General features: G+C 69.9%; 54 protein-coding genes (1 of these 54 cut by a window edge). 27 read left to right on the top strand and 27 right to left on the bottom strand.

The window, feature by feature from the left end:
- Together ACWED2_RS11885 and ACWED2_RS11880 are read left to right on the top strand one after the other, a co-directional pair.
- Positions 1-188: the final stretch of an ABC transporter ATP-binding protein gene (locus tag ACWED2_RS11885; RefSeq protein ID WP_449690434.1), read on the top strand. The gene continues 496 nt to the left of window position 1, outside the view; 188 of the gene's 684 nt are visible here — the last part of the coding sequence; its start codon lies beyond the left edge, outside the window; the stop codon is at positions 186-188.
- Positions 185-1,357 (top strand): ABC transporter permease, encoded by a 1,173-nt coding sequence (locus ACWED2_RS11880; RefSeq protein WP_449690433.1) that lies wholly within the window; start codon positions 185-187, stop codon positions 1,355-1,357. The genes ACWED2_RS11885 and ACWED2_RS11880 overlap by 4 nt, the downstream gene beginning before the upstream one ends.
- A 236-nt stretch (positions 1,358-1,593) precedes the next feature.
- Here the strand turns inward: ACWED2_RS11880 and ACWED2_RS11875 are convergent, their stop codons facing one another.
- Together ACWED2_RS11875 and ACWED2_RS11870 are read right to left on the bottom strand one after the other, a co-directional pair.
- Positions 1,594-2,406, bottom strand: a complete 813-nt coding sequence (locus ACWED2_RS11875; RefSeq protein WP_449690432.1) for an SDR family NAD(P)-dependent oxidoreductase — start codon at positions 2,404-2,406, stop codon at positions 1,594-1,596.
- A 54-nt stretch (positions 2,407-2,460) separates the two neighbouring features.
- Positions 2,461-2,772 (bottom strand): hypothetical protein, encoded by a 312-nt coding sequence (locus ACWED2_RS11870; protein ID WP_449690431.1) that lies wholly within the window; start codon positions 2,770-2,772, stop codon positions 2,461-2,463.
- Here ACWED2_RS11870 and ACWED2_RS11865 point away from each other — a divergent pair.
- Positions 2,771-2,911 carry a hypothetical protein gene (locus ACWED2_RS11865; RefSeq protein WP_449690430.1) on the top strand — a complete coding sequence of 47 codons (141 nt, stop codon included), beginning with the start codon at positions 2,771-2,773 and terminating at the stop codon, positions 2,909-2,911. The genes ACWED2_RS11870 and ACWED2_RS11865 overlap by 2 nt on opposite strands.
- A 235-nt stretch (positions 2,912-3,146) precedes the next feature.
- On the opposite strand, the gene ACWED2_RS11860 is transcribed toward ACWED2_RS11865, so the two are convergent.
- Positions 3,147-3,827 (bottom strand): TetR/AcrR family transcriptional regulator, encoded by a 681-nt coding sequence (locus ACWED2_RS11860; RefSeq protein ID WP_449690429.1) that lies wholly within the window; start codon positions 3,825-3,827, stop codon positions 3,147-3,149.
- Positions 3,828-3,884: 57 nt separating this feature from the next.
- Here ACWED2_RS11860 and ACWED2_RS11855 point away from each other — a divergent pair, with 57 nt between their 5' ends.
- The 3 genes from ACWED2_RS11855 to ACWED2_RS11845 are packed head-to-tail and all read left to right on the top strand — an operon-like array spanning position 3,885 to position 7,053.
- Complete coding sequence (locus tag ACWED2_RS11855; protein WP_449690428.1) at positions 3,885-4,673, top strand: alpha/beta fold hydrolase; 789 nt, start codon at positions 3,885-3,887, stop codon at positions 4,671-4,673.
- On the top strand, positions 4,670-5,566 hold the full coding sequence (locus ACWED2_RS11850; protein ID WP_449690427.1) for an alpha/beta fold hydrolase: 897 nt from the start codon (positions 4,670-4,672) through the stop codon (positions 5,564-5,566). The genes ACWED2_RS11855 and ACWED2_RS11850 overlap by 4 nt, the downstream gene beginning before the upstream one ends.
- Complete coding sequence (locus ACWED2_RS11845) at positions 5,563-7,053, top strand: FAD-dependent oxidoreductase (RefSeq protein WP_449690426.1); 1,491 nt, start codon at positions 5,563-5,565, stop codon at positions 7,051-7,053. Before ACWED2_RS11850 ends, ACWED2_RS11845 begins: the two co-directional genes overlap by 4 nt.
- 391 nt (positions 7,054-7,444) lie before the next feature.
- Here ACWED2_RS11845 and ACWED2_RS11840 read toward each other — a convergent pair whose 3' ends face one another.
- The 3 genes from ACWED2_RS11840 to ACWED2_RS11830 form a co-directional block, all read right to left on the bottom strand.
- The gene (locus ACWED2_RS11840) at positions 7,445-8,539 is read right to left on the bottom strand and encodes a GDSL-type esterase/lipase family protein (RefSeq protein WP_449690425.1); all 1,095 of its coding nucleotides are present in this window, start codon (positions 8,537-8,539) and stop codon (positions 7,445-7,447) included.
- A gap of 50 nt (positions 8,540-8,589) precedes the next feature.
- Positions 8,590-8,898 (bottom strand): hypothetical protein, encoded by a 309-nt coding sequence (locus tag ACWED2_RS11835; protein ID WP_449690424.1) that lies wholly within the window; start codon positions 8,896-8,898, stop codon positions 8,590-8,592.
- Between the two features lie 166 nt (positions 8,899-9,064).
- Entirely contained in the window at positions 9,065-10,309 is a 1,245-nt protein-coding gene (locus ACWED2_RS11830; protein ID WP_449690423.1) for an MFS transporter, read from the bottom strand.
- 54 nt (positions 10,310-10,363) lie between these two features.
- On the opposite strand from ACWED2_RS11830, the gene ACWED2_RS11825 reads away from it, so the two are divergent.
- Positions 10,364-11,086: an AraC family transcriptional regulator gene (locus ACWED2_RS11825; protein ID WP_449690422.1), complete on the top strand. Its 723-nt coding sequence runs from the start codon at positions 10,364-10,366 to the stop codon at positions 11,084-11,086.
- A gap of 106 nt (positions 11,087-11,192) precedes the next feature.
- Here ACWED2_RS11825 and ACWED2_RS11820 read toward each other — a convergent pair whose 3' ends face one another.
- Positions 11,193-12,176 (bottom strand): hypothetical protein, encoded by a 984-nt coding sequence (locus ACWED2_RS11820; RefSeq protein ID WP_449690421.1) that lies wholly within the window; start codon positions 12,174-12,176, stop codon positions 11,193-11,195.
- A gap of 170 nt (positions 12,177-12,346) precedes the next feature.
- Positions 12,347-12,595, bottom strand: coding sequence for a hypothetical protein (locus tag ACWED2_RS11815; protein ID WP_449690420.1), 249 nt, complete (start codon positions 12,593-12,595; stop codon positions 12,347-12,349).
- Between the two features lie 126 nt (positions 12,596-12,721).
- On the opposite strand from ACWED2_RS11815, the gene ACWED2_RS11810 reads away from it, so the two are divergent.
- The 6 genes from ACWED2_RS11810 to ACWED2_RS11785 all read left to right on the top strand — a co-directional run bounded on the left by ACWED2_RS11810 (position 12,722) and on the right by ACWED2_RS11785 (position 19,739).
- A complete protein-coding gene (locus ACWED2_RS11810) occupies positions 12,722-13,117 on the top strand; it encodes a winged helix-turn-helix transcriptional regulator (RefSeq protein WP_449690419.1) in 396 nt (131 codons plus the stop codon).
- Between the two features lie 289 nt (positions 13,118-13,406).
- Positions 13,407-16,091 carry an ATP-binding protein gene (locus ACWED2_RS11805; RefSeq protein WP_449690418.1) on the top strand — a complete coding sequence of 895 codons (2,685 nt, stop codon included), beginning with the start codon at positions 13,407-13,409 and terminating at the stop codon, positions 16,089-16,091.
- A gap of 567 nt (positions 16,092-16,658) precedes the next feature.
- Positions 16,659-17,165, top strand: a complete 507-nt coding sequence (locus ACWED2_RS11800) for a SigE family RNA polymerase sigma factor (protein WP_449690417.1) — start codon at positions 16,659-16,661, stop codon at positions 17,163-17,165.
- Positions 17,158-17,487: a hypothetical protein gene (locus ACWED2_RS11795; RefSeq protein WP_449690416.1), complete on the top strand. Its 330-nt coding sequence runs from the start codon at positions 17,158-17,160 to the stop codon at positions 17,485-17,487. Before ACWED2_RS11800 ends, ACWED2_RS11795 begins: the two co-directional genes overlap by 8 nt.
- Positions 17,484-18,896, top strand: coding sequence for a DUF2079 domain-containing protein (locus ACWED2_RS11790; RefSeq protein WP_449690415.1), 1,413 nt, complete (start codon positions 17,484-17,486; stop codon positions 18,894-18,896). Before ACWED2_RS11795 ends, ACWED2_RS11790 begins: the two co-directional genes overlap by 4 nt.
- A gap of 153 nt (positions 18,897-19,049) precedes the next feature.
- The gene (locus ACWED2_RS11785; RefSeq protein WP_449690414.1) at positions 19,050-19,739 is read left to right on the top strand and encodes a fibronectin type III domain-containing protein; all 690 of its coding nucleotides are present in this window, start codon (positions 19,050-19,052) and stop codon (positions 19,737-19,739) included.
- Between the two features lie 31 nt (positions 19,740-19,770).
- Here ACWED2_RS11785 and ACWED2_RS11780 read toward each other — a convergent pair whose 3' ends face one another.
- Positions 19,771-20,886, bottom strand: a complete 1,116-nt coding sequence (locus ACWED2_RS11780) for an FAD-dependent monooxygenase (RefSeq protein WP_449690413.1) — start codon at positions 20,884-20,886, stop codon at positions 19,771-19,773.
- 35 nt (positions 20,887-20,921) lie between these two features.
- Positions 20,922-21,719, bottom strand: coding sequence for an alpha/beta fold hydrolase (locus ACWED2_RS11775; protein WP_449690412.1), 798 nt, complete (start codon positions 21,717-21,719; stop codon positions 20,922-20,924).
- Positions 21,720-21,868: 149 nt separating this feature from the next.
- Between ACWED2_RS11775 and ACWED2_RS11770 the strand changes: the two genes are divergently transcribed.
- On the top strand, positions 21,869-22,492 hold the full coding sequence (locus tag ACWED2_RS11770) for a TetR/AcrR family transcriptional regulator (RefSeq protein ID WP_449690411.1): 624 nt from the start codon (positions 21,869-21,871) through the stop codon (positions 22,490-22,492).
- 37 nt (positions 22,493-22,529) lie between these two features.
- Here ACWED2_RS11770 and ACWED2_RS11765 read toward each other — a convergent pair whose 3' ends face one another.
- Positions 22,530-23,978, bottom strand: coding sequence for an arabinofuranosidase catalytic domain-containing protein (locus tag ACWED2_RS11765; protein ID WP_449690410.1), 1,449 nt, complete (start codon positions 23,976-23,978; stop codon positions 22,530-22,532).
- Between the two features lie 386 nt (positions 23,979-24,364).
- Here ACWED2_RS11765 and acpA point away from each other — a divergent pair, with 386 nt between their 5' ends.
- Entirely contained in the window at positions 24,365-26,056 is a 1,692-nt protein-coding gene (acpA, locus tag ACWED2_RS11760) for an acid phosphatase (protein WP_449690409.1), read from the top strand.
- A 236-nt stretch (positions 26,057-26,292) separates the two neighbouring features.
- Here the strand turns inward: acpA and ACWED2_RS11755 are convergent, their stop codons facing one another.
- From ACWED2_RS11755 to ACWED2_RS11735, 5 genes are read right to left on the bottom strand one after another with little or no spacing between them, the layout of a single operon-like run.
- Positions 26,293-26,895: an NADPH-dependent FMN reductase gene (locus ACWED2_RS11755; protein ID WP_449690408.1), complete on the bottom strand. Its 603-nt coding sequence runs from the start codon at positions 26,893-26,895 to the stop codon at positions 26,293-26,295.
- On the bottom strand, positions 26,892-27,347 hold the full coding sequence (locus ACWED2_RS11750) for a MarR family winged helix-turn-helix transcriptional regulator (protein ID WP_449690407.1): 456 nt from the start codon (positions 27,345-27,347) through the stop codon (positions 26,892-26,894). The genes ACWED2_RS11755 and ACWED2_RS11750 overlap by 4 nt, the downstream gene beginning before the upstream one ends.
- Before the next feature lie 9 nt (positions 27,348-27,356).
- Positions 27,357-28,118, bottom strand: a complete 762-nt coding sequence (locus tag ACWED2_RS11745; protein WP_449690616.1) for an FAD-dependent oxidoreductase — start codon at positions 28,116-28,118, stop codon at positions 27,357-27,359.
- 22 nt (positions 28,119-28,140) lie between these two features.
- Entirely contained in the window at positions 28,141-28,995 is an 855-nt protein-coding gene (locus tag ACWED2_RS11740; protein ID WP_449690406.1) for an alpha/beta hydrolase, read from the bottom strand.
- A 10-nt stretch (positions 28,996-29,005) separates the two neighbouring features.
- Entirely contained in the window at positions 29,006-30,217 is a 1,212-nt protein-coding gene (locus ACWED2_RS11735; protein WP_449690405.1) for an amidohydrolase family protein, read from the bottom strand.
- Between the two features lie 51 nt (positions 30,218-30,268).
- On the opposite strand from ACWED2_RS11735, the gene ACWED2_RS11730 reads away from it, so the two are divergent.
- Positions 30,269-30,865, top strand: a complete 597-nt coding sequence (locus ACWED2_RS11730) for a TetR/AcrR family transcriptional regulator (protein WP_449690404.1) — start codon at positions 30,269-30,271, stop codon at positions 30,863-30,865.
- 49 nt (positions 30,866-30,914) lie between these two features.
- On the opposite strand, the gene ACWED2_RS11725 is transcribed toward ACWED2_RS11730, so the two are convergent.
- The gene (locus ACWED2_RS11725; protein WP_449690403.1) at positions 30,915-31,751 is read right to left on the bottom strand and encodes a hypothetical protein; all 837 of its coding nucleotides are present in this window, start codon (positions 31,749-31,751) and stop codon (positions 30,915-30,917) included.
- A gap of 52 nt (positions 31,752-31,803) precedes the next feature.
- On the opposite strand from ACWED2_RS11725, the gene ACWED2_RS11720 reads away from it, so the two are divergent.
- Positions 31,804-31,947, top strand: coding sequence for a hypothetical protein (locus tag ACWED2_RS11720; protein WP_449690402.1), 144 nt, complete (start codon positions 31,804-31,806; stop codon positions 31,945-31,947).
- 172 nt (positions 31,948-32,119) lie between these two features.
- Here ACWED2_RS11720 and ACWED2_RS11715 read toward each other — a convergent pair whose 3' ends face one another.
- A complete protein-coding gene (locus tag ACWED2_RS11715; RefSeq protein WP_449690401.1) occupies positions 32,120-32,974 on the bottom strand; it encodes a LysR family transcriptional regulator in 855 nt (284 codons plus the stop codon).
- A 90-nt stretch (positions 32,975-33,064) separates the two neighbouring features.
- Between ACWED2_RS11715 and ACWED2_RS11710 the strand changes: the two genes are divergently transcribed.
- A complete protein-coding gene (locus tag ACWED2_RS11710; RefSeq protein ID WP_449690400.1) occupies positions 33,065-33,946 on the top strand; it encodes an aldo/keto reductase family oxidoreductase in 882 nt (293 codons plus the stop codon).
- A gap of 476 nt (positions 33,947-34,422) precedes the next feature.
- Here the strand turns inward: ACWED2_RS11710 and ACWED2_RS11705 are convergent, their stop codons facing one another.
- The 3 genes from ACWED2_RS11705 to ACWED2_RS11695 all read right to left on the bottom strand — a co-directional run bounded on the left by ACWED2_RS11705 (position 34,423) and on the right by ACWED2_RS11695 (position 39,976).
- Complete coding sequence (locus ACWED2_RS11705; protein WP_449690399.1) at positions 34,423-35,709, bottom strand: GGDEF domain-containing protein; 1,287 nt, start codon at positions 35,707-35,709, stop codon at positions 34,423-34,425.
- Between the two features lie 666 nt (positions 35,710-36,375).
- Positions 36,376-37,821, bottom strand: a complete 1,446-nt coding sequence (locus tag ACWED2_RS11700; RefSeq protein WP_449690398.1) for a serine/threonine-protein kinase — start codon at positions 37,819-37,821, stop codon at positions 36,376-36,378.
- Positions 37,822-38,020: 199 nt separating this feature from the next.
- Complete coding sequence (locus ACWED2_RS11695) at positions 38,021-39,976, bottom strand: NPCBM/NEW2 domain-containing protein (protein WP_449690397.1); 1,956 nt, start codon at positions 39,974-39,976, stop codon at positions 38,021-38,023.
- 240 nt (positions 39,977-40,216) lie between these two features.
- On the opposite strand from ACWED2_RS11695, the gene ACWED2_RS11690 reads away from it, so the two are divergent.
- From ACWED2_RS11690 to ACWED2_RS11670, 5 genes are all read left to right on the top strand, one after another.
- Positions 40,217-42,634: a sensor histidine kinase gene (locus ACWED2_RS11690; RefSeq protein ID WP_449690396.1), complete on the top strand. Its 2,418-nt coding sequence runs from the start codon at positions 40,217-40,219 to the stop codon at positions 42,632-42,634.
- Between the two features lie 31 nt (positions 42,635-42,665).
- Positions 42,666-43,094 carry a roadblock/LC7 domain-containing protein gene (locus tag ACWED2_RS11685; RefSeq protein ID WP_449690395.1) on the top strand — a complete coding sequence of 143 codons (429 nt, stop codon included), beginning with the start codon at positions 42,666-42,668 and terminating at the stop codon, positions 43,092-43,094.
- Positions 43,091-43,462 carry a DUF742 domain-containing protein gene (locus ACWED2_RS11680; protein ID WP_449690394.1) on the top strand — a complete coding sequence of 124 codons (372 nt, stop codon included), beginning with the start codon at positions 43,091-43,093 and terminating at the stop codon, positions 43,460-43,462. Before ACWED2_RS11685 ends, ACWED2_RS11680 begins: the two co-directional genes overlap by 4 nt.
- Positions 43,443-44,039 carry a GTP-binding protein gene (locus ACWED2_RS11675; protein ID WP_449690393.1) on the top strand — a complete coding sequence of 199 codons (597 nt, stop codon included), beginning with the start codon at positions 43,443-43,445 and terminating at the stop codon, positions 44,037-44,039. Before ACWED2_RS11680 ends, ACWED2_RS11675 begins: the two co-directional genes overlap by 20 nt.
- Before the next feature lie 99 nt (positions 44,040-44,138).
- Complete coding sequence (locus ACWED2_RS11670; protein ID WP_449690392.1) at positions 44,139-44,288, top strand: hypothetical protein; 150 nt, start codon at positions 44,139-44,141, stop codon at positions 44,286-44,288.
- A 128-nt stretch (positions 44,289-44,416) separates the two neighbouring features.
- Here ACWED2_RS11670 and ACWED2_RS11665 read toward each other — a convergent pair whose 3' ends face one another.
- Positions 44,417-44,956 carry a hypothetical protein gene (locus tag ACWED2_RS11665; RefSeq protein ID WP_449690391.1) on the bottom strand — a complete coding sequence of 180 codons (540 nt, stop codon included), beginning with the start codon at positions 44,954-44,956 and terminating at the stop codon, positions 44,417-44,419.
- Between the two features lie 393 nt (positions 44,957-45,349).
- Between ACWED2_RS11665 and ACWED2_RS11660 the strand changes: the two genes are divergently transcribed.
- Positions 45,350-45,910: a hypothetical protein gene (locus ACWED2_RS11660; RefSeq protein WP_449690390.1), complete on the top strand. Its 561-nt coding sequence runs from the start codon at positions 45,350-45,352 to the stop codon at positions 45,908-45,910.
- A gap of 329 nt (positions 45,911-46,239) precedes the next feature.
- On the opposite strand, the gene ACWED2_RS11655 is transcribed toward ACWED2_RS11660, so the two are convergent.
- Entirely contained in the window at positions 46,240-47,265 is a 1,026-nt protein-coding gene (locus ACWED2_RS11655) for a hypothetical protein (RefSeq protein ID WP_449690389.1), read from the bottom strand.
- Positions 47,266-47,900: 635 nt separating this feature from the next.
- Here ACWED2_RS11655 and ACWED2_RS11650 point away from each other — a divergent pair.
- Positions 47,901-48,557 carry a DUF4190 domain-containing protein gene (locus tag ACWED2_RS11650; RefSeq protein ID WP_449690388.1) on the top strand — a complete coding sequence of 219 codons (657 nt, stop codon included), beginning with the start codon at positions 47,901-47,903 and terminating at the stop codon, positions 48,555-48,557.
- A gap of 1,273 nt (positions 48,558-49,830) precedes the next feature.
- On the top strand, positions 49,831-49,992 hold the full coding sequence (locus ACWED2_RS11645; RefSeq protein ID WP_449690387.1) for a hypothetical protein: 162 nt from the start codon (positions 49,831-49,833) through the stop codon (positions 49,990-49,992).
- 22 nt (positions 49,993-50,014) lie between these two features.
- Here the strand turns inward: ACWED2_RS11645 and ACWED2_RS11640 are convergent, their stop codons facing one another.
- The 3 genes from ACWED2_RS11640 to ACWED2_RS11630 all read right to left on the bottom strand — a co-directional run bounded on the left by ACWED2_RS11640 (position 50,015) and on the right by ACWED2_RS11630 (position 54,353).
- Entirely contained in the window at positions 50,015-50,737 is a 723-nt protein-coding gene (locus tag ACWED2_RS11640) for an ATP-dependent DNA ligase (RefSeq protein ID WP_449690386.1), read from the bottom strand.
- Positions 50,738-50,966: 229 nt separating this feature from the next.
- Complete coding sequence (locus ACWED2_RS11635; RefSeq protein WP_449690385.1) at positions 50,967-52,067, bottom strand: radical SAM protein; 1,101 nt, start codon at positions 52,065-52,067, stop codon at positions 50,967-50,969.
- 18 nt (positions 52,068-52,085) lie between these two features.
- Positions 52,086-54,353 carry an ATP-binding protein gene (locus ACWED2_RS11630; protein ID WP_449690384.1) on the bottom strand — a complete coding sequence of 756 codons (2,268 nt, stop codon included), beginning with the start codon at positions 54,351-54,353 and terminating at the stop codon, positions 52,086-52,088.
- A gap of 332 nt (positions 54,354-54,685) precedes the next feature.
- Here ACWED2_RS11630 and ACWED2_RS11625 point away from each other — a divergent pair, with 332 nt between their 5' ends.
- Complete coding sequence (locus tag ACWED2_RS11625; protein WP_449690383.1) at positions 54,686-54,985, top strand: hypothetical protein; 300 nt, start codon at positions 54,686-54,688, stop codon at positions 54,983-54,985.
- On the opposite strand, the gene ACWED2_RS11620 is transcribed toward ACWED2_RS11625, so the two are convergent.
- On the bottom strand, positions 54,976-56,148 hold the full coding sequence (locus ACWED2_RS11620) for a hypothetical protein (protein WP_449690382.1): 1,173 nt from the start codon (positions 56,146-56,148) through the stop codon (positions 54,976-54,978). The two genes, ACWED2_RS11625 and ACWED2_RS11620, sit on opposite strands and share 10 nt — an antisense overlap.
- Positions 56,149-56,290 lie beyond the last annotated feature (142 nt).

Raw genomic sequence — 56,290 nt, 5'->3', positions numbered from 1 at the left:
ACGAGCCGACCGGCGCCCTGGACACCGCGACCGGGGCGACCGTGCTCGAGCTGCTGCGCAGCCTGAACGGCGAGGGGACGACCGTCGCCGTGATCACCCACGACCGGGACATCGCGGCCAGGCTGCCTCGACGGCTGGAGCTCCGCGACGGCCGGCTCGTCCGTGACACCGCCGGCGGTGTGCGGTGAACCTCCGTGACCTGCTCTCGGTCGGCCTGATCGGCCTGCGCACGCGCAAGGCCCGCGCCGCGCTGTCGGCGGTGGGCATCTCCATCGGCATCGCCACGCTGGTCCTGGTGACCACGATCCCGGCGTCGAGCCGACAGGCGCTGGCCGCTCAGCTTTCCGCACTGGGCACCAATGTCCTCGTGGTGTCTTCGCCCGTCCAGCTCCGGCCACCGGTGCCGCTGCCACGGGAATCCACCGCCATGGTGCGCCGGATCGGCCCGGTGACCGAGGTGCAGGCGGTGGGCAAGACCCCGGCCCGGATCACCCGAACCGACCACTCGGACCCCGCCGAGGTGACCGGAGTAACCGTCCTGGCCAGCGACCTCGGGTTGCTGTCCGCGGTCCGGGGGCACGTCGGGTCCGGGCGGTTCCTCGACGCGGCCACCGAGCGCTTTCCCACCGTCGTCCTGGGTGCCGTCGCCGCAGCGCGGCTGGGGGTTCCCGATCTGGCGCGGGAACCGGCCCCGCAGGTCTACCTCGGCGGCAGCTGGTTCACGGTGATCGGCGTGCTCGATCCGCTGCCGCTCTACCCGGAGCTGGATCGGTCGGCGCTGGTGGGATGGGCCGCGGCTCAAGCCTTTCCGGGGTTCGACGGCAACCCCAGCCTGCTCTACGTCCAAGCCGCCGAGTCCGCCGTCGAGGACGTGCGCTCGATCCTGCCCCGCACGGCCAACCCGGAGCGGCCCGACGCTGTGCAGGTGACCAAGCCGTCCGAGGTGCTGGCCGCGAAACGGGCCACCGACACAGCGTTCTCCGGGCTCCTGCTGGGACTGGCCGGAGTCGCGTTGCTCGTCGGCGGCGTCGGGGTGGCCAACACGATGGTGATCTCGGTGCTGGAGCGCCGCGGCGAGATCGGTCTCCGCCGGGCCCTGGGCGCCACCCGCGGCCACATCCGCGGCCAGTTCCTCACCGAGGCAGTGGTTCTGTCCGGTCTGGGCGGCGGCCTCGGCCTGCTCCTGGGCATCGGCACCAGTGCGGCCTACGTGCTCCGCCAACAGTGGCCGCTGGTGATACAACCGGAGACCCTGGCCGGTGGATTGGCCGGCGCGCTGCTCATCGGCGCGGCCGCGGGGGTCTACCCGTCCGTGCGAGCGTCCCGGCTCACCCCGACCGAGGCGTTGGCCCTGTGAGAGCCGAGCATCGATCACGGCGTAGACCCGGATCGAGCCGCTGCTGCCGCGTACGGGCGTCGAAACGCCGATGTACGCCGACTCCTCGCAACGCGCCGCCGAGATCGAGGAGTCGGCAACGTGGCCGCCCGCCCGGCTGCGGCGGGACCTCGAGTCCACAGCGGACACTCGGCGCCAGGTCGACAACGGTCCTGACTCTCCACGATTCCGCCGCAGCGCTCCAGCCGTGCACAGAGCTACCGGACGGTTACGCGACGGGGATCGAAGACACGCGTCATCGTCAGGGCGGCTCGCCGGCGGCTCAGGAGCCGGCTCGCGAGCACGCCGAGGCGGTTCGCGCGGCCGTCGATGACCACGGGGCCCGGGTTGTGGCTCTCCAGGTGGTTCAGTGCGGTCGTGACGACGTTGTCGGGGGTGCGTAGTTTTCCGGCGGTCAGCACGGCCGCGCCCGGGCCCATGCCCGACGTGAATTCGGTGGCGGTGGCGCCGGGGCAGACGGCGAACACGGTGACGCCGGTGCCGCGCAGCTCGGCCCACAGTGACTCGGTGAAGCTGAGGGAAAACGCTTTCGTGGCGCCGTAGACCGCCATCCGGGGCGAAGGCAGGTAGGCGGACACGCTGGCGACGTTGATGACGAAGCCGTGGCGGCCGTTCACCATGCCGGGGAGGAAGGCGGCCGCCAGCCGTACCGGTGCCAGGGCGCCCACGGCGATCTCGGCGGAGAGGCGGCCGGGTTCGGATTCGAGGAATGGGGCGAACGATCCGGACGCGGCGTTGTTGATCAGGCCGGTGACGTGGAGGCCCTGCTCGGTGACCGCGTGGTGCAGTTCCTCGGCGGCGTCGGGCCGGGCGAGGTCCGTCGGGATCACGTCGATGCGGGCGTCGGTGGCGCGGCGGAGTTCCTCGGCCAGCAAGGTCAGCCGGTCGGCGCGGCGGGCGACGAGCACGAGGTTCGCGCCGCGCGCGGCCAGTGTCCGGGCGAACGCAGCTCCGATACCGGAGCTCGCTCCCGTGAGCAGCACGGTCTGGGCGCGGTAGTCAACGGTCATGCCACCAGCGAACCGGCGGCCGGCGCCCGCGTCCAAGACCTGTTTCGCACCTGGTCATGCACGAGCGGCATCGCGGACGAGCAGCTTCTGCGCGGAACGGACGAACTCCGCGACGAGCGGGTTGGTCTCCCCGGCGCGGCCGGCGACGACGACCTGGCTGGGCTCGGCCCCGTCGATGGGAACGGCGATCAGGTCGGGACGCAGGGTGAAACGCCGGTCATCGGCGGGGACGACCGCGATGGCAGTGTCCTCGGCGATAGCTTCGAGTTTGTCGTCGTAGGTGTCGGCGAGGGTGGGTCCCAGTGTGGCCGGATCGCCGCCGTCGCGGGGTTCGAGCCGCCAGAAGCCGGTCCAGTCTTCGCCCATGCCGGTGCAGGCGACGAGCGGCTCCGACCGGACGTCGGAAACGTTCACGGTCGAACTCGACGGGCTCGGCCACTGGTGGATGCTCGACGACCCGGCACGGGCGGCTGCCATGCTGCTCGACTTCTGGAACAGCTTGTGAACTCCGGTGCGGCGCTCGCGAGGGTGAGTTCAGCCGACCTCTCGACGGACCGCGGTGACCTCATCTCCCAGCCGCCTGCGAGACCGGCTGAAATCACGCCATTCGGCGGGCGCGCCCCTCCTCCGACGGGACTCGGAACCGGGCGCGGGGATCGTGCCTGCCGAGCTGCTCGAGCCGTTATTCGGCTGGGTGTCAACCTGTGGGCAAGCTTTCGGGTGTGTCGGGGTCCTCCCTGTCAGCCGGCATGAGCGTGCAGCTGACGCAGCCCGTCGACGATCAGCTCCAGCCCGAAGGTGAACTCGTCTTCCAGTGGCACCGGCAAGGAGTCCGCTACCGCGTGGGTGGCTGGGAAGTCCGCGGGCGGCAGGCCGTGGAAGTGTGCCGAGGCTCGCGCTTGTTCGGCGTTGTTCCCGGTTCCGGTGAGCTGGATGGCGAAGCCGAGGACGTACCGGGAGAGGGTGGCGTAGGCGCGCGCCGCGACGTTCGGCGGGAGACCCCCGTCAAGCAGGACGGCCAGGCAGCGTTCGCGCAGCATCATGGCGTTCGGTCCGGTCGGGGTCTGCTCGATCAGCAGGGGTGCGAGCTTCGGGTGCCGGCCCAGCGTGTCGAACATCGCCTGGGCGACGGCCCGGCAAGCCCGGTCCCAGCGCAGCTCGGCCAAGGCCTCGGGATCGAGTTGGACCTCGCCGAAGACCCGGTCGATCACCTGGGTGATCAACGCCGCCCGGTTGCCGAAGTGGCGGTAGAGGGTGGCCGTGCCGGATTCGAGCCGCTGGGCGAGGGTCCGCATGGACAGCGCCTCGGCGCCTTCCTCGTCGACGAGCTGCAATGCCGCGGCGAGGATCCGGTCGAGCGGGACGGCGGGACGGCCGCGGGACCGGCGGGCGGCCGCGGCCGGCGAGGACGAGCTTGTCACCCGGTGATTATGGCCGCTGTTGACACGCCGAACAATAACGGCAACACTGTTGCCATTATGGAGACCACGCAGTCACTGGCCATCGACGGCCAGCGCATCCACTACGTCCGCGCGGGCCGGGGCCCTGCGGTGGTGCTGCTGCACGGCAGCGGGTCGTCGTTGGAGGGCTTCGGGCGGGTGGCGGAGCTGTTGTCGTCGTCTTTCGACGTGATCCGCCCGGACCTGCCCGGCTTCGGGCGGACGGGCTCGCGGCCGGACCGCGACTACCGCGTCCGGACCTACGCACGCACGATCGCCCGCTTCCTGACCGCCCTCGAGGTGCCGCACTTCGCGCTGGCGGGCAATTCGCTGGGCGGCAACATCGCCTGGAACCTCGCCCTGGATGCCCCCGAGCGGGTGGATGCGCTGGTGCTGGTCAACGCCACGGGCTATCCGGAGAAGACGCTGCCCGCCGGGTTGCGGCTGGCCCGGAACCCGCTGCTGCGCCCCCTGGTGCGGCGGTGGCTGCCGCGCAGTGCGACCGAACGCGGGCTGCGGGACGCGGTCGGCGCGAACTCCGCGATCGTCGACGACGCCATGGTCGACCGGGTGCACGCGCTGACCAGCCGCCCCGGAAACCGCGCGGCCTTCGTCGACTTCGCCAACACCGGCCAGCCCGACCGCAGCGGCGACATCCCGAAGATCGCCGTCCCGACGCTGGTGCTGCGCAGCGCCGAGGTCGACGGCCAGCACTTCGCCCGCGACATCCCCGGCGCCCAGGAGCGCGTCCACGCCGACGGCGGCCACCTCCTGCCGGAAGAAGACCCGGAGTGGGTGGCGAAGGCGATCAAGGAGTTCCTGCAATGAGGTACTTCGTAGCCGCCGATGAGGACCGCAGGCTGGATGCGGCCACGCGGCCGACCCTCCGGGGCAGCTTTGTCACCCTGTCCGACGGGGTGACGCACTACGAGCTGACCGGCCCCGCGGGCGGTGAGCTCGTCGTGCTGGTCGGCGGGATCACGATTCCACTGTCCTATTGGGACGCACTCGCCGCGCGGCTGCACGCCCGCGGTCTGCGCACCCTGGCCTGCAGCGGCTACGGCCGTGGCTATTCGGACCGGGTCCGGGGCCGCTACGACGAGGCGTTGTTCGTCCGGCAGCTGGCCGAGCTCACCGCCGCGCTGGGCTTGACCGGTCCGCACCACGTCGTCGGCACGTCGATGGGTGCCCTGGTCGCGATGGCCTACGCGAACCGGGCCCCGGCGACCGTGGCCACGCTCACGATCGTGGGCCCGGCCGGGCTGGGTGCGCGGCCGCTGCCGCAGCGGTTGCTGCGCAACGACGTCATCGCCGGTTTCATCGCCCGCCGCTTCGGCCGCCGCTTGCTGGAAGGCCATCTCGGGCACAACGTCCGCGACCCCGAGCTGTCCGCCCGACTGGTCGCGATGGTGCAGGACGCCTACCGCTACGAAGGCTCCCTGTACGCGTTCTTCCAGACCCTTCAGGACTTTCCGCTGTACGAGCGGCAGGACCTGTTCCGCAGCACGGGCAATCTCGGGCTGCCGGTGCTGCTGGTGTGGGGCGACGACGACCGGGTCACCCCGATCACCCACCTCGACACCGTGCGGGACCTGCTGCGCCCCCGGCAAACCCACGTGATCACCGAATGCGGCCACATGGCCCCCTACGAACGGCCGGACGATGTCGGCGACCTGCTTGCGTCGTTCGCCGTTCCCCATCCGGAACGGCTCGAACCATGAACGACACCACCCTTGACGTCCTGATCGCCGGGGCCGGCCCGGCCGGCACCACCCTTGCCATCGACCTGGCCCGCCGCGGCCTCGCCGTCCGGATCATCGACAAAGCGCCGCACTCCTTCGACGGTTCCCGCGCCAAAGGCATCCAGCCCCGCACACTCGAGGTGTTCGACGACCTCGGCGCGCTCGACGACGTCCTCGCCGGCAGCAGCGACTACCCCCGGCTGGGTATTCACCTGGGCCCGGTCGCCGTGCCGTGGCGGATGTTCCGCAACCGCGAAGCCGCCGCCGACGTCCCGTACCCGAACACCCGCCTGATGCCCCAGTCCCGCACCGACGCCGTGCTGCACGACCGGCTCGAGCAGCTGGGCGGCAAGGTCGAATACGGCCGCGAACTCACCGGGTTCGACCAGGACGACACGTCGGTCACCGCGACCGTGCTCGGCGACGACGGCACCGAACGGATCACCGCCCGCTACCTCGTGGGCGCCGACGGCGGTTCCAGCGCCGTCCGCAAACACCTCGATCTGGGGTTCCTCGGCGAGACCGACGAGCAGGACCGGATGCTCATCGTCGACGCCGTCACCACCGGCCTCTCCCGGGATCGCTGGCACGTCTGGCCGGGCGTCAAAGGCCGGTTCACCGGCGCCTGCCCGCTCCCGCACACCGACCTGTACCAGTGGATGATCAGGCTGGCCCCGGGCGAAGAACCGCCCGAGGGCGAGGAGGCGATCACCCGGCGGATCCGGGCACACACCCGGAACCGGCACATCGCCGTGCGCGACATCCAGTGGCGGTCGGTGTTCCGGCCCAACATCCGCCTGGTCGAGGCGTACCGCCGCGGGCGAGTGTTCCTCGCCGGTGACGCCGCGCACGTGCACACCCCGGCCGGCGCGCAGGGCCTCAACACCGGCATCCAGGACGCCTACAACCTCGGCTGGAAACTCGCCCAGGTCCTCGCCGGAGCCGACCCCCGGCTGCTCGACAGCTACGAAGCCGAACGCCTGCCCATCGCCGCCGGGGTACTCGGCCTGTCCACGAAGAAATACGAAGGACTCGCCAAACTGGATCCCTCCAGCCTGCGCCGAGGCAAGGACGAGCAGCAGCTTTCCCTGACCTACCACGGCGGCCCGCTCGCCCCGGCCGGAGCCGACCGCACGACGACGCTGCACGTCGGCGATCGCGCACCGGACGCCGACCTGGGCGGCTCACGGCTGTTCGACACCTACCGCGGACCGCACTTCACCCTCGTCGCATACGGCCCGCAGGCCGCCGCGGCAAGCGCCGAACTCGACTGGCCCACCGCGGGAGCGCCGCTGCGGCGGATCACCGTCGACGGACCAGGCAGCTTCCGCACCAGCTACGGAATCGAAGGCGACACGCTGCTGCTCGTCCGACCCGACGGCTACCTCGGGCACATCGCCACCCGCGACTTCCTCGCCTCCACCCGCACCGCCGTCCGCACCTTGACTCCCGAGGTGGCCGGATGAACCGCCCGCAGGTGATCTCCTTCCGGAGCAGCACATGAGCTTGTTTCCGTCCTCGGCGGGCTGACCGCCGCCGCGACCGTGGCAGCCACCGCGCGCGGCGTAGTCGCACGTCGTCGCGCGCTCGCCGCTGTGGGCTCGAACTTCGGCACCCGCTGCTCTATCTGCCGCTGAGCATCAGCCACCTTCGGTTCGTCCGCTTCGGACGGAAGGGCGATGGCGGCGAGCACGGTTCCGTCCTCGATCACCGCGTCGACGAGCCGGCCGGCACGTCGCCCGGTAGGTCGCGGGCTTCGCGGCACGCGGGCACCGAGGCGGACGCTTTCCCCGGCGGGCAGCGGATCGACACCACGCACGGTCGGCGTGGTCAGCTGCCGGGCGCCCCGCCCGTGGTTCAGAGCCGCAACCTGGTCAGGGCTTCGGCCATCGCCCGGGCGAGGCGCTTGGACCCGTTGACGTTGGGGTGGGTGCGGTCGGTAGCGGCGTACTCGTCCGCGAGGCGGGAAGGGTCCGCTGGGGAACGGATCGCAGCGTCGAAGTCGACGAAGTCGTGCCCGCAAGTGCGGATCCATTCGTTGACGGCGAGGCGGAAGTCCTCTCGTCCGGGCTCGCCCGCGACCTCCGGGCCGAGTGGGGTGACGGTGGCGAGAACCACGGCGAGCCCTTCCTTTCGGGCCCGTTCCCCGAGTTCTCGGTAGCCGCCGATCAGCTGGGCGACGGTCGGCATCTCCGCCGGCGGCGTGATCCTGCCGGGAAGGCCCCAGTCGTTGCTGTTGTAAGCAATCACCAGGTGCGTCGCGCCGCGGGTCTCGAGCACGTCCTCGTCGAACCGGGACAACCCGGACCTGCCCCACGCCGGAGTCCGCGGTGGCGCGTCCAGGAGAAGCCGGTTGCCGGCGATACCGCGGTTGACGACGGCGACCTCGGCGTCGGCGGGCAGCAGGGTGGCGGTGTACTGCGGCCACCCCATCGCGGTGCTGGAGCTCCCGAGGCAGACGACCACCGCCTTCGCGCCGGCTCCGGCGACCTCGACGGTACGCAGGAACGGACCGCCTGCCGGCAGCGACCAGCCGGTCCCGTCGGGCTCGGGTGCGGGGCCGGTGCCGGCGGCGGGGAACTCGGGTGAGCCCGCGAAGTCGCCGGGAAGCGACCGGGCGAAGGTGAATCCGTTCGCGGACGCGTAGGGGGTCGGGTCGGGCAGATACACGTCGACGACGACCTGGCCGCCGTGGCTGACCGCCACGTCCGCCGGGTCGGTCCAGCGTGACTCGCCGACCGCGATCTCGGTCGAGAGCTTCCCTTCGAAGGAGACCTCGGCGAACTGTCCGCCGGCTCCGATCGCGCACCGTCCGATCCGCACGGGGCCGTCTCCGAAGCGGTTGCTCAGTTCCACCCGTACCTGGCTGCCGCCGACGCTCGCCGGCACCGTCATCCGGACAGTGGCATCGTCGAAGGGTGGTTCGTCGTCCTCACCGCGGTAGTCCGTCATGGCCTGGGTCCAGGATGGCACCCAGTCTGTGGCGATCTCCGACATCGATGTCATCCGGCCTGGTCGGCAGCAGTGCGCGCGAACAGCGCCTGCTCGCAGGCGGTCGGAGCCGCCTCGAAGTCGCCCGGGTAGGCAGCGATGGCCTTGCCCGGTTCGGCGCCGTCGACCATCGCCGGGTTCGCACCGTCGCCGGGCGGCGGCATCAGGTGGGCAGCACCACCCAGGTGCGTGACCCCGGGGACGCGCGCCCGCCGACGCCGACCTCTCCGAGGAGTTCCGCACGGGCGAGGGACAGGCCCGCCGAGGCCGACGCGGCCGATCGCGATCGGGTGGTGCACGGTGTTCATGACCTTCCTCATCCCCCTACGGCACAGTGTCGGGCCGTCACCGGTCGGTTATGGATTGGCGCTCCATTCGAGTATGGAGTACCAATCCATTCGTGTCGATACCCTTGACCTCCCCGAGCCGGGCCTCGTGCGCTGCGCGGGCTCGGCAGTTCGAGCGTGCGTGGGGGATAGGGTGCGCTCAGCGGTCAGCGGCGGTGTAGCGCCAGAACGGCCGCACCAGGAGGGCGCCGGCCAGGACGAGGGCCACGCACGCCAGCGCGGTGCCGGACCACGCCACCGCCAGCGGCAGCGCCGAGGCCATGGCCCCGGCGCGGAGGTCGCCCAGGCGGGGACCGCCGGCGACGACGACCGTGTACACGCCCTGCAGGCGGCCGCGCAGCCGGTCGGGGACGGCGGTCTGCAGGATCGTTTGCCGGTATACCGCGCTGACGAGGTCGGCCGCGCCGGCGACGACGAGCAGGGGCACCGCCAGCCACAGGCTCGGGGCCAGGCCGGCCAGGGCGACGGCGCCTGCCCAGACCGCCACCGCCGCGGTGAGGGCGACGCCTTGGCGCCGCACCCGGCCGATCCAGCCGCTGGACAGTCCGGCGAGGACCGAGCCGGCCGCGATCGAGGAGTACAGCAGGCCGACTCCGCCGTGCCACCGTGTCTCGGCGGCTTGGGGGAACAGGGCGGTCGGCATGGCCAGCACCATCGCGGCGATGTCGACCAGGAATGACATCAGCAGGACCCGGCGGCCGCCGAGGAAGCGCAGGCCGTCGAGGACCGACCGCAGCCCGGGGTGGCCGATCGGGTCCGCCGCGGGCAGCGGCGGGAGCCGGAAGGTGGCGTAGAGCGCCGCCGTGAACAGCACCGCGTCGGCGCCGTAGGCGTAGCAGAATCCGTCAGGGAGTCCGAGAAGGACTCCGGCGAGGAGGGGGCCCAGCACCTGTCCGACCGTCGAGGCGGTGAACGTGAGCGAGTTGGCGGCGGGCACCATCCCCGGTGGGACGAGGGCGGGGGTGATGGCGCCGCGGACCGCGGAGGAGACGGCGAAGCCGCCGGACTGGACGGCGACGAGCGCGAGGATCAGTGGCACCGACCGGGCCCCGGCCAGTGCCTGGGCGAAGAGTGCCAGCGTGACCGTCCAGGTGAGCGCGGACGAGGCCAGGTACAGCCGCCGCCGGTCCACGGCGTCGGCGATCGCGCCGCCGTAGAGCCCGAACACGAGAATCGGGACGAGGCCGGCCAGCCCGGCGAGACCGACGTCGAACGAGGAGTGCGAGAGGTCGTAGACCTGCACCGGAACGGCGACTTCGGTGACCATCGTTCCGATGACCGCGGCGCTTTGACCGAAGAACGTCCGGCGGAACACGTGGTGGGACAGCGGCCGGGTGTCCATCGCGATGCGGCGCAAGCGGTTCTTCGGCGGACTGGTCGTCATGCGGTCACGCTCGCAGGAGCCACCCCTGTCGCACTTCCGATAATCTGTCTTCTTGTGTCAGAAAACCGCCACCGGCACGCGGCCGGGCAGGTCATCGAGCGCCATCGCCACGACGAACACCAGCTGGTGTACGTCCACCGGGGCGTGCTGGCGGTCCACACCGACCACGGCACGTGGGTGGCCTGCGCCGACCGTGCCGTCTGGATGCCGGCCGGCACCTGGCACGAGCACCGCGTCTACGGCGACTCCGACGTGCTCACCCTGATGTTCCCGACCGACGACGCGCCCTTGGACGGCGCTGCGCCCGCGGTCATCGGCGTCAGCGCCCTGCTGCGCGAACTGCTCGTCGCCGCCACCGAACCCGATCTCGGAACCGCCGAAGCCGACCGCATCCACGCGGTGCTGCGCGACCGGCTCCGCCGGGCCGACGGCCGGCCGCTGACGTTGCCCGAGGCCCGCGACCCCCGGCTGGCCCACGCGTGCCGGCTCGTCACCGACGACCTCAGCCGGCCCCGCACGACGGCGTGGCTGGCCCGTCGCACCGGGACCAGCGAGCGCACACTGTCCCGGCTGTTCCGCCTCGAGTTCGGGACCACCTACCCGCAGTGGCGCACGACGGTCCGCGTGTTCCACGCGATGATCGAGCTCGCGGAAGGGGCCAGCGTCACCCGGACCGCGCACCGGTGCGGCTGGGCCACCCCGAGCGCGTTCGTCGAAACTTTCACCCGCACCATGGGCCGGACGCCCGGCAGCTACCGCGCCACGAGACCTCAGTGATCGTGTGGTCCGGTTCCACGGCCGCCTGCCCACCTTGCCCAGGCGTCCTGCGGACCGGTGCGAGGCCGTCCGCTCATCCGACATCTCGGGTGAGCACCGGGCGGGCTCAGTGCAGGGGCAGGTTTTCGACGGTGAACACGGGGCTTTCCAGTGGGGTGCCGTCGAAGTAGGTGTCCATTTGGGAGTTGGTGACCAGCAGCCGGTCGCCGCTGATGGCGACGCCGGTGGGGGTGTCGATGCCCGGGTAGGTGCGTTCGGAGACGACGGTGGCCCGGGTGGTGTCGTGGGAGAGCCGTACGGTCGCGACCTTGTTGTCGACGGAGCGGTCGATGTAGAGGGTGTTTCCTTGCCGCGCGATGCCGTCGGCGCTGGTCAGGGAAGCTCCGTCGATCTTGCGGACGGCGCCGGTGGCGAGGGTGAGCCGGTAGAGCGCCCCGCTGGCCCAGTAGCCGATGATCAGGGACCGGCCGTCGGGGGCGGTGGTGATGCCGTTGGCGTTGGACGTGCCGGCCACGTAGTCGGGTAGGTGGTAGGCCACCTGCAGGGTCCGGTGGGTGCCGGAGGCGGGAGCGTTCACCTCGGCGGCCGGGATGCGGTAGACGACGGCCCGGTAGGAGTCGGTGATGTAGACGTCGCCGTTGGCCGCGACGACCTCGTCGTTGACCAGCGTCGGCTCGCTCGGGTCGGTGACGGTGTAGGTGGCGACGAGGACGCCGGTGGTGGTGTAGACGAAGAAGCGTCCGGTGAAGGCGCCGGCGAGCAGCAGTCGGTTGCCGTCGACCTTGACCCCGGTGACCTGGGTGCGGCCGTCCTGACCACCGGGCAGGAAGGGGCCGAGGGTCTTCGCCCCGACGCGGCCGCGGTAGACGGTGCCGGTGTCGATGCTGCCGGTGTAGACGTACTCGCCGTCGGCGGCGATGCTTTCCGGATAGGCGTTGCTGCCGTTGATCGTGATCGCGTACGCCCGGTCCTTGTGGTCAGGGGTCGTCGCGGCGGCGGTAGGCGCGCCGATGGCTGTAGCGGCGGACGTCGCGGCGAGGGTAACGACCGCGCGACGCCACCGGAGGTACGCGGTGGTGTGGGTGGACATCGTGATGGACCTTTCTGGTGGATGCGCGGGGATGTGACCGCGCTGGTGGTTCGGGCCCGGCGGAAACTTGTGTCAGCGCAGGGCGTCGGCGATCGCGTCGGCCAATGCTGTGGTGGGCCGTCCGATCAGACGCCCCAGGTCGCCCGAGCCGGTGAACAACTCGCCGCGGCTCAGGCCGGGTCGGCGTCGGCGAGGACGTGCGCCAGGTCGGCGGGCAGGCCGGCACCGGTCAGCGCCTCGGTGAGCTTGTCCGCGGGCAGGTCGGTGTAGGCGATCGGCCGGCCGGCGGCCAGGTCCTTGACCCCGGCGACGTCCCGGCCGGTCGCGACGATGTCCGAGGCCGGCACCCCGCGCCGCAACAACGCTTCCACGGTGAGCCTGCCCAGCCGGCCGGAGGCTCCGGTGACGACGATGGACATGGACGGTCCCCTTCCCGCCGCGGACCTCCCGCGGCACACACCCACAATGACCTGATTGCTCTCCATTGGTTAGTAGCCACCTTGAGGTAAGGTAGCCACCTGCCGGATAGCAACGAGGTGAGGACCGTGGCAACCGCCAAGACCGTGACCGACGCGACAACGTCGTGGGACCCGTACACGCGCGGCTGCCCGTCGCGCGACCTGCTCGACCAGATCGGCAGCAAATGGGCCGTTCTCGTGCTCGGCGAACTCGGCAAACACGGGGCGGCCCGGTTCACCCAGCTGCGGCAGCGGCTGGCCGGAGTCAGCGAGAAGATGCTCACCCAGACACTGCGCACCCTCGAACGCGACGGACTGGTCCGCCGAACCGTCTACCCGGAGGTGCCGACCCGCGTTGAGTACGAGCTGACCCCGCTCGGCCAAACACTCCGGCAACCCCTCAAGGCACTCACCGAATGGTCGGTGCGGCACATCGAGGAAGTCATCACCGCCCGCGAGCAGTACGACTCCCGAGCCGGGTGACCACGGCCGCGGTACCGACGCGCCGCATGGTCACGTAGCAGACCGGGGTCGTTCTCGAGTTCTGGCTGGGCTGCATAGAGGTCGTCGATGGTGTCGGTGAGCCGGTGGGGTGCGAAGCAGGTGCTGAGCCAGCTGTCGAGCGGACTGATGAGGTCCCGTTCGGCGTCCCGGACGCTGCGACGGGCCGCCGAAATGACTTGAACGGACGCCCACGGCACGGCTGTCGCGTGGCGGGGGCTTGTGCGGTTGGATCGGGCCGGGACCGACGTGGTGGAGAGGTGCGAGGCGGATGGGCGGCGATGTCGGCAGGCCGGACCCCGCCCGGGTCGCCGACGTCACCGGCTTCGTGCGCGAGGTCGACCTGCTGCGCCGGCTGGCGGCCCGGGGCACGGGTAAGGCCCGGGTCAGCCTGGCCGATCTTGCTCGCCTGGTCGACGTGCCCCGCTCGACCGTGCATGCCTATGTTTCCGGCAAGATCCACCCACCGTCCGACGTGTTCGACCGGATCGTGATCGCGTTGGGCGTTCCCCGCGCGGAGTGGGGCAGCTGGAACGACGCCTGGTTCCGGGTGGCCGGCCACCTGCACTCGGAGAAACAGGCGGCCGACGATCCGCCGGTTCCCCGGCAACTGCCCCTCGACGTCGGCGGCTTCGTCGGGCGCGAGGCGGACCTCGCCGCGCTCGATCGGCTGCTGACGGGCTCGTCGGACGGCCGGGTCGCGGTGCTCACGGGGATGCCGGGGGCCGGCAAGACGGCGGTGGCGATCCACTGGGCGCACCGGGCCGCGCCGGGCTTCCCCGATGGCCAGTTGTTCGCCGACCTGCGGGGGTTCGCCGATGCCCGCCCGGCCGACCCGGCGGACGTCCTGACGGGGTTCCTGCGCGCGCTGGGAACGCGCGAACGTGACCTGCCGAGGGAACCGGACCAGCTCGCGGCGCACTTCCGGTCCGCGGTCGCCGGACGGAGGGTGCTGGTCGTGCTCGACGACGCGGGCAGCGCCGAGCAGGTCCGTCCGTTGCTGCCCGGCACGCCGGGCTGCGCCGTGGTGATCACCAGCCGGACCCGGCTGGTCGGGCTGGTCGCCCGGGAAGGCGCCGAGTCGCGCGAGCTGGGGCCACTCGAAGTGGACGACGCCGTCGTGCTGGTCGGGCGCACCGCCGGCCCGGACCGGGTCGACGCCGATCGGGCGGCGGCCGCCGAGCTGGCCGAGGTGTGCGGACGGCTGCCGCTCGCGCTGCGGATCGCCGCGGCGATCGCCCGCGTGCGGCCGGGCACGCCGCTCTCCACGATGGTCGAGGAGCTCCGTTCCGCCGACCCTCTGGCTGTCCTCGACGCGGCCGTCGACCGGCAGACCGCGGTGCGGACCGCCATCTCCCTGTCGTACCGGGCGCTGGAACCCGTGGCACGACGGGTGTTCCGGCTCTGCGGCCTGTTTCCGGCCGACGGGATCACGTTTCCGGCCCTCGCCCACGCGGCGGAGCTGGCGCCGGAAACCTTGGTGCGGATCATGTACACCCTGCTCGACCTGCACCTCGTCGTCGAACGGACGCCGGCGCGGTACGTCCAGCACGCGCTCCTGCACTCGTGGGCCCGGGCTCGCTGCCTGGCCGACGATGACGACGACCAGCGCGCTCGCGTGCTTCACCGGCTGATCGGCCACTACGCCGGGCTGGCCACCGAAGCAGCGCAACTGCGGCATCCGCGCTCGTACCGCGACGAGTACGCGAGTGTCCGCCACCGGGAATCCCCGTTCTCGACGGCCGGCGAGGCGCTCACGTGGCTCGACGTCGAGTTCGCCACCTTGACGGCACTGACCCGGCAGGCCGCCGAGACCGGCCTCGACGCTCTGGCGACGCAGCTTTGCATCGCCCTGCACCCGGAGTTCGAACGTCGCCGCTCCGCGGAGTGGATTCCGGTCAGCGAGGCTTCGCTCGCCGCGGCACGCGAAGCCCGGAACGCCGCCGGGCAGGTGCTGTGCCTTCGGGTACTCAGCGGCGCGTACTGGAGCAGGGCGGATCACGCGCAAGCGCTTCGCCACCTCGACGAGGCGGCGAAACTCGCCGACGAGCTGAACGCGCCGAACCTCCGGGCACTCGTCCTCAGCGACCTGGGACGCACGTCGATCTCGATGGGCCGGCTCCGGGACGCGGCCGAGTACTACCGGCAATCCGTCGACCTCGAGCCGGCGGGGGCGGGCACCGCGTCCGTCCCGAACCTCGTCGTGCTCGGCGACGCACTCTGGGAACTCGGCGAGCTCGGCGATGCCTACGACCTCCACACCCGGGCGATCGAGACGGCCACCCGGGAGGGCTACACCGCCGGACTTCAGCTCGCGGAAAGTCACGCGGGCCGGTCCAGCCAAGCGCTCGGCGACCTCGAGCGAGCTGTCGAGCACTACCGGACCGGTCTCGATCTGTGCCGGTCGACCGGCGAGCACGCCGACGAGGCGAGCGTTCTCGCCAACCTGGCGGGAGCGCTGCGCGACCTGGGTGACCACGACACCGCACTGGTGACCGCCCGCGAGGCCGTGGCCAAGGCGACCCGGCTGGGCATGCTCCGGACGCAGGCCGGCGCCCACCACGTCATCGGCACGGTCATGATCGCACTCGGCGAGCTCGAAGCGGCCCGCAGTGAACTCGAAACGGCGCTGGCCCTGTCGACCGAGGCGAACCACCCGCGGGGAAGCGGTGACGCGCTGGTCGCCCTGTCCGCGGTCCACCGGCACCGGAAGGCGTTCGACGAAGCCTGCGAGGCGGCCGGCCGCGCACGGGCCATCAGCACCGGGACCGGGCACCGCTTGATCCTGGCCGACAGCCTGCTCGCCACGGCAGCCGTGGACCTCGAACGCGGCGACGTCCCGGCCGCGCGAGACCACGCCGAACAGGCGCGAGCCATCCACGCGCGGGCGTCCTGCCGCCTCGGCGTCCAGCGCGCCGAGGCCGTACTCGAGTCGCTGCCCGGTCGACGGCGGTAGTGGATCGCGGCGTCCAGCTTTGTCCAGGATCCGCTCCTCGGCCGTGGCTCCTGTGGTGCAGTGTGGCGGCCGTCGTTCCGGCGGCGGAGGTCAGCCGGTGGATCCGGTGTTGGCGGACGGTTCGGCGTGCTGAGCCAAGGGAGGGAGGCGAAGCCGCCGAACCGTCGTGACCCGCGTGACGAGGGGCTGAATGAACAGTGGGAAACGACTGGTCACGACCGTCGCGGCCGTAGTGGTCGCCATGACGCCGGCTGTCGCAGACGCACAAGACGCCTGGCCGGTACCGGCTCGCAGCCGCATCGAGCGTGCTGCCGACCTGCGCGCGGCCGGTCAGCGCTGGTGTGGCGTTCCGATCAAGCGAATCACTGCCATTGCTCGCCGAGGCGAGCTGGGCGCGACGGCGTACAGGATCGTGTCGCTGACTCTCTACATGGAGGTTCGATGTGGGCGGCGACACTTACTGACAGTAGGCCAATGAAGCTGGAGCAATCCGGCCCGCGATGTCAACCTCCTGGCCGTCACGACGCGTAGTACTGGTGACGGTGATCAGTTCGAGAGCGGGTTGCGGTGACCGACGATGAGTTCGAAGCCTTCTACGGCCGCTGGGCCGGGCCGATGGCCGGCCAGGTGTACCTGGTGACCGGCGACCTGCACGAGGCCCAGGACGTCGTGCAGGAGGCGTTCGTCCGGGCTTGGGGCCGGCGCGACCAGCTCGATGCGGCCCGGGCGCCGGAGTCCTGGGTGCGGGTGACGGCGACGCGGCTGGCGATCAGCCGCTGGCGGCGCGGGCGGCGGGCGGCTGAGGCTTGGGCGCGGTGGGGTCGGCAAACACCGGCCGCGGCCGGTGGGCCGCAGCCGGGTGGTGTGGCGTTCGAGCAGGCGTTGCGCACGTTGCCGCCGCGGCAGCGGCTGATCGTGGTGTTGTTCTACGTCTGCGACCTGCCGGTCGATCAGGTCGCCGCGGAGGCGGGGGTGTCGGTGGGCACGGTCAAGACGCAGCTGTCCCGGGGACGCGCGGCGTTGACGCCGTTGCTCGGCGAGCGGGCCGGGATGCTGGAGGACCGGGATGCCTGAGGACGGCCGGTTCGAATCGCCCGCCGACCGGCAGGTCGGTGCGCTGCTCGGCCGGGTGGCCGCGGACGCCGCCCGCATGACCGAGCCGGTCGGCCTCGACCGCATTCGCCTGCTCGCCGCCCGCCGGCGGGGGAGGCGTGCCATCGCTTCGGTGGTGGCGGCTGTGGTGGTGTCCGTCGGGACGATCGCGGTGGTCGCGGCTTCCGGGCGCGACGAACGCGTCCAGCCGGCCGGTCCGCCGTCGCCGACCGCGGGGGCGACGACGACGGTCTCCGCTTCTCCGCCGGTGACCACGACGGTCAGCGCCGGTCCAGGTCGATGACCGTCACTTCGACGGCCCCGGCTCCGGGCCTCACCCGGCCAGGCAACCGCTGGTCCGTCCGGATGCCTTACGTCCTGGCCGTGCTCTTCGGTGCCGTTTACACGGTGGTGTCGGTGAGCCGCTACCTCGACTTCCGCACGATGTCCTACGACTTGGGCATCTTCGAGCAGGTCGTGCGGGCCTACGCGCACCTCGAGGCACCCGTGGCCGACCTCAAGGGCGCCGGGTTCGTCATCTTCGGTGACCATTTCAGCCCGGTGACGGCGTTGCTGGCGCCGTTGTACCGGCTGGCGCCGAGTCCGATCACGCTGCTGGTCGCGCAATCGGCGCTGTTCGCGGTCTCCGTCGTCCCGGTGACCCGGGCGGCCGGGCGAGTGCTGGGCGCGGGTCGCGGTGCGGCGACAGGTGTCGCTTTCGGACTGTCGTGGGGTATGCAGCGCGCGGTCGATTTCGATTTCCACGAGATCTGTTTCGCCGTTCCGCTCATCGCGTGGGCGCTCGAAGCGTTGCTGTTCCGCCGTTGGCGCGCCGCGCTGGCCTGGTCGTTGCCGCTGGTGCTGGTGAAGGAGGACCTCGGGCTGACGCTGGCCGTGATCGCCGGTCTGGTCGCCTGTGCGAAGGCACCTGTGTCTGCTCGGACGAGAGCGGTAGCGGTGGGAGCGGGGATCTTCGGGCTCGTCGCCTGCTTCGTCTGCCTTGTCGTGGTCATCCCGGCCTTCAACCCCGCCGGTACCTACGGTTTCTGGTCCAAGCTGACGGACACCGGCGCCGATCCGGCGGCCGGCAGTGGCATCGGCGAGCGGATCGAGACGCTGCTGTGGGTCGTCGTCCCGACCACCGGCCTGCTCGCCCTGCGCTCACCGCTGCTGCTCGTGGCGGTACCCACCCTGACGTGGCGGTTCGTGTCGTTCGAGGAGCACTACTGGAGCACCGGCTGGCACTACAACGCCGTTCTCATGCCCATCGTCTTCCTGGCCCTGGTCGACGCGCTCCGCCGATCGGCGTCGTCGCGCCGGCCCTGGCTGCGGTCCTACGCCGGCCATCTGCCCGCGATGGCCGCCGCGGCTGCCCTGGCCCTCACCGTGAGCCTCCCCTTTGCGAAGCTCGCGGAACCGGCCACCTATGCGGTCTCGGACCGAGCCCGGATCGCCGCGAACGTCCTCGGCGTCATCCCGGACGGCGCCACCGTCGAGACCGGCATCGCACCCATCGCGCACCTCACCGGCCGGTGCCGCGTCTTCTTCATCGGCAACACCGGTTCGATCACCCCGGACTACTTCGCTGTCGAGGACACCCGCCGCACCGAATCGGCAGTGCTCGACTACGCACGGGCGCTTCGTCCCGGCGCCGACTACGACGTGGTCGCCCACGGCGCCGGCTTCTGGGTGTTGCGGCTCGTCCGCCGATAGCCATTTGGGATCCCCTCTGGTGGATCGGCGTGATCGTGGCGCACCCCTCTGAGGCGGCGGGCTCTTTCAGGGCCGCATCAGCCGTGTTTCAGGGGTGGGTGGGACGGTGCGGGTGGTCATTCGATCCGGAGTCAGATGGGAGATCCAACTGAAATGAATCGCCTTTCGAAAAGCCTGCCGCGTGTCTGGCGCGGCCTTGGCGCGGCCGTGGTGGCGGTCGCGGCGTCCGTGACCCTGCTCGGCGCCGGTCCGGCGCGGGCGGCGGCCGACACGACGCCGCCGACCGTGCCGACCGGACTCGCCGCGTCCAATGTGTCGTTCACCTACGCGACGGTGACCTGGAACGCCTCGACCGACAACTCGGGCTCGCTTTACTACGAGGTCACGATCAACCAGACGACGGGGCCGTACACGCAGATCGTGTCGGACCCGACGGTGGCGTTCGGCGGCTTGACGGCCGGCCAGACGTACACCGTGTCGGTGCGCGCGGTCGACTTCGCCGGCAACGCCTCGGCGTCCGCGTCGACCCGGTTCACGACGCTGGCGCGCACCGGGCCTCCGCCCACGGCGCCGGCCAACGTGCGCGGCGTGTTCACCGGCGGTGTCCTCACCGGCATCGCCTGGGACGCCTCGGTCTTCGACGGCCACGTCTCCTACCAGCTCTTCGCCAACGGCACCTGGGCGTGGGCCACGTCGAAGACCAGCGTGACCGTGCGGGAACTCGTCGCCTCCGAGGGGGTCAAGGCGGGACACACCTACACCTTCACCGTTCAGGCCATCGGCACCGACAACTACCTCTCCGACCTGAGCGCGCCGGTGACGCTCACGATCCCGTCGAACTGAACAGCGACGACCGCCGGGCGTCGGCGTGCTGCTACCGATCCGCTGCGACCGGCTGGAGCAGCTGGTTCCGCGCCACGATCGCCTCCTCGGTGAGTGGCACCAGCAGCGCGCCACCGCCTTCGACCGTTCCCTGGGCGAACTCGACGTAGGGTCGTTGGCGTGCTTCGTACCGCGGGAACGCCGTGACGTGGTCTCCGGCCGACCGTTCGAGTTCCTCGGCGAGGAACTGGGCCCCGGTCAGCGCCAGGGACGTGCCTCGGCCCGCGAGCGGGGACGCGCAGTGGGCGGCGTCGCCCACGAGCGCGACCCGGCCCCGGTGCCAGGTGGGCAGGTGGATCTGGCTGATCGAGTCGAAGTAGAGGTCGGGATCGGCGCGCACCGCGTCGAGGATCGTCTGGACTTTCCACGAGCGGCACTCGGAGAACTGGTCGAGCAGGATCTTCTTCTGCGCTTCGACGTCGCGGTGGTCGTAGTCGAGACGGGCGGATGCGAACATCAGCAGACCGATCGCCCTGTCCTTGAACCGGGCTATGCCGGCCAGGTGTCCGGGATAGCTGTACATGGGGTTGATCCGCTCGGCTTCGGCGTCGGCCTCGGCGGGCATGTCGACGATGGCGGTGTAGAGGCCGAGGTGCCGGATCCACTCCTGCTCCGGGCCGAACACGAGCCGTCGCACGGCCGAGTGCATCCCGTCGGCGCCGAGGACGAGATCGAAGCTGTCCCGGTCACCGGAGGCGAACTCCACGTCCACCCGGTCGTCGTGTTCGGTGAGCGCGTTGATCGACTCGCTCAGGCGCAGGTCGACGGATTCCGGCAGGGCGTCGGCGAGGATCCGGGACAAGTCCTCGCGGGCGATCTCGATGTCGTCGGCCGAGTCGCCGATGTCGTCGGGCAACCGGCCCACGGCCGTGCCGTTCTCGTCGACGAAGTGCACCTGCTCGGTCATCCGGATCCGTGCGTCGCGGACCGCCGGCAGGATGCCCATCTTCTCGACGACCCCGATCGCGTCGCCGCGGACGTCGATGGGCGAACCGTTGCCCCGGAGCCGATCGGCCCGCTCGACGATCGTGACGTGGTGCTCTCGCACCCCGAGGGCACGCCCGAGCGAGAGACCGGCGACACCCGCGCCGGAGACGAGGATCTTCATGTGCGTTCTCCAAAAGGTGATGATGAGCGGGATGGTCAGCGCGACGGGTGGGCGAGCACGAAGTCGCGCAGCAACCGGGCGGTGTCTTCGGCGAACTCGACCGTGAACCCGTGCCGCGCGCCCGGAATCACCTCCAGCCTCGCCCGGGGTATGGCGTCGGCGATCTTCCGGCCGACTTCGGGAGTGGCCGCGGGGTCGTCCTCGCCGTAGATGAGCAGGGTGGGCGCCGTGATCTCCGGCAGACGTGCGGTGAGATCGAAGCCGGGGATCGCGGCCAAGCGCCGTGCGTCCGCCTCCGGTGAGCGGTGGACCAGCAGCGACCGGAGCTCGGCCACGACCTTCTCGTCCGCCCGCCCGCGTTCGGACAGGGCGAAGGCGAGCATCCGCTCATCGCGCAGCGACGGCGGCAGTCTGACGATCTCGGACGCCGCGGGCGCCCGCAGGGCCGACGCGTCGGAGAACGTGGCGCCCACGGTCAGCGACTGCACGACTTCGGGCGCCGACACCGCGACCTGCAGCGCGATGAAGCCGCCGAACGACGACCCGAAGATGTGGGCTCGTTCGTACCCGAGCGCCCTGACCAGCGCGGCGCAGTCCTCGGCCAGGTCGGGGATGCCGTACGGGGCCGGCGGGTTGGTCGACGCCCCGGAGTCGCGCTGGTCGTAGGCGATCGCACGGATGCCGTCGCCGAGCAGGGGCCGGAACGTGTCGTACTGGATGCGGCTGCTTTCGCCGCCGTGCAACAGGATCACCGGCTCCCCGGCACCGGATTCCGCGTAGGCGATCTCGATCCCGTTGGCCTTCACCGCGCCCGAAGACGTGGTCACGTTCATCCGGTCGTTCCCGGACCGCGGCGTGTTGTCCGAGGGGCTCGGACAGGAGGATCTCACAAGCTTACTTCCTTAAAGAGACAGTTTGTCTCTTTAAGCTAACCGAGATCCGCCGGGGTGTCCAGCCGGGGGCGGATGTGAGAATCAACGGCGTGCAGGAGGACGGGGAGACCGGAGAGACGACCGATGCCGGCGCGCGAACGGCGGCGCGGCCGGGTGGTCGCAACGCTCGGGTGCGCTCGCAGATCCTCGCGGCGACGACGGAGCTCGTCGCCCGCCACGGGGTGACCGGGCTGCGCTACGACGAGATCGCCGAGCTCGCCGGCGTCAACAAGAACAGCGTCTACCGGAACTGGCCGGACCGCGTCGAGCTCGTTCGCGACGCGCTGTCGCAGTACGCGAAGGATTCCGCGTCACTGCACGACTCCGGCGACCTCCGCCGCGATCTCGTCGACTTCCTGGTGGAGTTCTCCGAACGCCTGTCCAGCCCGATCGGCCGGGCCCTGGCGCAGGCCGGCATCGCCGCTCCCGTGAACGAGGACCTCGACCAGGCTGTCCGGGCCGTTTACGACCAGCAGTTCGCCGCCGCCCGCCGCCGCTTCGACAATGCCGTCGACCGGGGAGAGATCCCACCCGTCGACAGCTACTTCCTCACCGAGTTGCTGTCCGGGCCGGTGTACCTCTATGTCAACCGGCGACGCCGGCCCTTCACCCGCGAGGTGGCCCAGAAGATCGTCGACGTCGTGTTGGCCGGACTCCACGCCACCACGCCGTAGATCCGCGTGCGCGTGGGGGTTGGCCGATCACGGCCGCTCACGCCTTCGTCAGCTGCCATTGCTGGTTGGTGCCGCCGTGGCACGACCAGAGGATGATCTTGGTGCCGGCCGCGGTGCCGGCGCCGTCGGCGTCCAGGCAGAGGCCGGACTGCACACCGGTGATGGTGCCGTTCGAGCCGACGTTCCACTGCTGGTTCGCCTGGCCGTGGCAGTCCCAGATGATCACCCGGGTGCCGTTGGCGGTGCCCTGACCGTTGGCGTCGAGGCACTTGGTGCCGTACACCTGGAGCTTCCGGTCGGAGGTGTAGGTCCAGCGTTGCCCGTCGACGCTCCGGCAGTCCGCCAGCTGCACCTGGGTTCCGTTGGCGGTGGACCCGTTCGGCACCTCGACGCACCGGCCGGACCCGCTGCCCGCGATCCGGACGCCTTGCTGGGGGTTGCTCCCCCCGGGCGGGGCGTACCCGGCGGCGGTGATGTTGGCCTGCACGGCCTCTTCGGTGGCGTTCGACGGGTAGCCGGAGGTCAGGACGCCCTCGTAGAAGGTGCCGGCACCGGAAACGCTGTTGTCCCCGCCGATGCCGAGGAGGATCGCCCCCTGCTTCTTCATCGGGTGGTAGCCGTTGGGACGCGGCCCGTCGAACACGGTGGACAAGCCGCCCGACTGCGCGTTCCCGCTCCGGATGGCCCAGTGGTTCGGCTCGCCCTTGACGACGGCGGTCACGAAGCGGTGGTTGACGCTCGGGTTGGGGTTGTGGCCCGCATTCACGCCGGAGAACAGCCCCCACTCCAGGTCGGCCATGACCCACGGGCCGTTGCCGTCCCCGTAGCCCCATTGCCGGTCGGCTCCGAAGTAGACGGTCTCCATGATGGCGGGCGCGTCGGCCTTGTTGGTCGTCTGCGCGTTGCCGTAGTCGAAGCAGCACCAGTTGTTGTAGTGGATGCCGTCGACGACGGCGTAGATGCCCTCCGGCTGGTCGCCGGTCGCGACGCCGTTGGTCTTGTTGTTGCGGTAGCCGGTGCCGGGGGAGATGTAGACGCCGTACGCCTTCTGCCCGCCGATGGTGACCGGGGCCGCGGTCGCGTCGGCGAGGTTGTCCCACCCGCCGGGCGCGGGCCCGGGCCAGGTGCCGGGCGGCGCCTGCGTGAGGTGGTTGCCCCGGCCCGACTGGTCGTAGATGACGGTGACGAGACACGTGGTGCCGGCGCAGAACGAGTCTTGGGCGGCGGCATCGGCCGAACCGCCCGCGCTGGGCGGGCCGATGTCTCGCACGCTGTTGTCCGACGCCCGCTTGACCTGGTAGAGCGGGCCGTTGTACGCGCCGTACAGCGCCCGGGTGGTGCTGTGTGCCGCCACGCACGGTGTACCGCCCGAGGCGTAGATGTCGCATGGTCCGGTCGTGGCGGCCTGGGCGGCGGGCAGGACGGGGGTTCCCAGGGCGACGGCCAGCGCGAAGGTGGTCGCGAACCGGCCGAATCGGTTTGTCATAGCTGCCGGTACCTTTCGTGCGTGCCCTGGTGGGCCGTGATGTGCGTGCCTCGCGAAGCGGAATGAGCACGCACCGAAGCAGGCGTGCGCGACGGAAGCGGGTGGCCGGCCCCGGGCTGATCTGTACTCGGGCACTGTCGCACGGACAGTCGTCGAACCGGTTCGACCGGATGCTACGACCCGGACGCGAAAGTGGTCAACGGCAGGGTTCCTGCCCGTCCCCGGACCTGGGGCTCGGGCAGGAAAGTTTCACAGTCAGGTGTCTTGGGGAGGACAAACCGCCGTCCGGCACGGTGGAGACGCGGACTGCGGGCATCCCGCGCCGGCCCTTGTGTGCCGGGCTGTGGTGGACGAGGCTGCAGAGCGGTCGATCCTGGAGGTGCGGGATGAAGTCCTGGACGGTTCTGCGCGGTGCCGTGGTCGCCATGGCGTTACCGGCTCTCCTGGCGAGCGCCGCAACGGCCGCGGCGCACCCCGACCGCGGTGGTCACGGCCGGGGGATCGACCACATCGTGGTGATCTACGAGGAGAACCACAGCTTCGACAACCTGTTCGGCGGCTGGGAAGGTGTCGACGGTCTCCGGCACGCCCGCCCGCAGACCCAGGTCGCGCCGGACGGCCGGGCGTTGCCGTGCCTGCCGCAGAACGACGTGAACCTCACTTCGCCGCCGCTGCCGGTTACGTGCACGGGGACGATCGGGGCGACGCCGGTCAGCTCGGCGTTCGCCAACCGTCCGTTCGAGATCGATCGCCACATCGGACCCGCCGACACCACGTGCCCGGCGCCGGGGGTGTTCCTGCCCAACGGCGTCCTCAAGGGGCAGGGGCTGCCCGGCGGCTGCACCCGGGATCTGGTCCACCGCTTCTACAACGAGCAGTACCAGATCGATGGCGGCGCGATGGACCGCTACGTCGCGGGCAGCGACGCCGTCGGGCTGACCATGGGCCACTACGACACCCGCGGTCTGCCGATCTACGAGTACCTGCACGGCCGGCACGCGCCGGACTACGTGGTCGCCGACCACTTCTTCCAGGGTGCGTTCGGCGGGTCGTTCCTCAACCACCAGTGGCTGATCACCCCGAACACGCCGGTCTGGCCGGGGGCGGTGCGGGACGGCGGAGCCGACGACCTGCACTCGGTCGTGGGGCCGGACGGGTTCCCCGCGGGCACCCCGCTGCACCCGGCGACGCCCGGCACGGCCGACCGGGCGCTGACCCAGGCCGCGAACGCCGACGGCAGCTGTGTCGTCCCCGCGAGCGTGGGGGCGCCGCCGGCCGGGACGGTGTGCGGCGACTACGCGGTCAACACCGTCCAGCCGCCGTATCAGCCGTACCAGCCGGGCACCCCGGCGTCGCGGCGGCTGCCGCCGCAGACCACGCCGACCATCGGCGACCGCCTGTCGGCCGCGAAAGTGGACTGGGCCTGGTACTCCGGCGGCTGGGACAACGCCAACGGCAACGTCGGCGGCCCCGGCTGGACCAACGGCACCACCCCGGGCACCTGTACCAGCCCGCGCACCGCGACGGGCGCGGTCTACCCGAACTGCCCCGACGCCACCTTCCAGTACCACCACCAGCCGTTCAACTACTACGCCAGCCTGGCGCCCGGTACCGCGGCCCGCGCCGCCCACCTGCGCGACGAGGTCGAGTTCGTCAGCGCCGCCAAGGCGGGGCACCTCAAGCCGGTGAGCTTCGTCAAGCCGGTCGGCGAGGAGAACGAGCACCCCGGCTACGCCAGCGAGGACGCCGGCAGCCGCCACCTCGTCGACCTGATCAAGGCCGTGGAGAACGGCCCGGACGCCGAGCACACGCTGATCGTGGTCACCTACGACGAGTTCGGCGGCCAATGGGACCACGTGGCACCCCCGGCCGGCCGGCACGCCGCCGCCGACCAGTGGGGGCCGGGCACCCGCATTCCCGCCCTGCTGATCTCGCCGCAGCTGCGCCGGCCGTTCGGCGTGGACCACACCTCCCACGACACCACGTCGATCATGGCCACCATCGAACACCGCTTCCACCTGGCTCCCTTGGGCAGCCGCGACGCACGGGTGGCCGACTTGCTCGCCTCCTGCAGCTGACGGGTGCCCGAGGTGTCGATTTCGGGATAGGTGTCACCGCGGACGCGATCCGGAGGGTGGTGCGCGCCGCCGGCAGCGATCAGTTGCTGCGCTGCCGCCCGCACTGTGCAGGCGGCGCCAGCAGCTCGGCTTCCACTTCGTCGGCCAGGGAGGTGGTCAGCCGACGTCGCAGCACCGGATCGCGATGTGCCGCGAGCAGGGCAGGCACGAGCGTGCGACTGGCGTGTGCAAGTCGCTCAGTTGCCTGGCTTCGCCGCCGCTTCGCTCAAGGTCTTGAGCGCGCGGGTGTGGTTGACGAGATCGCGAAGGGAAGCCGGCACGAACTCGGCGACCCGGCGTGCCCACTCGGAGCGTTCGACGAGTTCGCCGGTGGGGTCGAGCAGCCGGTCGGCGTGGGCGAGGGGGAGGCTCTGGGCCAGGGGAAGCATGCCAGCTTTGCTCAGCGCCAGCCGCAGGTGCTGGCCGGCCAGAGCGCCACCGTGCGCATTGGTGGAGTAGGACACGATCGAGGCGGGTTTGCCGGCGGCCTCGGTGGCCAGGAAGTCCAGGGCGTTCTTCAACGCGGCCGGGGGAGCGTGGTTGTACTCGGGCGTAAGGAAAACATAGGCGTCGGCGGCCGCCATGGCGCTGAGCCAAGCGCGCACGGCCGGGGAGGGCCGGCGGTCGTGGTTGGCCAGCGGTGCGAGCGGCTCGTCGAAGAACGGCATCGGGTGGTCGGCCAGGTCGAGCACGGTGAACTCGGCGCCGTCGACGAGCGCGGCTTTGCCCATGACGAATCGGCAGACGCGGCCGCCGAGCCGTCCGGGGCGGGTGCTCCCGAGGATGACCTCGATCCTCATCGCCGCTCCTCGGTCTCCAGGAGTTCGCACATCGTCTTCAGAGTCTGGATCGTGGTGGCCATGGCGGCATCGGTCAGGTGCTCGCGGCCGAGGCGCTCGTACTCGCGTTGCACGGCCAGCCCTTCCGTCACGAGGGACCGGCCTGCGGGGGTGAGTGTCAACGCGTGCTCACGGCGGGACGCAGACGAGGTCGTGACGGCCAGCCATCCCCGTTGCCGGGCGGTCTCGACGTGTCGGCTGACCGCGCCCTTCGTCAGGCTCAGGAGATCGGCGATCTCTTGCTGCGACGGGGGGACTTCGCCGGCGTCGGCGATCGACCGCAGCACGAGGAACAGGGTCCGTCCGATGCCGATCCGCTGCTGGAACCGGCGATCGCCGGCCCGTTCGCTCAGCAACGCGGCCCGGTGCAGGTATCGCATCAGGTCCCGGTGCAGGGAGAGTTGCTGCTTCACGGTGACAGTCTATATGTGAACAGTCGATACGTGAACTATCAGTTCCGGTCGCCGCGCCGCAGGGGTTCTCCGCGGCTGAAGCAGCCGGTTCATCTCGGCGAGTTTCCGGCTCAGCCCAGCACCGTGCCCGAGTTCGCGGCGTTTCGGTTGCGCTTGCGGGAGAACGCACCCAGGTCGATCTCCAGGCCGGTGCGCGGGGCCCGGAACCGGACCGTAGCGTGGTCGCGCCGTTCTCAAGCGCACCCCGACCGTGAAGTCGGAACCCACGCCGGCCAACCGGTTCACCGCACCCGACCAGGGCCGCCGCGTTGACCACGACGGCACAGGCGGCGAGGCTCGGGTCCGAGACGTAACCGGCATCCGGGGTGTACACGCCACCGAGCGAGTGTTTCGCGTCCTCCCAGAATTCTTCGTCGTCGAGCCGCTTCGGCGGCCAGTAGCGGCCGGCGTCGATGCCCGGAACGCGCTAGGCCAGAGCCACGACGTCCGCGGAGCTGCCTCGACGTCAAGCATGACCAGCCCGCTCTTGCGGAACACCGCGAGGTCGCCGACATCGTGCCCGAGGTGGCCGGCCCAGTCGAGCCAACCGAAGTGCGCCTCCCACGCCGTCGCCACCCCGGCGGTGGTGGAAAAGTTGAACCGGACGATCGCACTCGATGCCGAGGTCGGCCCCTGCCCCGCCCCCGGAGCCCGGTCGAGCACGATCACCCGGTGCCCCGCCCGGGCGAGCTCGAGGGCGATCGACGAGCCGATCACCCCGGCCCCGATCACGACCACATCGATACTCGGGCGCTCACCGGGCACGGCAGGTCCTGAGGTAGCTGAGGAACGAGGCCTGCAGGCCGGTCACGTGCGTTTCGCGCAGGACCGCGCTGGTGACCGCTCCGCCGCGGGCGGTCAGGCGGTGCAGGACGGTAGCGGCGTTCTTCGTGAGGTTCTGGTAGACGGGCAAGTCTCCGAGGAGCTCCCGGTCGTTGACGGTCAGGTGGAGCTTGGCGAAAGGCAGGCTGTCACCCATTTTTTCGAGCATCGCGAAGATCTGGCTGTCTTCACCGACGACACCGGGGCTGCCCGCTCCGATGGTCTCGAAGAGCGTGTTGCCGGTGAGCCAGGTGTAGAGGCTGAAGAGCCCGCCGTAGGAGTAGCCGAAGAGGCCGTGACCGCTCGCGGCTGTGCCGTAGTCGCGTTCGATGCGCGGGTGAAGTTCCCCGGTGAGGAAGCCCAGGAACGCATCGGCGTGGGTTTGCTTCAATTCGGCGAGGTAGGCGTCGGCTTCTTCGCGGGTCATCGCGCCCGTCCGGATTGCCGTCTCCACGGCGTCGACGAACTCCTGCGCGACGGGTTCGCCGGGTGGCACGAGATCTCTGTTGCGCAGCCGTGCCCAGTGCTGCGCGTCCTCGCCCGCGTAGCCGACGCTGACCTGGATGTAGGGCCGGATCTGCTGCATGGGGTCTTTCTGGGTGACGATGAGCGGAGCCGTCATGCCCACGGCCCAGTTGCCGTCGAGTACGTACACGGCAGGCGTTTGCGTCGTGGCGGGGTCGTAGCCCGGTGGTGTGGTGACCCAGACGCCGTAGTCGTGCCCGTTGCCGGAACGCAGCTCGAAGTAGTCGGTGTCGGCGAGGCAGCCCTGCCACATGGTGCTCATCGAAGGTCCTTCACGATTCGGCCGGCCTGGAGGACGAGGACGGCATTGGCGGGATCGGCGAACGGCTCCGGGTCTTCGACCGGGTTGCCGTTCCACAACACGAGGTCTGCCTGCGCGCCGGGAGCGATGACCCCGACTTGGCCGGACAGGCCGAGAATTCGGCGTTGGTCTTGGTGGCCGCCACGAGGGCGTCCATGGGTGTTTCGAGCTTCGCGCGCAGCCTGAGCTCTTCGCCCCGGCGGTCCTGCGCCGGGCCGATGAGATCGGAACCCAGCCCGATCCGCACTCCGGCCTCCTTGGCGGCAGCGAGCGCCTCGGTCATCCGCTCGCGAACACCCAGCACCCGATCGCGGGTCGATGCGTCGAGGCCCGCTCCGGCGGTGTCGTGCAGCAACTGCTCGACGACGGCGAACGTGGGCACGAGCGCCACCCCGCGAGCAGCCATCAGGGTGGCCGTGGCTTCGTCGAGGTCGGTGCCGTGCTCGACGCAGCGCGCCCCGGCCTCGACCGCGTTCCGGATGCCGTCGTTGTTGTGGGCGTGCACCGTCACGTAGGTGCCCCGCGCCGCGGCTTCCTGCACGGCGACGGCGATTTCCCCGACGGTGAACTGAGTGTCGGTCAGCCGGTCGTGCGCGCCGACCACGCCACCGGTCACGCAGAGCTTCAGGAAGGAGGCTCCGCGGCGGAAGGCCTCGCGCACGTTGCGCCGCAGCTCGTCCGCGTTGCCGGACATCATGGACAGTGCGCACAGGCCGGGCAGGTGGTGGCTGTTCCACAGCGCGGTGGGTTCCCAGTCGGCGCCGTAGTAGCCGTGCCCGCCGATCTGGCACTGAACCGGCCCGCACGACAGCACGCGCGGCCCCCTGACCTTGCCCTTCGCGATCGTTGTCACGAGGCCGCCGTCCACTCCGCCGGTGTCCCGCACGGTGGTGAAGCCGGCGTCGAGTGTCGCGCCGGCCGCGGTGAAGATGTCCGCCGCGAGCTCGGCGGCGCTGATCCGGAACGAGAACTGCGGCTGGATCGGGCTCGACAAGCCCAAGTGGACGTGCGCGTCGATCAGGCCGGGCGTCATCGTCAGGCCGCCGGCATCGAGGCGCTCGCCGCGTGCGCCGGAGGCACCGACCTGGGTGATCCGCCCGTCTTCGATGTCGACGTCGACGTCGACCGGGTCGCGACCCGACCCGTCGACGACCGTCGCGCCGACCACCTGGAACCGTCCCACGAGCCGTTCCCTCCACTGGCGCTTCTCTTTTCCAATGGATAAACTGTGAGAGTGATCGTGTCAAGCACGGAACGCAACGGCGACGCCCGCGAGCGTCTCCTGGCCCGGCTTCTCGACGCCTTCGGGGAGGCCCTTCCCGCACCGGAGGTGTCGCTCCGCGAGATCGCCGCCAGGGCCGGGACCAGCCACGCCCTCTTGCGGTACCACTTCGGGTCACTCCCGGGCGTCTTGGCGGCCATGCTCAAGGCGCAGCGATCTCGCGACAACGAGGCACTGCTCAAGGCCGCCCGGCAAGGCACCTTCGACGACCTCGTCGTGGCGATCTGGCGGACCTACACCCGCCCGGAACAGCTGTCGCGTGTCCGTGGCTTCTTCCACGTCGTAGGACTGGCCGCGTACGACCCAGAGGACTTTCGTGAGTTCATCGACTCGCTCGACGACCTGACCAAGATGCTGGCCTCGCTCGCGGAACGCGAAGGACTCGACGCCGAGGAGGCGCTGACTTTGGCCGTCGTCACCGTTGCCGCGATGCGTGGCCTGCTCTTGCAGGAGGTTCTGACGCCCACCGCCCACTCGGAGGATGCGGTCGCCATGATCCTGCGCATGAGCAGGGACCGATCCGTTCCCCGGACCCCTCCGGGGCCTTGAGCAGGGAGCTGTCTTTCGCCACCAGATAAGTCTTTTCGACGTTTACCCGTCACGCACTCGTCGAACCGGTTTGACACGACTTCGGTGCCTGCGCCGGCCGCCATGACAGCCTGCCACCCCGCTCGTCGACTGACCGGAGGTGGGTGCGCGGTGGCGAGCCCACCGGCCGGCAGGGATCGGCAAGCTGCTCACATGTTCGTTCGCCGTCCCTCGCCGGCGTGTTCGCCGCTGGTCGCGCGACCTGGTCGTGGATGGCCGTGTCGAGGTCGGTGGCGGTCAGGCCGAAGGTGTCCGCCGTCTCTGTCGCGTCCATGTGGAATGGTGCGTACCACTGGTAGTCCATCTCGGCCATCTCGCGGGCGATGGGGACGACCAGCCCGGCCGTGCGCATCACGAAGCGTGGCAGCTGGATCAGTTCGATCGGCGGCCGGCTCGCGGCGACGGCGTAGCGTCGTGCGAGCTCGCGGATGGTGACGGCCGGCGGGGATGGCACGTGCCAGGCTCGGCCCCATGCGCGTTCGTCCTCGGCGAGCGTCACCAGGGTTCTGGCCATGTCGCCGTTGAAGGTGAAGGTGTGCGGCATGTCCAGGTGCCCGGTGATCCACGCGGCACGGCCCTTCTCCAGCGCTGGGGCGATCAGCAGGGAGTAGATGCCGTTGGTGTCCTTGCCGATGTAGTCGGAGCCGCGGACTTCGACGGTGCGGATACCGGCGGCGAGGGCCTGTTCCCACATCCGTTTGCGCAGGCGGCCCTTGCGCCCGGTGGCGGCCAGGGGAGTGTGCTCGTTCATCCGGTCGCCGGGCTGCGGTCCGTAGGCGTAGAGGCTGCCGGCCGAGTTCCGGCAGGCCGCCGAGGAGCCCGGTATCGACCGGCGCCTGCTGCGCATCGCGTCCGAGTACGTCCGGTTCGCCGGCGAGCACCCCCACCTCTACGAGGTCATGAACGGCACCGTGGTCGACGCGGACGAGCGCCGGCACGCCGCGGAACCGGCCATCGCCGTCCTGAAGGAACTGCTCGCCGCCTGGTCGGACGCACACGACGTGGTCTTGGCCGACCCCGATGAGGCCTGCGAAATCATCTGAGGCACGCTCTACGGCATAGCCTCGCTCGGCTGTCTCGGTACCGTCGGCAACGAGCGCGCCCAGCGGCTCGCCGAGCAGGCGCTCCGCGCGATCCTGCTCGGCTGGCGAACCGAGGCACCGGCGAACAGGTAGTCCGGCACCGAGATACCGCCCGTGGACCCCGGCGGTGCCGTCACAGTCGTGAGGCTGTCCGGATCAGCTCGGCGAGAACGCGGGAGCGGCTGTGCGCCGGCCAGACGATGTGGGTCGTGACCGGCGGAGCGTCGCTCAAGGGGACGGCCGCGTGCTCCTCCCACAGCCACGTGCGCGCGGACTCCGGGAAAGCCGCCACGGTGCGGCCGAGGGCGATCAGCTGGGCCAGCTGGGTCTGGTCGTGGATTTCGGGTCCCGGGCCGGGCTGGTGGGTGCCGTTGCCGGCCCAGCGGGCGAGCGGGAGATCGGGCACGTCCGCGATGTCGTTCAGGGACAACGTCTTCCGTTTGGCCAAGGGGTGTCTGGCGGGCAGGATCGCCACCTGCGGCTCCGTCATCAGTGCGACGCTGTCGAACCCGGTCAAGGAGTTGTACGGCGTGTGCATGAGCGCCACGTCGGCGCGGCCGTCGCGCAGCATCTCCTCCTGCTCGCACGTTCCGCTCGGCAGGACCTCGATCTCGGCGGCGCCGGGCTCGGCCGCGTAGGCGTCGAGGAGCTTGTTCAGCAGTTCGTGGAACGCGCCCGCCTTCACCGCCAGCACCAGCCGGCCGCGGGAGCCGTCCTGGTCGCCGGCGCGGCGGGTGCGACGGACCGCGGCGGCCGTCGCGTCGAGCGCCACCCGGCCCTCCTGCCGCAGGATTTCCCCGGCGCCGGTCAGCGAGACACCGCGGCGGTTGCGCTCCAGCAGCGTGACGCCGAGACGCCGCTCGAGCTGCTGGATCGCCCGGGACAACGGGGGCTGGGCGATGCCGAGGCGTTCGGCGGCCCGGCCGAAGTGCAGTTCGTCGGCGACGGCGATGAAGTACCGCAGCTCGCGGGTCTCCAAAGTGTCCATGCCACAGGGTAGCTGTGATACCTCGCGAGTATCACAGCGCACCGGATCGGTGTTGGCCGCCGCGCCCGCCGGCGGGTGAGGATCGACGGCATGAGCACTGATCAACTCGAACTTTCCCTGCCCGGTGGCACCTGGTCCCTGGGCGAGCTGACCGTGACCCGGTTCGGCTACGGCGCCATGCAGCTGGCCGGCCCCGGGGTCATGGGGCCGCCCGCCGACCGCGAAGGCGCGCTCGCCGTCCTGCGCAAGGCCGCCGACCTCGGCATCACCCACTTCGACACCTCCGGCGCCTACGGCCCGCGCGTCACCAACGAGCTGATCCGCGAGGCGCTGCACCCCTACCCCGACGAGCTGCACATCGTGACCAAGGTCGGCGCGCGCCGCGACGAACAGGGCGGCTGGCCCCCGGCGCGGCAGCCGGCCGAACTGCGCCGGGCTGTTCACGAGGACCTGGAGACCCTCGGCGTCGAGCGGCTCGACCTGGTCAACCTCCGCCTCGGCAACGCGCAGGGACCGCAGCCCGGCTCGCTCGCCGAAGCGTTCGAAACCCTGGTCGAGCTCCAGCGTGACGGCGTGATCCGGCACCTCGGCGTTTCCAACGCCACGCCGGAGCAGGTCGCCGAAGCGCGGGCGATCGCACCGATCGTGTGCGTGCAGAACATGTACAACCTCGCGTATCGGCACGACGACGGGCTGATCGACGCCCTCGCGAGCGACGGCATCGCCTACGTGCCGTTCTTCCCGCTCGGCGGGTTCAGCCCGCTGCAGTCCTCGACGCTGTCGGCCGTCGCCACCCGATCGGGCAAGACGCCGATGTCGATCGCCCTGGCCTGGCTGCTGCACCGGGCACCGAACATCCTGCTCATCCCGGGCACCTCGTCGGTCGTGCACCTGACCGAGAACATCGCGGGCGCGGCAACCACCCTGTCCGCCGACGATCTGGCCGAGCTGGACCGAATCGGCCGGCCGTGATTCCGGTAGCGCGCGGGTTTGCCCGGGCCAGGACCTGAGGTCGACTGACACGCCGGCCCTCCGGTGTCCACTGTGGCCTTAAGGGCGCTGAGGGCGGCGGCCGCGTGGTCACGCCAGTCGGCAACAGCGCCGGCCGCGGCGGCGATGTCCTTGGTGATCAGCCGGGCGATCGGCCGGCGGTTGATGAGATAGCCACGTTGCACGAGCCCGGCGAACAGCCCGACGGCACCGAGCAGGATTGCCCAGGCCCAGCCGGCCGCGGTGGTGAGCGTGAGTGCGACATCCGTGCCGGCGAGGGTGATCGTGCCGGTGTAAGGCGTTGGTCGGCCGCACTCAGACACCGCGGTATCACGCGGAGGCTGCCGGCTGAGGTCCCGGTTCACCGGCGTCGACGACACCTGCATGTGCGCTTTCAAACGACTTGTTCGAAGCCCGGCACACTCCCGTAGAACTGAGTTCCGGCGCGGCCCGGGTCGTCAGCGGGCCCGGGCGGTGGCGGTCTGGTCGCGACCGTGGTCTTTGGCGCGGTACACGGCGTCGTCGACGGCCAGCAGCAGGGTGGTGAGGTCGCGGCCGTGGTCGGGGAACACCGCGGCGCCGACGGAGGCGGTCAGCGTGATCACGGCGTCCGCGCCGGTGCGGCGGTCGGTGGCGGGCACGGTGATCGCGGCGATCGCGGCGCGGATCCGCTCGGCGACCGCGGTGAGTGTCGCGGGGTCGAGTCCGGGCAGCAGGATCACGAATTCTTCGCCGCCCCAGCGGCCGGCCAGGTCCGGGCCGTGGCCACGGACGCAGCCGCGGAGCGCGTCGGCCACGGCCCGGAGTGCGGCGTCGCCGGCGATGTGCCCGAACCGGTCGTTGATCTGCTTGAAGTGGTCCAGGTCCAGCAGGAGCAGCCCGACATGGCCGCCGAGGCGGTGGGCGCGGTCGAGTTCCCGTTCGGCCACCTCGTGCCACCAGGTGGCGTCGGCGAGCTGGGTGCGCCGGTCGGTGCGCGCGGCGTGCTGGAACTGCGGCAGCAGCAGCCCCAGGTGCAGGCCGATGACGAGGACCAGCACGAACACCAGCGTCCAGGGACGGGTCACGGCAACCAGCGCGTAGACGTAGCCGAGGCCGATCGCGGCGGCGATGATCAGCTGGTCGCTGGCCGGGCCGAGCGCGCGGTGGGCGGGCAGGTCGGGGTGGTCCATCATGATCGCGATGACGACCAGGCCGTAGTTGACCAGCCGGTAGATCGCGCCGGCCAGCACGATCGCGGCGACGCCGCGCGGTCCGTCGAGCACGGTGATGTAGGGCGCGGTGGCGGCCGGGTAGAGCGCCGAGAGCGCGAGCGTCGCGCCGGCCACGCCGAGCACGACGGTGGAGGCGGAGAAGACCTTGCGGTGGACCGGGGCGCGGCGGGCGAAGACGCGGAACCACTCGTAAGTGAAGGTGACGGCGATGAGGATGGCCTGCAGCGGCAGGGGCAGCAGGAGCAGTCCGGCGATGTACCAGGTGGACTGCAGGTGGGTGTAGGGCGTGCCCTCGGGTAGTTCCCGGATCCGCTCCAGCCCTTGGGTGAGTTCCAGGTGCGCGATCGCGCAGGCCAGCAGCAGTCCCAGCCACGCCCAGTCGGTGCCGGTCACCGCGGTGGCGGCCGTGGTGGTGGCCACGACGGCCACGGTCAGGCCGACGATGGCACCTACGTAGGCGATCAGGCTGCGGGGGAGGGCGAGGAAGGCACGCAGCGGGGATTCTCGATCGCGTGACGATGCCTGGCCCACGGCGTGCGGCCCTCCCTCCCCGGAACACAATGTTCACTGTAACCGGATGGCGACGCTCGGTCGTGAGTCATCCGGGTGACCGGATCCGGGCCATCGTGCCCGCGCCACCAGGAGGTACATCGTGATCACCACCCGCACCCAGGCCCAGCCGTCCCGTCGTCCGCGTCCGGGCCGCCCCACCGAGTGGAACCGCTGAGCACCCGGGACGCCGGCGCCGCGGCAGCACTCCCTCGCCGCGGCGCCGGCCGGAATTGCGTCAAGCCAGGTTCGTCCCGGAAGACGCGCCTGCCGATGGCCGGTAACGCCTGCACGGCGAGAAACGTCTTCTTGTGAGCGGCGATGTCGAGCCGCAATGGGCCCCGGCGGCAAGGAACCCCCCGCCTTGCCGCCGGACCCGTGAGCGGCCGATTCACGCGACCACCGCGATGGCTGCCCGCCCCAGCTCTGTGCGCAGTCCGCCCGCCTGACCGCAGCCACGAGTCGCGAAGGGAGCAGCCCGCAGCCTGCCCGCGCCTGCCTGCCACCAAGGCTGGTCCGGGCTCGGCGCCGGTGGCGAGATCACCCCGACCCACCAGCCGGTCAGCTGCCGCAAGTGCCTGCGGCCGGCCGGCGAACCCGACGATCCGGCCCAGCACGCCCTGTTCGCGCTGCCCGACTCCGACGGGCTCAGCAGGTGATCGCCTGTGTCGGCGGAGTCGTGTTGTCGAGCCGCTTGACGTAGGCGCCGCCGCTGCGCCGCGCGCACGCGGCATCCCTGGTGGCGAACGGTCCATTGTAGACGGCGTAGATGCCGGCGCCGTTCAGCTGCTGCCGCAGCGAGCCGCAGCCGGTGGTCGGCGCGTGCAGGTAGGCCGCGCCGGGGTGGGCGTCGAGGAACCGCTGGACGTCGGCGCGGTAGCGGGCCGGGGTGACGGCGGAGCCGAGGACCACGATGAAGGACCCGTCGCACGCGGGTGTGCTCATCGCGGTCGCGAGCCCGAGGTCGGCGCCGGCGGAGACGCTGGTGGCCACGGACGTCCGGACGGTCACCTGGGTGGTCGTGGCCGTCACCGGTGGTGTGGTCGACGGCGGCGGTGTCGACGGTGTTGATGACGTCGAGGGCGGTGTCGTGCCGGCCGTCGTCGTTCCGGCCTGCCAGGAGGGCTTCAGGATCGTGAACCACGCGGCGACGGCCACGAGAGCGAGCAGTGCGACTGCGGCGACCAGCCAGGGCGCCTTCGAAGTCCGCCGCCTTCCGGTCACGGGCGCGACCCGGGTGGCCTGGCGCGTCGGGGGAGCGGTGGCGTGGACCGGGATCGTGCCGCCGAGCGCGGCCCGGGCGGCGTCCGCCAGTTCCGTGACACTGCCGAACCGTGCCGCGGGATCCTTCGCCATGCCCTGGGCGATGACGGCGTCGAACGCCGCGGGCAGGCCGGGCCGCAGGTCGCTCGGCCGGGGCGGCGGCTGGTGCAGGTGGGCGCCGATCAGCGACGCGGCCGTCGTCGCCGCGAACGGCTTGCTGCCGGTCAGGCACTGGTGCAGCACGCAGGCCAGCGAATAGACGTCGACGCGGTGGTCGGTGGGTGCGTCCGTGAAGCGCTCCGGCGCCATGTAGTCGAGCGTGCCGACGGCGCCGCCGGTCGCGGTGAGTTCCGTGCCGGGCCCGGCCGCGCGGGCGATGCCGAAGTCCACGAGGTAGGCGAAGCCGGTCGCGCCGACGAGCACGTTCGACGGCTTGACGTCCCGGTGCACCAGGCCTTCCGCGTGCGCGGCGGCGAGGGCCTGGGCGACCTGCGCGACGACGTCGACCGCCTCGGCGGGGGCCAGCGCGCCGCCCGCGGCCAGCCGGGTGCCGAGGTCGTCGCCCTCGACCAGGCGCATGTCGAGGTAGAGGCGGCCGTCGATCTCGCCGTAGGCGTGGATCGGGATCACGTGCGGCTCGCGCAGCCGCGCCACCGCGTGCGCCTCCCGCCGGAACCGCTCCTGGAATTCGTGGTCGGCGCCGAACTCCGGCGCGAGCAGCTTCAGCGCCACGAAGCGGTCGTGGCGCGTGTCGTAGGCGCGCAGGACCTCGCCCATGCCGCCGCGGGCGATCAGCGACTCGACGCGGTAGGGCCCGAACTGCCAGCTCACGCGTTTCCCTCCACCAGGCACCCGGACACCGGGAAGTCTGTGCCCCGGGTCCGGCCGTTACACCGGATCCGCGCGGCAGGGTATCGCGAGGTCGTGCCGTTCGAGGGTCGGTCCCGTGATCGAGGTTACCTCCGGATGACGTGCGCGGCGGTGACCTTTCTGGCGCCGGGTATCGGAAACCGGGTGGCGGCTGCCGGTCTCAGCAGGTGATCGTGGCGTTCGCCCAGTCGGCGTGATCGTTGGTGTTGCCGTCGCCGGCGTCGGTCACCGCCAGTTCCAGCACCTGGACGCCGGTCAGCTGCGCGGACAGCGGCTGTGCCTTGTCTCCGGGGTGCATGACGCCCGTCGCGGCGAGTTCCTTGCCGTCGCCGAGGATGCGGAACCCCACGCTGCCACCGGAGTTCTCGTCGTCCATCCCGACCAGAGCGCCGACGGACGCGCAGGACGCGCCGACGTAGACCCGCACGCTCGAGGGGGCGTGGGCCCCGATGCCGTCGTCGTAGCCGACGCCGGCGATGGTGATCCGGTGGCCGTCACCAGGCTGGGTCTCGCCGTTGCTCATGCCGCGTTCGACCGGGCCCCAGCCGTTGTCGGACGAGATCCACGGGGCCTTCGACAACGCCGTCGTGCCTGACGACGGGCGATGGACGAGCGCTGACGTGCCTTCCGAGCCCAAGGCGCGCCTGCCCCACGTGGTGGAGTAGTCGGCTTTGGCCGCCAGCCTGACGCGCTCGCCGCCCGGCGCCACCGGGTTGAACGTGATCTGCTGCTGCCACGACTTCCCCGGGGGTACGGCCGGAACCGTGAACGTGCCGGGGCCGTCGAGCTGCCAGCCGACGGGCGTCGCGACGGTGGCCCGGAGCTGGGTGATCGGCGTGCTGCCGTCGTTGGTGACCTGAAGCGTGGTGGTCAGCGGGCGGTCGGCGGGCACGTAGTCCGGCGCCGGCAGGGCCAGCGTCGTCATCGGTGCGGCCGACGGGTGTGTCGACGGCCAGACCCGGAAGACGGACGAGTCGTGGGACGCGACGGCGTCGCGGAGGGTACCCGTGGTTTCGGTTTCCGTGCCGGTCCAGAGGTCGCGGACGAGGAAGGTGTGGCCCTCGAGACCGAGTTCCGCCGCCGTGGTGCCGATGGTGGTGCTCGCCGGCCCACGGTTGAAGAGAACCACCGCGGCCGATCCGTCGGACATCGGTTTCGTCCAGACCTCGGTGTCGCCGTCGTCGCGGAGCTTGTGGCCCTGTGTGCCGGCCCAGTCCTGGTCCAGCGCGATGACGTCCTTGTTCTCGAGGATCGCCTTGGTGGCGGGCGACATCGCGGGCAGGTCGTTCCCGGCCAGCAGCGGCGCGTTCAGGAGCGCCCACAGCGCGAAGTGCGACCGGTACTCGGCGTCGGTCATGCCGCCGTTGCCCACTTCGAGCATGTCCGGGTCGTTCCAGCCGCCGGGGCCCGCGAACTTTTCCAGGCCGACCTGCTGGTCGAGGATGCCGGTCATGCTGCCCCAGTTGTCGCTGATGTCGCCGGTGGTGCGCCACAGCTGCGCACCGGCGTCGCGCCCCCAGGTCCACGGCTTGTTCTCGCCCCATTCGCAGAGGGCGTAGATCATCGGGCGGCCGGTTTTCTTGATCGCGTCGCCCATCTTCGTGTAGCGCTCGATCGCGGGTCGACCCTGGTTGTTGCAGTTGTCGTACTTGACGTAGTCGACGCCCCAATCGGCGAAGGACTGCGCGTCCGCCTCCTCGTGGTCGAGCGCGCCGGGCATGGTCTTCTGGCAGGTCAGTGTGCCGGCGCTGGTGTAGATGCCGAGCTTCAGGCCGAGCCCGTGTACGTAGTCGGCGAGGGTTTTGATGCCGTGTGGAAAGCGTTCGCGGCTGGGTGCGAGCTTGCCCTCGGCCGTGCGGTTCTGTTCCGCCCAGCAGTCGTCGATGTTGACGTACTGGTAGCCCGCGTCCTTCATGCCGGACGACACCAGTGCGTCGGCGGCACCGCGGATGAGGTCCTCGTTGATGTCGCAGCCGAACCTGTTCCAGCTGTTCCAGCCCATCGGCGGCCGTTCGCCGGCGCGCTGGGCGGCGAAGTAGCCCGGCTCCGCGGCCGCGGCGGGGACGGCTTCGGCGACCGTGACCACCGAGGTGCAGGCGGCTATCGCAACGGCCATTCCAACAAAACGACGCACGACTACCTCCAAGAGCGCGCAACTTTGCGCAGACTCACTCAACAATCAACACGACGGAGGGGGCAGGCGTCTACGTCCGTTAGTAGGTAATCCATTGCGTGGCCTCACGCAGAATCTCCAGCCCGGTTTCCGGCTGCCGGATCCGCACAGTTCGTGAGGCCGACACTTCGAGCGGTCACGCCCATAGAGTTTATTGAGTTATCTGTTTAGGATGCTCGCTCTATGACGAGGCACAACGATGTCGTCCCCGGTGGCAGGCGACGAAGAGCGGCGACGCGGCCGGCGTCACCCGGGAAAACGAGCATCCGCACGAGAGTGCTGGCCATCGTGCTCATCCCGAGCGTGGTGCTGCTGATCGTCGGGGTCGGCTTCTCCTCCTACCTGGTGTGGACCGGTGTCGAGGCGCGGAACTGGGCGGCGAACCTGTTGCTGGCCATCGATCCGGGCACCGGCTTCGTCCGCACGCTGGAAAACGAGCGCCGGGACAGCCAGCTCGCTCTCGCCGGGGATCCGGCCGCCGTCGCGCGTGTCGAGAGCACGCGCAAGAAGACCGACGTCGCGCTCGCCGCGGTCGGTCCGGTGGGACCGGCGCTGGAGAAGCTCAACCCCGATGCGGTCAGGACCGCGAACGCTGCCTTCGTCGCTCTGCTCGCCCAGCTGCCCGGCATCCGGCAGCAGGTGGACCTGCGCACCGCCACGATGGCGGGGGTGGACGACTTCTACTCACGGTTCACCGAGGTCGCCGTGACGGGCCTGGACGGCACGGTGGCGACCGCGCCGGATGCGCGAGCCGCCGCGGATGGTACGGCCGCGGCGGACGTCTTCCAGGTCGCCGACGCGATGGCCCGCGGCAACGCGCTCGCCGCCGGGGTGCTGTACCGGGGAAAGCTGAGTGGTGACCAGCTCCTGCGGTACACGCAGCTGGTCGGTTCCTACCGCGTGCAGCTGACCGCGCTGCACAACCGCGTCGCGCCCGCCGTGCGAGCGCGGATCGACGCGCTCGTGCAGAGCCCGGCCTGGCGGACGCTCACGGCGGTGGAAAGCACGCTCATCACCACGGGATCGCTGCCGGTGGGGCAGCAGGACTGGCAGGTGGCGGCCGACCAGGTGGCGTCCTCCTTGCTCGACCTCTGGGGCGCGCAGTTCCACGAGGCGCAGGCGACCGCCGCCTCGACGGCCGAGAGCGCGCTGATCCGCTTCCTCATCGGCGGGTTCGTCCTGCTGGTCGTCACCGTCGCCGCGTTCGCGGCCGCGGTCCGGCTCGCGAACGCGCTGGTGCGCCGCCTGCGCGACCTGCGGGCGAAAACGCTGGAGCTGGCCGACCGCCGGCTGCCCGACATCGTCGGCAGGTTGCACGCCGGGCAGGCCGTCGACATCGACGCCGAGATCGACCCGCTCGACCACGGCAGGGACGAAATCGGCGAAGTGGCGGGTGCGTTCACCAAGGCGCAGCGCGTCGCGTTCGAAGCAGCGGCTTCGGAGGCCAAGACGAGGGACGGCGTCAACGCCGTGTTCCTCGACATCGCCCACCGCAGCCAGCTCGTCGTGCGTCGCCAGCTGCAGGTGCTGGATCAGGCCGAGGCGGGGCAGCACGACCCGGAACAGCTGGAACTGCTGTTCCAGCTGGACCACCTCGCGACCCGTGCGCGGCGCAACGCGGAGAACCTGGTGATCCTCGGCGGCGGTCAGCCGGGCCGGCGCTGGCGCAACCCCGTGCCGCTCCGGGAGATCGTGCGCAGCGCGGTGTCCGAGACCGAGGACTTCGCGCGGGTGGACACGAACCGGTTGCCCCGGCAGTCGGTCGTCGCGGCCGCGGTCGCGGACCTCACGCACCTGATCGCCGAGCTGGTGGACAACGCCACGACGTTCTCGCCGCCGGATTCGCACGTGACAGTGCTGGGCAACGTCGTCGGCAAGGGCGTCGTCATCGAGATCCAGGACCAGGGCCTGGGGATTCCCACCGAAGACAGGGCGTTGTACAACGAGCACCTCCGCAACCCGCCCGACTTCGAGTTCATGGCGCTGACCGGACGGCGGAACCTGGGCTTGTTCGTCGTAGGGCAGCTCTCCCGGCGGCAAGGGATCAGCGTGACGCTGATCGAGTCCGCCTACGGCGGGGTGACCGCGATCGTGCTGATCCCCAGCACTCTGGTCGCAGCCGAGGAGGAGCCGGAGAGCGCCGCGGTGGCCGTTCCCGCGAGCCGCCGGCCGAGCGAACGCCCGAGGCGGCGCGAAGCCCGGACCGGCGGTCACGATGCGTTCGTCGAGCCGGTACGGCAAGCCTCCGGTGGCGCGCCGCAGCAGCCCGAGTGGCCGAAGGAAGAGCCCGCACGTCGTGTTCCGGTGGCTCCCCGCGAGTCACCGGCCGACCGGGCGAACAGCAAGCCCCCGGCGGCCGAACCCGTGCCGAGGCCGGAGCGAAGCGCGGGCAAGCGTTCGCTACCGCGTCGTGAACGACAGGCGAACCTGGCGCCGCAGCTGGCCGCGGAACTGGCGAGCGAGGCGGCAGCCGGGGCCACCGGTGTACAGGCCGCTCCGCGGCGCGGCGCGCGAAGTCCGGAACAGGCTCAGGCGTTGATGTCCGCGATGCGGCACGGCACCCGGCAAGGCCGTGACGCGGGCTCCGGCACGAGCCGGTGACCGGAGACAGAGTGGAAGGTGAAGATATCCCATGCCCGAATCAAGCGCCGCCGGCCTCGACTGGCTGCTCGACGACTTCGTCCGGCGGCTGGCCGATGCGCAGCGGGCGGTCGTGCTGACGAGCGACGGCCTGCTGCTGGGCCGCTCCAGCGCGTTGACGAAGGAGGACGGCGAACACCTCGCCGCGATGGCGTCGGCCTTCCAGAGCCTCGCGCGCGGCGTCGGCCGGAAGTTCACGATGGGCCAGGCGCACCAGACCGTCGTCGAGCTCGACGACGGTTTCCTCGTGATCACCGAAGCCGGCGACGGCGCGGGGCTCGCGCTGTTGGCTTCGCTGGATGCGGACATGGGCGTGGTGGCTTACGAGATGAACGTGATCGTCCAGCAGGTCGGGCGCTACCTGAGCGCGGCGCCTCGCGATGTCGCGGCAGAACTGCGGATGCTTTCCCGGCCGCGATGATCGACGGCGGCACGTCCTGGTACGAGGACGACTACGGGCCTGCGGTGCGGCCGTTCGCCGTGACCAGGGGACGTGTCCGCGTCAACCAGGGCGACCTGGACATGCTGACGCTCGTCCGGACGGTGCACCCGGGTGTGCACCGGAACGGGTTGCAGTGGGAGCACAGCGAGATCCTGCGGATGTGCGTGGTGCGGCCGCTCTCGCTCGTCGAGATCTCGGCCAGGATCGACCTCCTGCTCGCCGCGGTGAAGGTGCTCGTCGGCGATCTCCTCGACGTCGGTGCCCTGATCGTGCAGTCCCCGGCGCGACCGGCTTCCCCGAACCCGGAACTACTCCAGGCGGTGCTTGATGGTGTCCGTAGGCTTTGACAGCGGCGTCCGGCCGGGCGCCGGGCAGGTGCACGCCGCGAAGATCCTCGTGTCGGGCGGTTTCGGCGTCGGCAAGACGACGATGGTCGGCGCGGTCAGTGAAATCGAACCACTGCGCACCGAGGAACAGCTCACCGAGCTCAGTGCCGGGGTCGACGACCTGAGCGGCGTGGAGGGCAAGACGACCACCACGGTCGCGCTCGACTTCGGCCGGATCACGATCAACCCGGCGCTCGTGCTCTACCTGTTCGGCACGCCGGGCCAGGACAGGTTCTGGTTCATGTGGACGGAGCTCTCCGCCGGCGCGCTGGGAGCGGTGGTGCTGGCCGACACCCGGCGCCTGGAGGGCTGCTTTCCGGCGGTCGATTTCTTCGAACGCAGCGGTATCCCGTTCGTGGTGGGAGTCAACTGCTTCGACGGCGGCGAAAGCTACGAAGAGTGGGAAGTGCGTGACGCGCTCGGCATCGACGACGGCGTGCCTGTCCGGCTGTGCGACGTCCGGCAACGGGAATCCAGCAAAGAGGTGCTGGTGACGTTGCTCGAACACCTCGTCGAGCTGGCGGTTCCGGCGCGCTGAGCGGCGTCCGGCCGTTCCGCCGGATCACGGCACCGGTCACCTGGCCTCCCAGCGGATACCAAGTCGACGATCTGCCCGCGGAACACGGTCCGCGGGCAGATGTTCGGCAGCTACCGGAATCTGGTCGTGGCGGCGCTGTCGGTGGCGGTCCCACGCGAGCAGTTCCGTCCGGCGCACCTGGCCCCGGCGGTCCGGACGGCCGCGTTGGGCCTGTCGCGGACACTGCGCCTGTCCGCCGAGCCGAACTGACTGCCCGTGGATCAGGCCCGCGAGCTCGCCCGTCGGTGGTTGGTCGCGCGGCTCGGCTCCGGTCTCCGAACGTAGCTTCGGATCAGGCGCCCAGCGGGCGGAAGTGTGCCCGCTGGGCGCGCCTGTGCTCAGTAGTGCAGCGTGGCGGTGTAGGCGGGTGCGCTTGTCGAGTCGCAGCGGGCGATCACGGTGGCGTCGAGGTGCGTCGGGTCACCAGCGGCATCGAAGCTGATGCTGCGGACGGTGAACTCGCCGTAGGTGATGCCGCAGCCGCGGCCTTCACCCTCGACCCTCAGCCCGGGTGCGGTCGCGGTGGCGCCGGGGTAGCTGGTCGCCTCGGTGTAGTGGCCGGGGTGCAGCCGCTGTCCGCTGGGCGGGCTCAGGTAGATCGCCCAGAACGTGCCGGCGTACGGCCCGCCGTGGCGAGGTTCGAGCACGTTGAAGCGAACCGCCGTGTTGCCCCAGTAGTTCTCCAGCACGAAATCCGCAGTGGCAGGGCTGTAGTGCTCGGCGTTTCCTTGGCCGAGGTAGTCGCCGACCTCGCTGGCGTAGTCATAGGTCGGTGAGCCGGTCGCAGCCGATGCCGGTGCCAGTGTGGTGGTTGCGATCGCCGCGAGCGCAGCCGCGCCGGCAAGTCTCCGGTGCGAGCGGCGGTGGGTGAAGTTCACAGGTTCCCTCCAGGTGATGCGCGATCGTGAGTGGTCGCACGCCTCTGTCCGTACCCGGTTTTCCTGAGGGCCAACCACATTCCGAGCTGGAGTTGCTCCTTGGGGCCGGACATCTTGATTCCACACAGTGGTCTGAAGGGAGGATGCCCTGGTGTCGCGATCACCTGTCGGAAAGCGAACCGTGACGCTGCCGGCTATACCTGGCGGCATCGAATCGCGGCGGACCTGCTACCGTGACGGCGGCCGGTACGCAGGCCTATCTCCGAGCGCCGACCCGCCCACGCTGGCAGCGCGTCAAGGACAAGGTTCACAGAATCGCGTACAGAACCCGTCGGCTCGATCGTGCATCCCCCGGCGAGGCTGCGTGGGAACCTCGCAGTGAGGACATCGGCCATGACCCAAGACCGCAAGCTCAAGGCGATCATCCACGTTCGTCAGCACATGAACGGCGTGACCTACAGGCAAGCCCGCCGAGAGGTGCTACAGGAGTTGGCCATCGCCGCCGAGTACCCCCACCTGCCCCTGATCTGGGACAAGGCCCCGGACTGGCAGTACCGGCCGCGCCCGACCGTCAGGCGACACCGCACTGCCCTTGGCGCGATCGAGCTCGCGTTGCGCGACAGCGGCACCCTCGACGGCGTCCGGCAACGAGACCAGTGGCGCACGATCGACGGCCACATCGACGTCGACTGGGTCGGCGGCCCGTACGCGTGGGAAGTCGTCCACGAGCTGCTGCACTTCGCGGAGAATCCGGTCACGGGCACCGTGGAACCGGGCGAGCTCTCGCCCGGAATCAACGCACTCGGCGAGCTCAACGCCGTGTGGCTTGACGGTGTCCGAGTTCGTTTCCGACCGTTCCGGCCGACCGGGCTTGCTCGGGCCCATGTCGCGCTGTGGCGGCACCTGGACTCGGACGAGCTGGACGTGGATGACAAACACCAGCCGCCAGCCTAAGGTTGGCATCCTCTGCCCGACCTCGGTTCGCGTCGGGTGACAGCCGTGGCGGGGTTGCCGGGGTCGGTATCGTCCCGGCGGGCCCCGCACCAGTCGGGCCCACGACGTCGCACCCGTGAAGTCGTACCTTCTGCTTTCTGCCACAGTGATCTACTGGCCTCAAGCGGCCTTCCCGGCGTGGAGCACGCCATGGCCCCAGCCCCGCCCGCCGGGCTCGCTGTACCGAGAGCTACCGCTTCTCGAACGGTCATACCCAAGGATGACCGAGATCGCAGAACCGGATCGAGACTTGGAAGTCCCGGGTGGCCGGGTAAGCCTCGTCTGCCGTGTCAATGGCCCCAATGGATGCGGCGCTCGTGCGCGTCAAGGTCGAAGTCAGGACTGAGATCTTCTCTTGTGACGTCGAAGTACTGAGCGCGCAGGCCTGCTTCGCTCAACTCTTGGGACCCGTGAAGCTGCAGATTGCACACCATGCAGAAGAAAGCCTGAGGCCCAAATCTGACCCGCCAGTCCTGAACGGGAACGACATCCGCCTCGCCGTTGTCGAGGCCCACAGTTTCGTAGCCGTATTCCATTCTGGCGTCCACGTCCCCGAACAATTTCGCCTGGCAACCGCACTCGGGACAACGAGTCTCGACTGCTGCACCGCCGCTGACGAAGTCGTTCGATTCAAGGGTCCAGCGCTGTGCCTCGAGTTCGCTCGTGGCGGTATCGAACGCTGATTCGCCCAGGCTTTCTTCCAAGCGGGTCAGCCGATAGCGGGCTTTGGCCATTTTCGTCGCGACTTGACGCGAGACCTCGGTCTTGCGTTCGTCGAGAAGTACGTCAACGGTTCCGAGGTGTGGATCGAGGAAAGCTGCACGCTCGATTCCCAGCCGCTCCAGCAGCACTCCGACCACGGCGAGGCAGTCCAGCAGAACGTGCCGCGACTGTTCGCCAGTGCCGACATGTACTGCGCCGTTGCGAACCTCGACCATGCGGGTTTGGCGGTCCTTGGCCACAGGCAGATCCCCGAGCAACTTGACCAGCCGGGTCAGCACGATCTGCAGGCCGATCGTCTTGACACCCTTCGCTCCCAGATCAGGAGCAGTGGCGAGTAAGAAGAGAGACGCCTCATGACGATCGGTCAATTGCACGAGCAGTACAGGGTTTTCTCGCCACAATGTTGCTTTGCCGAGCAGTTCGACGGCCATGGGGGCCATCAAGGCGACTTTCGCGTGGTCGTCCTCGATCCATGCACCGAGGGCTTCGCGTATCCACCGCTTTGCCCCGGTGATCAACGTTTGCTCGGAGGCTGCCTGTCCTCCAGCGGGGCCGGAGGTGGATGACGACCCGGTCGCGGCGAGAGTGGTCATCCGAACAGCATGTCACGTCGCCGGCGAACGTCTGATGAGTGCGCCGGGCGTGTCCAATCGGGAGAGGGGAGTTCTCCGGCTGCCTCGGTGCGGAACGTTCCGGCCCAGCCGGGCGTCGGCTGCGACAACTGCTGCTTCCATGCCATGACGGGCTCACCGTTCAGCTGAACGCTATCGGATGCACCCCACGGTGCGCGAAGTGGTGTGGTGGAGTGCTGGGGTCAGGCGGAGGTGGAACATCGACCGAGCGGACTCGGGCGCACCACCTATGGATCTCCAGGAAGCGTATAACGCCATATCCGGCGAGGATCCTGGCTACTGATGGCGGCCCCACTGCTTTAGCCCATGCGAGTGAACTTGAAGTCTCAATTTCTTACCCTAAGTAACGATGGTGAGTCAGTCGCTTACCTGGGCCACCTGCGGAAATGATCGTGAATGGCGCCGCTTGAGTCCATTCCGTGACCTGAAGCGGCTTTCGAGTCCTGTTACACGTGCCGTTTGGGAGGCGATGGATGGCGCAGAGCGTGACGCGTTCGGTTGCGTCGCCGCTGGACTGAAAGAGGCAGCCCCGTGTCCTATGCCCCCATGCCCCCATGCCCCCATGCCCCCATGCCCCCATGCCGCCGTCGCCGTCGATGCCGGTTCCGAACCAGTACAAGAACGGCCTCGGCACGGCCGGGTTCGTGCTGGGCTTGGTCGGCTTGCTCTTCGCGTTTATCCCCCTGATCGGGATCGTCGCGTGGCCGCTGACGATCCTCGGGCTGATCTTCGGCATCGTCGGGACGTTGCGGGCGAACCGGGGGCAGGCGAGCAACAAGGGTATGGCCATCACCGCCGTCGTGCTGTCGGCGATCGGGCTGGTCATCTGCGTGCTCTGGACGGCGGCCTTCGGCAAGGCCGTCGATGACGCGGCGAACGGCCTGCCGACGGCGGCCGCGCCGGCTGCCGTCGCGGACGCCGGTTCCCCGCCCGCAGAGTCACAGCCCGCCGCGGCAGCACCCACCGCGGCCGCGGCGGCCAAGCACACCGTCGTCCTGGAGGTCTCGACCGCGGCGAAGACCAATCTGCAGTGGAGCAGCGGGTTCACCGCGAACTCCCAGGAAGTGCTGGAGAAGGGCAAGACCTGGAGCCAGACCCTGACGATGGACGATCTCGTGTTCACTTCGGTCAGCGCCACCCCGGTCGAGTTCAAGATGGGCAGCAAGGACAACACCTGCAAGATCACTGTCGACGGCAAGGTCGTCGTCGAACAGCACAACAGCATCGGCGCCATCTGCACCTACCAGCCCTGAACCTCGGGCTGCACGCAGGTGTGCGGCCGACCAACACCCAGCGCAGGACTTCGCCGAGCAGATGATGACCGACATGCATCACAGCGGGAGCTGGCTCAACCCCTTCCGCTGCTCGGACACAACTTCATACCGCGCAATCGGTCACCAGCATGGACTAAAGGATGGGCATCCGGAGACTTCGAATTTGCCGAACCCGTACGCCGGTGGCTGCGTGTCCGCAGCGGAGAGGACCAGGACGACCCGCCGTTCGAGCTGGACGACGACGGATTCCTGCCGGATCCCCTCGCCGACGGGCTGCTCCGGACAGGGCGGGCATGGTGCGCCCCGAGGACGTCGTCGAACGGGGCGCCCTGGTCCTGCTCGGGGACCTGGAGCCGGCAAGGCGACCACCTTCGCCTGGTGACAGACGCCGACCGCAGCGCCGGGAGCCCGAACCGGGACATCCCGGCACGGTATGGGTCGCCGGTTCGGAACTCGGCGACACCAGCTCCATCAACGAGGTCCTGGGCGAACACCGCGCGGCGCTGCCGTGCTGCGGGAAACCAGGGCAGAAGCAACTTCCGACCGTCGGAGAACCGTCTGGCACACCAGGTTCGTCGGCAAGGTGAAGCGGTCCTAGGCGGAGACGAGGCCGCTGCTAGTGAGCAACCGGCCCGCATCGGTGCGGTCGGTCCAGCCGAGTCGGCGGGCACCGTCGTCCGGTCGAGGGCCCTCCGGATGTTGCGGCGGGCCGTACGCGTACGCGATCTCCACCAGCAATGTGGAAGCGTCATCGGCCGTCAGGCGCGGCATGTCGGCGAGCTTCCCTGGCGGTCCATCCCGAGAACTTCAGTGGTCGGTGTGGGAGCCGGTCCAGGACAAAGTCGCGACAGTGCCGGCTGGTTCTGAGCGCGGGAAGGCGAGCTCATCCGTCATGACACCACGGACGACGTTTCAGCCCCTGTGAAGGCGATGCCGCCGAACGAGCGAATTGTGAGACGCGCCCCAGGTAGGGTGATAACATTCCTATAACGGCTGCGCGGTGGGTATCTCTTCTGCTTGACCGGCTTTACTGATCTTCCAAATCCGTACGTTCCTGTCGGGAAGGAGTCGCGACTGCGAGGTTGTGGTCGTCATACCCAGCTTTTACGTGATCTTTCAACCAGGTGCGTCTCGCGTTGCCGTCCACTAGGCGCCCTGCGGCACAAGCGCGCGGGGATGAGGGGTTGTCGCGTGACGACGCCTCGATCGGGGTGCTGGTGCGAGCCAGCTCGCTTGGAAGGAGGAAGTGGGTTTGGACGACGACGAGACCGAAGCTGCGGACGATGACGAAGGAAGATCCGGGAAAAGGAAAAGCCCGATCCGGGTCGGCCTAGCCTGCCGGATCGAGCTGTTCCTGCTGTTGCTCACCGCTGTGGAGAAGGTTTCCGGCCTGTTGGTCCACTGGGCGAGCTGAGCACACGGTCCGCTTCTCTGCGTTAAGGGGAGCGGACCGCTGCAGCGCGGATGACGAATTTGGTCCTCCGACGCGCCACGACGATACCCTCAGGTGTTTGCTGAACGGAAGCAGCACCGACAGAAGTGGCCGACTTTGTTCGCATCACCTGGTCCGGCCATGCGATGTCCTGCTTTGTGACCAGGCCTTCGTGGCCGGTGGCGGCGACGTGGTCGAGCAGGTCCTGTAACGTGCGGCGGTCGGCGACCAGCTCGGTGAAGGTGTAGCCGCGAACGACCGAGATCCGGTACGGATCGGGCATCGCCAAGCTGGTCAGCAGGCGGCGGCGTTCCCCGTACGGCTGGCGCAGCAGCGACGTGGTGCCGAGCTGCAGCAGGTCGAAGGCCGGGAACCGGACCAGGACGTCGTCGAACGGCTCGCTACGGCGCGGGGAGCTGCGGTGGGCCTGGTAGCGGCCGCAGCGTTCCTGCAGGAGTCCGAAGTCGATCTGGCCAGCCTCGTTGCAGACGACGGTCTCGCCGTCGAGGGCGGGGGCGAGGATGCCGGCGAGGTTGGCGAACCCGTGGGTGAAGTCGATGCCGATGCCGCTGGTGAGCACGGTGGTGCCGTCCGGTGCGATCTGCATACAGGCGCGGTAGCTGTCCAGCTTGTACTCGTACACCCAGTCAGGGCCCTCACGCAGCCGGCCGTCGTCGCCTTGGCCAGCCTCGGTGTGATCCAGTCGGGCACCCGCGAGGAGTTGCACGCAGCCATGGCCGGCCTCTCGCGGCGGAGATATCCACGACATGGCCGCCTACACGCTCGGCCACCGGCCCACGTCCGGACCGTCGCCGCGTGGTGGCTCCGCCTGCCGCCACATCTGCGTCACGGCGCAACTCTGTAATCGCTGGCATGACACAGGCTCAGATACACGTCGCATCGGGGCCACGCATCGTTTCGGCGATGACGGATTCCGCCACCCAGGCGCGTCGGGTTCATATGGAGGACGTCTGCCCCAGGCAGCCGCAGTTGTTGATCGACTCGAGCAGATCGGAGTGCTCACCAGCCGAAATCCGCCGCAGGACATGCACCGTCTCTTCGCGCGGCGCGTGGCGCAGGTTGACCAGCCCGGCACTGGAGTGGTTGCAGAACTTCAGCTCACCGCGCGGCGACACGGCGATCCTGCGTACCGACCCAATCCTGCCACCGACACTCGGGAGCGACGGTGGCGGCGAACCCACGGTCACCGCCGTGTCCGGCAGCCTTTGCCGCAGCCGATCCAGCGCGTCGACGAACTCCTCGTTCGAAATCCGCAGCTCGGGCTCATTCAGCAGTCCCTGGCCAGTCGCGTGAAAGCAGTTGGCCACCACCTTGCGGACGCCGAGCGCCACGACGACTCCGGCGAGACCGTCAAGGTCGGCTTCCGCGGTGTTCTGGCCGGTCAACACCGCGGTCAGCACGACGTCGACAGCCAATTCGCGGGCGAGTGCGATGGTGCGGATCGCGGCGTGCCAGGACGAGCCGCCTGCCAAGGAGTCGTGTACCTCCGGCCGGTGCGAGTGCACCGGGACGGAGATTTGCTGCACTCCCGCGTCGGCCAGGGCGGCGATACGCGCCCGGGTGCCGCTACGTCCGTTCGTCGTAATCGCCACCGGGAGACCGCGACGCCGGAGCAGCGTCACGACGTCCACCAGGCCCGGGTACATGAGGGGTTCGCCACCAGACAGCGTTACACTCTCCACGTCGATATCCGACATCAGGAGATCGAGGAGTTCCTCCCATTCCGTGGCAGATATCGGCCAAGCCTCTTCGGCGGAGGATGCCTCGGGACGCCAAGGGTTGTAGCAGAACAGGCAGTCCAGGTTGCAGCGCTCTTCGATTTCAAGCCACAGAGCATAACCGTGTGAATCACGGTCGCGGGTCCGCTTGAGGCACATCGTACAGTCCCCTCCGAGGGCACTGCCGAAGTATGCGGCCGGTTCGGGCAGTGTCGCGCGCCAATGATCAAGACCGGCAAGGGGCACGCCGCTGCCGAGCGGCAGTCTGCTGATCTGCTCGGCACGGAGAGGTACGTCTACTGCGTCGTGCGGCGCCATATCTGCTCCCAATCGGCGTTAGCTCCCGGACTGTTCAAGTCGTGCCAGCAACGCGGCAGCGTCCTCGGCCTCGGGTGCGTTCAGCACGGTGAATATCTCCATCGCCGACCGCACCGATTCCCGGGCGTCAGCCATCCGATTCAGGGCCTGCTGGACGACCCCGAGCGCGAGCAGTGATCGCCCCTCACCGTGCCGGTCGTTGATCTGCCTGCGAATACGCAGCGCAGCATCGAAACTGGTGACCGCCTCGTCGAACCGCTCGAGCCCGGCGTACGCGGTTCCGATGCTGTGGTGGCCGAAGGCCAGCCCGTGCCCGCTGTCCAGTTCGGTCCACCTGGTGATCGCCTCTTGGGCGCACTCCAGTGCATTCAGGTGTCGACCCATATTGTTGTAGGCCACGGCCATCGAGTTGAATGTCACGCCTTCGCCACGGTACTTGTCGCGACTGTCGCCAACCTGCCCGAATGCGTCCAGCGCTAGACCAAAGTTCACCATTGCAGCGTCGAATTCGCGACCGTCGGCCTGGACATTCGCCAGGTTTTGGCGACCATAACCAACCCCGGCGGGATCGGTGATCATGTCGAATTTGTCCAGGGCGCCTCGGTGGCATTCGATCGCCTCGGAACGCCGACGCAGATTGCGATATGCGGTCCCCTGACTCGTCAGCAGCCACGCTTCGGCACGCCGATTCCCGGATTGTCGGACCGCCGCCAGGCCGATCTCATTGCAGGACAGCCAATCCGTCCAGTACTTCCGTATATTGAAGAATCCCCACATTTCTAGCGGGATATAGGCGGCAATATCGGGGCGTCCCGACTCGAGGGCCCACCGTATCATCACGCGAAGGTTGTCCTTCTCCGCCTCGAACCAAGCCAGTGCTTCGTCGTAGGAGCCGAACTCGACGGCGAGATCGCGCACCGGTGCGATGGAGGCCGCGCCGGGTGCGACCCGCCGGTCGGCCGCCTCGGCGGCGTCGAGATACCAGGTCAGCAGCCGGTCGAGAGCCGCAGCGCGCTCCGTCTCCGGCTCGTCCTCGGCCGCCCGCTCCGCCGCGTACACCCGAAGGAGATCGTGGAATTTGTACCGGCCACGTTGGTGCTCGGTGAGCAGGTGCAGGCTGACCAGGCTGAAGAGCAGGTTCCTTGTCTCCGTCGAGCCGAGACCGGCCAGGGCACTGATGGCCGGGACGCCCAGGTCGGGACAGGGACTGCTGCCCAGGAGGCGGAAGAGCCGCGCAACCGGCGGCGTGAGAGCCCGGTACGACCAGGAGAACACGGCGCGCACCGCTGTCTGCTCGTCGTCTTCGGGCGACAGGATGTCCAGCCGCCGCGCCTCGGAGGTCAGATCGGCGACCAGATCCGCGAGCCGCGCGTGCGGTTGCGCGGAGATCCGTTCCGCGACGATGCGCAAGGCCAGGGGAAGGTAGGCGCACAGCCTGGCGAGTTCAGCCGCGGCGGCGGGCTCGGCTCCGACCCGGTCGATACCGATAATCTGGCGCAGCAGCCCGTCTGCCTCGGCCGGTGACAGCGTGTCCAGCGTCATTCGATCAGCTCCATCCCGCGCGACCAGGCCAGAAAGAATGCTTCTGCTCGTGATCAACGTAAGGGCAAACTCCGATCCGGGCAGGAGCGGTCTGATCCGTTCGGACGTGTCGGCGTTGTCCAGGATGACGATCATCCGCCGACGCGCCAGCATGCTCCGGAAAAGGGCGGAGCGGTCCTCCAACTCAGCGGGAATCAGCTGCGGAGAAATGCCGAGGGCGCGCAGGAAACCGTCGAGCACCTGGCTGGTGTTCTTCGGGGTCACCGGGCCGTAACCGTGCAGGTCGACGAAGAGAACGCCGTCCGGGAACTCGTCCATGACCTGGCGGACCCAGTGCACGAGCAGCGCGGTCTTGCCGACTCCCGGCGCGCCCGAGACGATGATCGTGGGTGTAGCGAGCAGCCCCTCGATGGTCCGCTGCTCCATGATCCTTCGAAACCGGTCCAACTCGGTGTCACGTCCGACGAAATGCCGCACCATGCCATGGAACTGGCGCGGAACCGGAGCCCGTGCGCCATCCGGCGCCGACGTGCGGACGTGGACGTCTCCGTGCACGTGCCCCGCCTGGACGACGTTCCCCGCAGAGCCGGCGTACTCGTTTCCGGGACGAAACGCTGGTGGGCTCAACCAGACCTCCTCCCGCGATCGCAAATCGTGGTCCGGAGTGCGTCCCGGTGGCGCGGGGAAGATCGCATCACGCCGGGCGCGAGCCAAGTCGGTGCGTTCGAAGACGAAGGCGAACACGTCAGGACGGCGTCAGTGAAGTTCGTCTGCCGACAACGGGAGTATTCGCCGAACCCCTTCGCGTCCTTGATCTCCACCGCGCGGTATCGCGGCAGCGCGTTTTCGCTCGTCATCCCACACCTCGCCGGGCCATCGCAACAGGTCAGAGTACCTTGGCGAACTCGGGCAGTCAGTCACCCAACAGCGGCTGTCCAGGAATTGACATGAATGACTGAGCCAATGTCGACGTTCGCCGCGGCGGACGTCACCGCCATGACGCCGTCAGGTCTCAGGCTCTACCACCTGCCCGATCGTCCGAAAAGGACCCGACCGGGGAACGGCGGTGACCTGGCGTGGCTGATCAACACCGTGGCCACCAACGCAGCTGCGGCGGATGCGCCTTCGCCCGCAGCCGGCAAAGCGGCGGCCAGCTCGGCCTGGCCGGCAAGGACTGCGCCGAAATCGTGCCCTGGTTCGACGACACCGACGGCACCTGGTACTTCGAAGGCATCCGCTACACCGGCCAGGAGCGCTGCCTGCGTGCCCACGTCCCGCTCGACGAGAACAGCCTGGTCGGCTCCGACCTCGGAAGCCTGACCAACAGCGCCCGCCTGATCGACAACGACAAGTACTGGGTCGGCGTCTACAACTGATCCCCGTCCTCCGGGCGGATGAACCGGCCGGGCGCAGGCCGCACCTCACCAGCCGGTGTGGCCTGCGCCCGGCCACCCGACTCGCCCGGGCGCGTCTTGAACAGACCTGCGGCTACCGGAGTGGAACGCGCCCGCCGCTCCTGAACCTCAGCCGCACCCGCTTCGGTCCCGGGCGGCTCGGGCAGGTCGGCGGCCAGACGTGCACGCCAGTCGGCCCCGCGCCGCCGATGCATCAGCTGCCCCACAGCCGCCTGCGGTCCGGCACGCAGCAGCGCCACCGTCGCCCACCCCGCGGCCACCCGCTGCCTGATCGCCTCCACGTCATGCCGCGACGCTCCGGCCGAGCCTGGTGCACCGCCGACGATCAGCCGGTCCTCGGCCAGAAGTTCCCGCAGCGCGAGACCCACACCGGACTCGTCGCCGCACTCCACGTCGTCGCCGTCGCCGTATCGCGACACGGCTGCCAGCAGCTCGTCGGCGTCGGCTTCGACCTCGACGAGGAAATCGCGGACGTGGCCGGCCACGACGGGCCGCAGGTCCGCACCGGCGGCACGAGCCACCGACGCGGCCATCCGCGCGTCGATGTCCGACCGCGCCGGCAGCGGCACCACATCGACCTCGGGCAGCACCGGCAGCACCCGTCCCACCAGACCCACGGACTTCAGGGTCACATCGTCCAGGACGACCCCGGACAACGCAGTCACGAACCGGACCCCCGCCTGCCCGAGATCGTCCGGCGGCCAGCCGTCGACGGACACACCGACCCGCTCGACCAGCTCACGCAGAGCCGAACCGTCCTGCAGCGAAACCGGAACGGGGTTCCCGACCTCACCACCACCCGCACAGGCCAGCCGATAACCGCCTTCACCCAACCCGAACGAGACGGCGCGTCCCACCTCCGACAGCCGCCGCAAAACCGGCCGTCGCAAGCCCTCGGCACTGAACAGCTCGACCGCCACTGCCCAACCGTCACGTTCGACGACCCGCACGACCGGACGGAAGCCGAACTCTTCGGCGTGGAACCCCTGGGCCTCGCGCGGACCACCGCGAGTCGCACTCCGCGGATCACCACCGAACGCGGCAAGAACCTGTTCCGCATCAGGACTCTGGACCACGCTCACACAGAAGCTGGTGTAGCGCTCGAGCCAGCGAAATGCAGCCACAGTGCAACCCCCTGCCGACAAGCCTGTCTCCGGACGCGCCAGACACTCTAGGGCCTGTATCGAAGTTGTCTCCGGCAGGTTGAGCTGGAGTTGACTGTGCTGGGCGTGTCGTCGGCCGAAATGAGTGAGGTCTCCGGTAGTT

This window comes from Amycolatopsis sp. NPDC005003, from assembly GCF_053600695.1.
The sequence above is the reverse complement of the archived record's forward strand: the minus strand, read 5'-3'. Positions and strand labels throughout refer to the sequence as shown.

Bases quoted from the DNA above. Each gene is read 5' to 3' on its own strand.
- ACWED2_RS11755 (WP_449690408.1), bottom strand. From the start codon at position 26,895: ATGAGGATCGAGGTCATCCTCGGGAGCACCCGCCCCGGACGGCTCGGC.
- acpA (WP_449690409.1), top strand. From the start codon at position 24,365: ATGAAGTCCTGGACGGTTCTGCGCGGTGCCGTGGTCGCCATGGCGTTA.
- ACWED2_RS11690 (WP_449690396.1), top strand. From the start codon at position 40,217: ATGACGAGGCACAACGATGTCGTCCCCGGTGGCAGGCGACGAAGAGCG.
- ACWED2_RS11650 (WP_449690388.1), top strand. From the start codon at position 47,901: ATGCCGGTTCCGAACCAGTACAAGAACGGCCTCGGCACGGCCGGGTTC.
- ACWED2_RS11695 (WP_449690397.1), bottom strand. From the start codon at position 39,976: ATGGCCGTTGCGATAGCCGCCTGCACCTCGGTGGTCACGGTCGCCGAA.
- ACWED2_RS11740 (WP_449690406.1), bottom strand. From the start codon at position 28,995: ATGAGCACCATGTGGCAGGGCTGCCTCGCCGACACCGACTACTTCGAG.
- ACWED2_RS11795 (WP_449690416.1), top strand. From the start codon at position 17,158: ATGCCTGAGGACGGCCGGTTCGAATCGCCCGCCGACCGGCAGGTCGGT.
- ACWED2_RS11850 (WP_449690427.1), top strand. From the start codon at position 4,670: ATGAGGTACTTCGTAGCCGCCGATGAGGACCGCAGGCTGGATGCGGCC.
- ACWED2_RS11775 (WP_449690412.1), bottom strand. From the start codon at position 21,719: ATGAACGTGACCACGTCTTCGGGCGCGGTGAAGGCCAACGGGATCGAG.
- ACWED2_RS11635 (WP_449690385.1), bottom strand. From the start codon at position 52,067: ATGGCGCCGCACGACGCAGTAGACGTACCTCTCCGTGCCGAGCAGATC.
- ACWED2_RS11655 (WP_449690389.1), bottom strand. From the start codon at position 47,265: ATGACCACTCTCGCCGCGACCGGGTCGTCATCCACCTCCGGCCCCGCT.
- ACWED2_RS11710 (WP_449690400.1), top strand. From the start codon at position 33,065: ATGAGCACTGATCAACTCGAACTTTCCCTGCCCGGTGGCACCTGGTCC.
- ACWED2_RS11845 (WP_449690426.1), top strand. From the start codon at position 5,563: ATGAACGACACCACCCTTGACGTCCTGATCGCCGGGGCCGGCCCGGCC.
- ACWED2_RS11765 (WP_449690410.1), bottom strand. From the start codon at position 23,978: ATGACAAACCGATTCGGCCGGTTCGCGACCACCTTCGCGCTGGCCGTC.
- ACWED2_RS11675 (WP_449690393.1), top strand. From the start codon at position 43,443: ATGGTGTCCGTAGGCTTTGACAGCGGCGTCCGGCCGGGCGCCGGGCAG.
- ACWED2_RS11820 (WP_449690421.1), bottom strand. From the start codon at position 12,176: ATGTCCACCCACACCACCGCGTACCTCCGGTGGCGTCGCGCGGTCGTT.
- ACWED2_RS11830 (WP_449690423.1), bottom strand. From the start codon at position 10,309: ATGACGACCAGTCCGCCGAAGAACCGCTTGCGCCGCATCGCGATGGAC.
- ACWED2_RS11865 (WP_449690430.1), top strand. From the start codon at position 2,771: ATGCCGGTGCAGGCGACGAGCGGCTCCGACCGGACGTCGGAAACGTTC.
- ACWED2_RS11720 (WP_449690402.1), top strand. From the start codon at position 31,804: ATGAACGGCACCGTGGTCGACGCGGACGAGCGCCGGCACGCCGCGGAA.
- ACWED2_RS11875 (WP_449690432.1), bottom strand. From the start codon at position 2,406: ATGACCGTTGACTACCGCGCCCAGACCGTGCTGCTCACGGGAGCGAGC.
- ACWED2_RS11815 (WP_449690420.1), bottom strand. From the start codon at position 12,595: ATGTCCATCGTCGTCACCGGAGCCTCCGGCCGGCTGGGCAGGCTCACC.
- ACWED2_RS11870 (WP_449690431.1), bottom strand. From the start codon at position 2,772: ATGGGCGAAGACTGGACCGGCTTCTGGCGGCTCGAACCCCGCGACGGC.
- ACWED2_RS11790 (WP_449690415.1), top strand. From the start codon at position 17,484: ATGACCGTCACTTCGACGGCCCCGGCTCCGGGCCTCACCCGGCCAGGC.
- ACWED2_RS11840 (WP_449690425.1), bottom strand. From the start codon at position 8,539: ATGACGGACTACCGCGGTGAGGACGACGAACCACCCTTCGACGATGCC.
- ACWED2_RS11805 (WP_449690418.1), top strand. From the start codon at position 13,407: ATGGGCGGCGATGTCGGCAGGCCGGACCCCGCCCGGGTCGCCGACGTC.
- ACWED2_RS11835 (WP_449690424.1), bottom strand. From the start codon at position 8,898: ATGAGGAAGGTCATGAACACCGTGCACCACCCGATCGCGATCGGCCGC.
- ACWED2_RS11725 (WP_449690403.1), bottom strand. From the start codon at position 31,751: ATGCGCAGCAGGCGCCGGTCGATACCGGGCTCCTCGGCGGCCTGCCGG.
- ACWED2_RS11715 (WP_449690401.1), bottom strand. From the start codon at position 32,974: ATGGACACTTTGGAGACCCGCGAGCTGCGGTACTTCATCGCCGTCGCC.
- ACWED2_RS11780 (WP_449690413.1), bottom strand. From the start codon at position 20,886: ATGAAGATCCTCGTCTCCGGCGCGGGTGTCGCCGGTCTCTCGCTCGGG.
- ACWED2_RS11785 (WP_449690414.1), top strand. From the start codon at position 19,050: ATGAATCGCCTTTCGAAAAGCCTGCCGCGTGTCTGGCGCGGCCTTGGC.
- ACWED2_RS11670 (WP_449690392.1), top strand. From the start codon at position 44,139: ATGTTCGGCAGCTACCGGAATCTGGTCGTGGCGGCGCTGTCGGTGGCG.
- ACWED2_RS11855 (WP_449690428.1), top strand. From the start codon at position 3,885: ATGGAGACCACGCAGTCACTGGCCATCGACGGCCAGCGCATCCACTAC.
- ACWED2_RS11685 (WP_449690395.1), top strand. From the start codon at position 42,666: ATGCCCGAATCAAGCGCCGCCGGCCTCGACTGGCTGCTCGACGACTTC.
- ACWED2_RS11680 (WP_449690394.1), top strand. From the start codon at position 43,091: ATGATCGACGGCGGCACGTCCTGGTACGAGGACGACTACGGGCCTGCG.
- ACWED2_RS11660 (WP_449690390.1), top strand. From the start codon at position 45,350: ATGACCCAAGACCGCAAGCTCAAGGCGATCATCCACGTTCGTCAGCAC.